This window comes from Pseudomonas sp. TWI923 (assembly GCF_039673365.1).
Lineage (GTDB): Bacteria > Pseudomonadota > Gammaproteobacteria > Pseudomonadales > Pseudomonadaceae > Aquipseudomonas > Aquipseudomonas sichuanensis.
On sequence record NZ_JBDJLM010000029.1, the window covers coordinates 1 to 56543 of the forward strand.

The following is a 56543-nucleotide window of genomic DNA, read 5'->3' on the forward strand; positions in this document are numbered from 1 at the left end:
CTCCCACGCAGCCTCTACAAGTGGCGTGGGAGCGGGCTTGCCCCGCGATGCTTTTTGCGGCCGTCAAGGCAAGGTAAACTTGGCGTCCCCGCAGGAGTCCTCATGAACTATCGTCACGCCTTCCACGCCGGCAACCACGCCGACGTCCTCAAACACATCGTGCTCACCCGCCTCATCGCCCTGATGTCGCGCAAGGAGCAGCCGTTCGCCTATATCGACACCCACGCAGGCCTGGGGCTGTACGACCTGCAGGGCGATCAGGCGAGCCGTACCGGTGAGTACCTCGAAGGCGTCGCCCGTTTGTGGAATCGCGATGACCTGCCGGCCGTCACCGCCGACTACCTGGGCGTCATCAAGCGCCTGAACAAGAACGGCGAGCTGCGCTACTACCCAGGCTCGCCGGAGCTGGCCCGTCGCCTGATGCGCGAGCAGGACCGTGCGCAGCTCAACGAAAAGCACCCTGAAGACGGCGTGCTGCTCAAAGAGAACATGAAGAAGGACCCGCGCGTCACCGTGCACCTGGGCGAAGGCTGGCACATCCCGCGGGCCCTGCTGCCCGTGCAGGAAAAACGCGCGATCATGCTGATCGACCCGCCATTCGAGCAGGCCGACGAGCTCAAGCGCTGCACCGTGGCGATGAAAGAGGCGATCGGCCGCATGCGCCAGACCGTCGCGGCGATCTGGTACCCGATCAAGGACCAGCGCTCGCTGACCCGCTTCTACCAGGACCTGACCAGCACCGGCGCGCCCAAGCTGCTGCGGGTGGAGCTGTACGTACATCACCAGGACAGCCCGCAGGGCCTGAACGGCTCGGGCCTGGCCATCGCCAACCCGCCGTGGGGGCTGGAGGACGAGCTCAAGGAGCTGCTGCCGTGGCTGGCCAAAGAGCTGGCGCAGACCGCAGGCAGCTACCGCATGGACTGGTTGATCGCCGAATAAGCCGGCGCTGAACCCTCTAGGAGATCACCCAGCCCTCAGGGCTGCGCTGTCTTGCAGGCGCGCCGCAGGCCCTGTGGGAGCGGGTTTACCCGCGAAGAAGTCAACGCGGTGCATGGCACCGGCTGCGCCGGTGTTCGCGGGTAAACCCGCTCCCACAAGGGGGCGGTGTGTCCCTGATCTTTGCGTTATAATCCCGCCCCTTTAGCCGTCGCCCGCCTGCGTGGCCGGTGGCGCACTTCTACCGATTTGAGAGGCTAACCCCTTGGCACTGACGATTCTTGGCCTGTCCGGCGCCCTTAGCCATGACCCTTCCGCGGCCCTGTACATCGACGGCAAGCTGATTGCCGCCGCCGAAGAAGAGCGCTTCGTGCGTGACAAGCATGCGAAGAACCGCATGCCCTACGAGTCGGCGAAGTTCTGCCTGGAACAGGCCGGCATCAAGCCGTCGGACGTTGATGTGGTGGCCATTCCCTTCGCCCCGATCAGCCTGTTCGGCAAGGCCCGCTGGCACTACGCCAAACGCTACTGGTACGCCCCGGACCGCGCCCTCGACGCGCTGTTGATGGGTAACCGCCGCTACAAGCGCTACCGCAAGAAGATCGTCTGGTGCCTGGAGCAACTGGGCTTCGACCCGAAGAAGATCAAGATCGAGCCGGTCGAGCACCACCTGGCCCACGCTTCCAGTGCCTACCACTGCTCGGGCTTCAAGGAGAAGACCGCGATCCTCGGGATCGACGGCAAGGGCGAGTACGCCACCACCTTCTTCGGTTATGGCGAGAACGGCAAGATCCACAAGATCAAGGAGTTCTTCGACCCGGATTCGCTGGGTGGCCTGTATGGCGCGATCACCGAGTTCCTCGGTTTCGAGATGCTCGACGGCGAGTTCAAGGTCATGGGCATGGCGCCGTACGGCGACGCCAGCAAATACGACTTCTCGCGCCTGGCCAGCTTTGAAAACGGCGAACTGGTGATCAACACCGAGTACGCCAACGTCATCGGCCTGCGCCGCTATAAAGAGAAGGGCAAGGGCTTCTACTTCTCGCCCAAGCTGATCGAGTGGCTGGGCCCGAAACGCGAAGGCGACATCGCCGACGAGCCGTACATCCACTACGCGGCGAGCATGCAGGCGCTGTTCGAGAAGCTGGCCCTGCAGATGATCGACCACTACCTGGGCGACACGCTGAAAGAAACCGGCAAGCTGGCCTTCGCCGGTGGCTGCGCGCTGAACGTCAAGCTGAACCAGAAAATCATCGCCCGCCCGGACGTCAAGGAGCTGTTCGTGCAGCCGGCCTCCGGCGACGCCGGTACCGCTGTCGGTGCGGCGGCCTATGTGTCCCACGCCCGTGGCGTGCCGGTCGAGAAGATGGAACACGTCTACCTCGGCCCTGCGTACTCCAATGAAGACGTGATCGCCGCCTGCGCCCGCCACCCGAGCAAGCCTGTCTGGCGCAAGCTCGAGAACATGCCCGAGCAGATCGCCAAGATCATGGTCGACGGCAACCCGGTGGCCTGGTTCCAGGGCCGCATGGAGTTCGGCCCGCGTGCCCTGGGTGGTCGTTCGATCATCGGTTGCCCGAGCGTGCCGGGCGTGGCCGACCGCATCAACCACCAGATCAAGTTCCGCGAGCGCTGGAGGCCTTTCTGCCCGTCGATGCTCGACACCGTCGCGCCGCAGATGATCAAGATCGACCACCCGGCACCCTTCATGACCTTCACCTTCGAAGTGGCTGAAGAGTGGAAGACCCGCGTGCCGGAAGTGGTCCACGAGGACGGTACCTCCCGTGCCCAGGTGCTCAAGCGCGAGTACAACCCGCGCTACTACGACATGATGAAGGCGCTGGAAAACCTCACTGGCAACGGCGTGTCGCTGAACACCTCGCTCAACCGCCGTGGCGAACCGATGATCTGCTCGCCGACCGATGCCCTGAACATGTTCTTCGGTTCGGACCTGCAGTACCTGATCATGGAAGACATCCTGGTGGTCAAGGACGGCGCGGCGCCTTATGACCAGCCGCTCTGAGCCGCGGATCCTGCAGTTCTGCCATGGCTATGACGGGCCGTTCCTCGACTGTGCCCGTCAATACGCCAGCCTGTTCCAGGGCAGCGGCTACAAGGTCACCACCGTGTTCCTCACCGGGGCAGCCGACGCGCAGGTAGCGGCAGGCTGCGCCTCGGACGAGGTGCTGTTCCTGGAGTTCAGCTCCAAGGCCGTGCGCGGCCTGAAGCTGGGCGCCATCGCCGCGCTGCGCAAGATCGCCGCGCAGCGCGACTTCAAGTTCTGCATCGCCCACCGCTTCAAGCCGATCTACGTGGCGCTGCTGGGCACCGGCTTACCGGTGATTGGTGTGCACCATGCCTTTGGCGACTACGAACGCAAGGGGCGGCGGCTGTTCGCCAACCTGTTCCGTCAGCGACTGAGCCTGCTCGGGGTATCGGACGCCGTGCGTGACGATATGCGCCGCTGCCTGGCGCAGTGGCCCGCCGAGCGTATCCAGACCCTCTACAACCGCATCGATGTCGAGGCGCTGCAGGCCAGCCTGGTGCCACGCACCGAGGCGCGCCGGGCCCTGGGGCTCGACGAGCAGGCCTGGGTGGTCGGCAATGTCGGCCGCCTGCACCCGGACAAGGATCAGGCCACCCTGCTGCGCGGCTTTGCCGAGGCACTGCCGGGGCTGCCGGCCGGAGCGCGCCTGGCGATCCTGGGCAAGGGCCGCCTGGAGTCGAACCTCAAGGCGCTGGCCGCCGAGTTGGGGATTGCCGCGCAGGTCGACTTCCTCGGCCAGGTGCCGGATGCCCGTCGCTATTTCAAGGCGTTCGATGTCTTCGCGTTGAGTTCCGACCATGAGCCGTTCGGCATGGTCCTGCTCGAAGCCATGGTCGCCGGCGTACCGCTGCTGGCCACGGCCTGCGGCGGTGCGCGCGAGGTGGTCGAAGGTGTTGGCGTGTTGTTCCCGCTGGGTGATACCGCGCAGCTGGCCCAGGGCCTGAAGCACCTGGCCGGGCTGGACCCGCAGCAGCAGGCGGCCTGTGCCCAGCACATGCTGCAGCGCCTGGGTGAGCGGTTCAGTGATCGGGCGGTACGCGAAACCTTCTGGCAACTGCCGCAAGTCCGTGCCCTGGTTGCGGAGGCCTGATGCTCAACTTTATCCAGGGCTGGCGCGAGCGCGGCTGGCAGGTCATCGATGCGGCTGCTTACAACGAGGCCTGGCAGCGTTTCGGTGGCAGTGTCGCCACCCATCCGCGGGTGATCGAGCAGCTGGCCGACCTGGCGCAGATCCCGGTGCGTTACCTCGGTTATCCACAGGCTGGTGAGATCAAGGCCGCCTTGCCGGTGTGGGGGCGCCACCTGGCGCTGTCCAAGGACGTGCTCAAGCGCCATGGCAAGAAGGGCCTGTTCGACCTGGGCAATGCCGAGATCATTCTGCCGGCCGCCGCCGATGCGGCCGCGCCGCTGCGTCATGCCGGGCGCTACCTGTCGGAGCTCAACCAGGGCCGCTTCAGCGGCCTGAAGGCGCAGCCCGAGCAGTTGGCCATGGCCCGCGCGCATGAGGACCTGTCGAAGAAGTTCCGCTACAACCAGCGCCGCGAGCTGCGCCTGTTGGAAGAGGCGGGCGGGCAAGTGCGGCCGATCGCTGATTTCACTTCGGCGCAGATCGCCGCCATGTACTGCGACCTGTTCCAGCGCCGCTGGGGCTTCCCGGCCACCGGCGCGGCGCACATGGCCGAAGTGGTCGAGCGCCTGCGCGAGCTGCTGGTCGGTTCGGTGCTGTTCCTCAACGATGCCCCCATTGCCATCCAGCTGGTGTACCGCGTCGAGGCGCCGCAGTGGATCAGCGTCGAATACGTGAACGGTGGTGTCGACCCTGAAACCAAGGCGTTCAGCCCCGGCAGCGTGCTGAGCTTCCTCAACACCCAGGCCGCCTGGGAGGATGCCAACAGCTGTGGCAAGGCGCTGCGGTTCTCCTTTGGCCGTGCCGATCGTGAGTACAAGGACCGTTGGTGCAACCCTGTGCCGGTGTTCCAGTCGTGAGCCGCAAGCAGCAACTGCTCAAGCGCCATCGGCGCAACAAGCGCTTGGGGCTGCTGGCCGGGCTGGTGCTGCTGGTCGCGCTGGGGCTGTTCAGCTGGTGGTGGCTGCCGCTGTTGCTGCTGCCACTGCTATGGGCCGCGCATGAGGCGTGGTTCGCCGACCACCTGTTCTATGCCCCCGGTGAAGACTATGCCTACCGTTTCGGTGAGCAGACCCGCGAGGCTGGCGCGACGCTGCAAGGTGATCTGCTACGCACCGATGCCGCCTTGCAGGGCGATGAGACGCTGATCCTTGAAGTCGGCATCAAGAGCGGCTGGCTGGGGCGCTTCCTCGATCCGCGCGTCGAGCTGCTGGGCGGCACGGGGCGTGATGTGCAGACCTTCGAGCGCGGCGCCAACGGCGTGCGTTACCTCAACCTCACCGGCCTGGCCGAGCCCCTGGCGGCGGGCACGTTGCGCCTGCGCGGGCGCCATTGCCGGCTGCAGGGAACGCCGCGCCTGTGGATAACCCCGGCCATCGAGTTGCGCAAGCGTCGGGTGATGGTGATCGCGCCCCACGCCGACGACGCAGAGCTGGCTGCCTATGGCTTGTACAGCCAGGCCGAGGAAACCTGGGTAGTCACCCTGACCGCTGGCGAGATCGAAGCCGAGCATTACCAGCAGATGGGTATGCAGAAGGCCGAGGCAGCGCGGCTCAAGGGCCGGCTGCGGGCCTGGGACAGTATCGCCGTGCCTCGTTGGGCAGGAGTGCCGCAAGAGCGTTGCGTGCAGCTGGGCTATTTTTGCCTGCAATTGCCCGCCATGCAGGCGGCGCCGGACCAGCCACAGGGTTCGCGTGAAGCGGACATGGCCGATACCCGCCCGTTCCGCTGCTTCAACCCGTTCCCGCTGCCTGCCGATGCCGACGGCGCGCCTACCTGGCACAACCTGCTGGCCGACCTGCGCGCGCTGCTGGAGCTGGCCAGGCCGCAAGTGCTGGTGATGCCGCACCCGACCCTCGACCCGCACCCTGACCACATCTGCGCCCAGGCCGCGGTGCACGAAGCGCTGCAAGGCTTGGCCTGGCAGCCGGAAACCTTGCTGTGCTACGCCAACCACCTGCACGACAACGACCGCTGGCCGATGGGCGACAGCGGTGATGGCGTGGCCTTGCCGCCGCAGATGGAGAGCAGTGAAGCCTGGGCGCCCTGCAGCCTGGTGCTGGACACCGCGACCCAGCGTGACAAAGCCATGGCCCTGGGCATGATGCACGACCTGCAGCCCCCGGCCGCTTTCAAACGCCGTTTGCGCCGCCTGCTGCAACGCTGGCTGGCGGGGCGCCGGCCATCGCCCTATGGCGAGAACGAATTTTTCCGCAAGGCCGTTCGCCGGCACGAGCTGTTCTGGCGCCGCGACCTGTGAGCCTGACCCATGATGACCGCGATAGCGCCGAGCGCCCGAGGAACGCAATGAAAGTCCTATTTCTGGTGCAGAAGGAACAACGGGCGATTCTCGACCGCCTGTATGACGGCGTCGCGGCCCACTGCGACTGCGACCTGCGTTGGGTGAGCGACGAAGACCAGCGCAACCTGCGCCGCTACTTCAAGCGTGAAGTCGACGTCACGCGCTATGACCGCATCGTGTTCTTCCTGCGCTTCAAGCAGGAGATCCGCCAGGTCGCATTCATTCGCAGCATCCCCAACCTGGTGATCCTCGAGCACGACGCCTACCAGAACTACATCCCCTGCAAGTACACCGGCAAGTTCAGCGCGCATTACCGGCAGCTGCCGTGGGCGCGGGTGATCAGCTCCGGATACATGGTCAGTGAGCGCCTGCGCCAGGAGGGCTTCGACGCCGTGTTCGTGCCCAAGGGCTACGACGAGCAGCTGTTGACCGACCAGGGGCGTGAGCGCGATATCGAACTGGCTTTCGTAGGCAGTACCAACAGCGTTGCCTACAGCGGCCGCAAGGCGCTGCTGGACGAGCTGGGGCAGGTGGAAAACCTGGTGGTGACCCGCACCAAGTCTGGTGAGGACTACTGCAACACCCTCAATCGCATCCGCTTTTTCGTCAGTGCCGACGTCGGCATGGGCGAATACATGATCAAGAACTTCGAGGCCATGGCCTGCGGGTGCGTGCTACTGGCCTACGACCAGGGCGAGGAGGAGAATCGTGCTCTGGGCCTGGTCGATATGCACAACGTGGTGCTGTACGACAGCATCCCGGCGCTGCAGGCCAAGTTGCGGCAACTGCGTGACGACCCGGCGCTGGCGGCGCGCATTGCCGCCAACGGGCGCGAGCTGGCAACGTCGCGCTTCAGCTTTGCCCAGGTTGGCCGAAGTATTGTCGAACACATGGAGCCCCCTCTGCGGCCGCATCCGCCGCTGACCTTCTGGCAGCGATTGCTGATGCGCATCGGCTGATCGAAGAGCTGGCTGGCCCATCCGTATGACCGTAGGGGCGCGATACCGTTGAATATCGTCAATGTGATGTGGTCGGGTGGTACACCGTTCATGTCCGTACACACTGTCCACCGCCAAGTGCTGGCGCATGCCCCGATGGGGGGGCAGGTCTGCAACTGGCTGTTGCTTGGCGATGGCTTGAGCAGCGGTATCGGGAAAACGCGTAGCTGGAATTTGCCGTCGCGGGTGCTCAAGGGGCGCATGCCCCACCGCCTGGCGTTGTCCTGGGTGCGCTGGCGCATGTTGCGTGCGCTGCGTGAGGCGGCTGCCGATGTGCTGCTGCTGGATGGCGTCGGCGTCGCCCGCCTGCTGCTGCCGCTGCTGCACCGCCTGCCCGGCGTGCAGGTAGCTGTGCTGTTCCATGGGGCGACCCGCCTGAATGCCAAGGATGTGCGCCTGTTCCGCCAGTTCCCGGCCGAGCGCCTGCAGGTCGCGGCGGTGTCGGCCACGCTGGCGCGCACGCTTGAGCAGGATCTTGGGCGGCCGGTGCGAACGGTGCGCATCGCCCTTGACCCGCACGCGTTCTGTCAGCAGTTGCTGGGGCGTGAACAAGCCCGCCAGGCGCTGGGGCTGGCGGAGGGAGGGCCGGTGCTGGGCGCGGTGGGGCGGCTGGTGGAGAGCAAAGGCTTTGCGATGCTGATAGAAGCCTTCGCCGAGGCGCGCATGCGTATGCCAGGCGCGCAGTTGGCAATCCTGGGGGATGGCGAGCTGCGTACGCACTTGCAGGCTCGTGCCGAGGCGCTGGGGGTGGCCGACAGCGTGCGTTTCTGCGGCCATCGTGACGATCTGGCGCGGTTGTATCCGGCGTTCGACTGGTTGCTGGTGCCCTCGCACTCGGAAGGTCTGGGGCTGGTGCTGCAGGAGGCGGTACTGTCCGCAGTACCGGTGATCTGCAGCGACCTGCCGGTGTTCCGTGAGCAGTTGGGTGAAGCGGGCTTTTATCTGCCCGTCGGCGACCAGCACTGCTGGGCCGAGGCCATCGCCAACTGCGTCACGCGCGATGGCGCGGCAGTGGCGCGGGAGCAATGGCAGGCGCTGGCGCCCGAGCAGGGCTGGGCGGCGTTCAAGGCCGGCTCGGCAAGCCTGCTGGGGGGCTGAGCATCACTGGCCGATCAAGGCCGCCTGGAACTGTGCGAGGGGGAACTGCTGGGCAAGTTGCTCGCGCTCGATGTACCGCGCCATGTGCTGCACGTTGCGTCGCACCATCCGCGATGAAAGCGGCGCGCGCAGGAAACGCATGTCGGCCACGTCGATCAGCCCCAGCAGCCCTTCGGGGGTCTGCACCACGTTGCCCAGGTGCAGCGAGCGGAAGTAGATACCCGAGCGATGCAGGCGCCGGACCAGCTCGATCAGCTGCGGTAGCAGGTTGTCCCAACTGAAGCCGGGTTGGCGGGAGAGGCCCAGCAGGGTATCGCCCGGCAGTGGGCGATACAGCACGGCAGTGCGGCCAGGCAGTGGCAGCTTGTAATGGCTGATCACTTCCAGGGTGGGCAAGCCCAGTTGCGCCAGGTGCCGGGCGTTGTCGATGAAGCGCTGCGAGTACGGGCGCAGCAGCGCAGATGAAATCAGACGCTTGCGACGAAAAACCTTGAGGATATTTCCATCTTCAAGCAGGTAGACTTTGGCACCATGGCTATCTGCCTCTAGCACCTTGGCGCCGAGTATCAGCCGATCGAAGTCGGTCTGGGAGAGCCGGGAGCATTGCATGAGTTCTGGCCTTGTCTTCATGGGCAGGCAAAATGACCGGCAATAATGCCGAAAATTATCTGTTAGCACCATGCTGGTGTTTCAGGGTTCCAACGGGGGAAAGGGATGTTGTACGAAAAGCGCTGGGCCAAGGCCTGGCTGGGGCTGGGTTTTGTCTGGTTCCTGGCGGCGATTGCACTGGCGCCGAGCAACAAGGTTTATCAACAGGGCCTGGTCCTGTTCCTGTGGTTGCCCACACTGGGCCTGGCCTGGTCGGCTCGGCAGGTGTTCATCGAGGCTTGGCGCCGCCAGCCGGCATTGTGGCTCGCGCTGCTGGGCTTGCTGGCCTGGAGTGCCGTGACACTGGCCTGGTCCACCGCCGAGGATGTCTCGCGCGAAGGCAAGCGGCTGGTGTACATCCTGCTGTTCCTGATGGCATTCCCTCTGTTGGCGCAGGCGGGTATCGAACGCATCTGGCGCCTGTTGATGCTGGGCGGCGGGTTGCTGGCGCTGGCGGCGTTGATTTCGGTGGTGCGCTTCTATGGTCTGCAGGGCCAGCCACTGGTAGCCCGCATCGAGGGTATCGGTGAAATTTCCCACCCGATCCTGGGTGGCTATGTGGTCGCAGCGGCAGCGCTGTGGCTGTTGTACAGCAACCCGCGCCAGCGCGGCCTGCAACTGGCTTGGGCGCTTGCGCTGGCCTGCCTGGGCGCCTTCGTGGTGTTCAGCCAGAGCCGTGGTGCGGCCCTGGCGCTGGTGGCGACGGTGCTCCTGGCACCGCTCTGGCATCGCACTCGCAGCAGCGCCCTGTTCGCACTGCTGGCGGCCCTGGCGACTGCCGTGGCCTTCTACCTGATGTACGGCTTGATCACCCAGCGGGGTTCATCGTACCGGCCGGAGATCTTCCAGGCGGCCATGCAGATGATCAGCGAGCACCCGCTGACCGGCCTTGGCCTGGGCGCCTTCTATCGGGTTCATGCAGTCGGCCTTGAGTTCGATCACACCCACAACATGTTCACCCACGTCGCCGTGGAGCTGGGCCTGCCCGGCATGCTGCTGTGGACGGCGGTCTGGCTGTTCGCCCTGGGCGAGATCGTGCGGGCCCGAGCCACGCTGTTCGGCAAGGTCCTGTTCGGCTTCTGGGTGTTCTCCACCCTGGCCATGCAGTTCGACGCCGCCAGCCTGACTGGCACCCCGCGCGCCGAATGGTTCATCAGCTGGCTGCCGGTGGCGCTGGTGATGTTGTTGCCCTGGGCACATGAACGGCAACAACCCTGTGGTAAAATCGCCGGTTCAACCTGAACAGCGAGCTCGATGATGGCCGAAACACCGCTCCCGGCGGAGAACTCCTCCAGCCTGAAGATCTACTTCAGGCTGCTGGGCTACGTGAAACCCTACGTCGGCATTTTCCTGCTGAGCATCGTCGGGTTCGTGATCTTCGCCTCTACCCAGCCGATGCTGGCCGGCATTCTCAAGTATTTCGTCGACGGCCTGAGCAACCCAGAGGCCGTGCTGTTCCCCAATGTGCCCTACCTGCGCGACCTGCAACTGCTGCAGGCCGTGCCGCTGCTGATCATCCTGATCGCGGCCTGGCAGGGCCTGGGTTCGTTCCTGGGCAACTACTTCCTGGCCAAGGTCTCGCTGTGCCTGGTGCACGACCTGCGGGTCGAGTTGTTCAACAAGTTGCTGGTGCTGCCCAACCGCTATTTCGACAACCACAACTCCGGGCACCTGATCTCGCGCATCACCTTCAACGTGACCATGGTCACCGGTGCCGCCACCGATGCGATCAAGGTGGTGATCCGCGAGGGCCTGACCGTGGTCTTCCTGTTCGTCTACCTGTTGTGGATGAACTGGATGCTGACCTTGGTCATGCTCGCCATCCTGCCGGTGATCGCGGTGATGGTGAGTACCGCCAGCAAGAAATTCCGCAAGCAGAGCAAGAAGATCCAGGTGGCCATGGGCGACGTGACCCACGTCGCCTCCGAGACCATCCAGGGCTACCGCGTGGTGCGCAGCTTCGGCGGCGAGGCCTACGAGCAGCAGCGCTTCGACAACGCCAGCCAGAGCAACACCGACAAGCAACTGCGTATGACCAAGACCGGCGCGCTGTACACGCCGATGCTGCAGCTGGTGATCTACACCGCCATGGCCGCGCTGATGTTCCTGGTGCTGTTCCTGCGCGGCGATGCGTCGGCCGGTGACATGGTCGCCTACATCACCGCCGCGGGCCTGTTGCCCAAGCCAATCCGCCAGCTTTCCGAGGTCAGCTCGACCATCCAGAAAGGCCTCGCCGGTGCCGAGAGCATCTTCGAACAGCTCGACGAAGCGCCTGAGGTTGATAACGGCACCGTCGAGAAGGTGCGGGTCGAAGGCCGCCTGGAAGTGCGCAACCTCAGCTTCACCTACCCCGGCACCGAGCGCCAGGTGCTCAGCGATATCAGCTTTACCGCCGAGCCTGGGCAGATGATTGCCCTGGTCGGCCGTTCCGGCAGCGGCAAGTCCACTCTGGCGGCGCTGATCCCGCGCTTCTATCACCACAGTGAAGGGCAGATCCTGCTCGATGGCGTGGAGATCGAGGAGTACCGCTTGCGCAACCTGCGCCGGCACGTGTCGCAGGTGACCCAGCACGTCACCCTGTTCAACGACACCGTGGCCAACAACATTGCCTACGGCGACCTGGCCGGCGCGCCGCGCGCAGACATCGAAGCCGCGGCCGCAGATGCCTATGCCAAGGAGTTCGTCGACCAGTTGCCCAAGGGCTTCGACACCGAAGTCGGCGAGAACGGCGTGCTGCTCTCCGGCGGCCAGCGCCAGCGCCTGGCGATTGCCCGGGCGCTGCTGAAAAACGCACCGCTGTTGATCCTCGACGAGGCCACCTCGGCCCTGGATACCGAGTCCGAGCGGCATATCCAGGCGGCCCTGGACCATGTGATGCAAGGCCGTACCACCCTGGTGATCGCCCACCGCCTGTCGACCATCGAGAAGGCCGACATGATCCTGGTGATGGACCAGGGTCGGCTGGTGGAGCGCGGTACCCACACCGAGCTGTTGGCGGCCAATGGCTATTATGCCCGCCTGCATGCCATGGGCCTGGATGCGCCGGAAAACGCCGATATCACCTGAAACCTCAAAGATCGGGGCCTGCATGGCCCCGATTGTCACTGCAGTTGTCCACAGTGAAGGTGGCCGTAAAGCCATCCTCGACCCTGTGCTAATATCCTGCCCCTGTTCACTTTTTCATATGGGTTGCCCATGAAGTTGTCCATGCCGCGTTTCGATCAAGCCCCGGTACTGGTGGTCGGCGATGTCATGCTCGACCGCTACTGGCATGGCGGTACTTCACGTATTTCGCCTGAAGCGCCGGTGCCGGTGGTCAAGGTCGATCAGATCGAAGATCGCCCCGGCGGTGCGGCCAACGTCGCGTTGAACATCGCCGCCTTGGGCGCGCCAGCCGCGCTGGTCGGCGTCACCGGCCAGGACGAGGCTGCCGACAGCCTCGCCAACAGCCTGCAGGCCGCCGGTGTGCGCTCGATCTTCCAGCGCATCGCGCACCAGCCGACCATCGTCAAGCTGCGGGTCATGAGCCGTCACCAGCAACTGCTGCGCATCGACTTCGAAGAACCCTTCGCCACCGACGCGCTGTCGCTGGGCGCCGAGGTCGACGGCCTGCTCGAAGGGATCAAGGTGCTGGTGCTCTCCGACTACGGCAAGGGCGCGCTGAAGAACCACCAGGCGTTGATCCAGGCCGCCCGGGCCAAAGGCATTCCGGTGCTGGCCGACCCCAAGGGCAAGGATTTCTCCATCTACCGTGGCGCCAGCCTGATCACGCCCAACCTGAGCGAGTTCGAGGCGATCGTTGGCCGTTGTGCCGACGAGGCCGAACTGGTCGCCAAGGGCCTCACCCTGCTCGACGAGCTCGACCTGGGGGCGCTGCTGGTGACCCGTGGCGAGCACGGCATGACCCTGCTGCGTACCGGTCACCCGGCCTTGCATCTGCCGGCCCGGGCCCGTGAAGTGTTCGATGTCACCGGTGCCGGCGATACCGTGATCTCCACCCTGGCCGCCGCCATCGCTGCCGGTGAAGAGCTGCCCCACGCCGTCGCCTTGGCCAACCTGGCCGCCGGCATCGTGGTGGGCAAGCTCGGTACGGCGGCCATCAGTGCCCCGGAACTGCGCCGGGCCATCCAGCGCGAAGAAGGTTCCGAGCGTGGTGTGCTGGGCCTGGAGCAGTTGCTGTTGGCGATCGACGATGCCCGTGCGCACAACGAGAAGATCGTTTTCACCAATGGCTGCTTCGACATCCTCCATGCCGGCCACGTGACCTACCTGGAGCAAGCGCGCGCCCAAGGCGACAGGCTGATTGTCGCGATCAACGACGATGCCTCGGTCAGTCGTTTGAAAGGCCCGGGACGGCCGATCAACAGCGTCGACCGGCGCATGGCCGTGCTGGCTGGGCTGGGTGCGGTGGACTGGGTGATCAGCTTCCCTGAAGACACCCCGGAGAACCTGCTGCGCCAGGTGAAGCCGGATGTGCTGGTCAAGGGCGGCGACTATGGCATCGACCAGGTGGTCGGCGCCGATATCGTCAAGGCCTACGGCGGTACGGTGAAGGTGCTGGGGCTGGTCGAGAACAGCTCGACCACCGCCATCGTCGAGAAGATCCGCAAGCACTGATGCTGTAGCAATCGCGGGGCAAGCCCGCTCCCACGAACTGGACTGCCCCAAGGGTTGGATTGGTGTCCCACTTTATGGGTGCAGCCCACATCGCTGATGCAGCGTGGGAGCGGGCTTGCCCCGCGATCATTTGTGCAGTGTGCCCCGCGCTCGCTCGAGCAACTCGCGGGCTTTGTCACTGAAGCGCTGCAGGTGCGTTTCCGGCTTGCGCTGCTCCGCCAGGCCCTGTTGCTTCAGCCAATCCCGCCAGCGCACCCGCTCATCGCGCACCACCCAACCCTCCTGGCGCGCAAAGCTTTCTGCCAGCCACACCCCACGCGTACTCGCCGGCAGCAGCTGGTCCTTCTTCAGGGTGTAGAGCTCAGGCAGCGGCTGGCCATCCTTCAAGGGCATCAGGTACAGGTCCGGGCGCTTGCGGTTCAGCCGCGCCACCAGTTGATCACCTTCCAGCCGTTCATCGACGTGGAAGAGGCTCAGCGGCTTGGCGTCCCTGGGCACCTGCAGGCGCAGGTCATAGATCAACTGCAGCGAGGCCGTCGGCAGGTGCACGTAGGCCCGTGGCCGTTCCAGCAGCATCAGGTTGGCACAGTGCACCGGGCGGGCGGCGCCGGATTCGGGTGAGAGCACGAAGGGTGGCGCTTCGCGGTAGTGCAGGGCGGCGGCATAGGGGGCCGGCAGCCAGGTATCGTTGAAGCGCCCGCCCAACCAGCCCTCGGGGGTTTCCAGCAGGCATTCCTCGGCCACTTCCTGAATGGCGGTGAGTAGCGGCAGGTTCAACTCGTGGGCGGGCACATAGCCAGAAATCAGTTTGAGCACCACATCGCCGCGGTCCTGGCGGCGCTGGCGCACCAGCACCCAGTAGTCGCGGCCCTGCCAGTTCAGCGTGAGGCGCACCGAGACGCCCAGGTTGGCCAGCTCGACCACGAAGCGTTCGGGGTTGCCCAGCTGGATCGCCTTGCGCCTCTGCAAGGTCTGGGCGAAGTTCAGCGGCATGCCGATGCTCTGGTAGGTCAGGCCATCGGGGGTGGCCTCGACGTGCAGCGGCAGGGTCTTGAAGTTGCTCGGGTTCTTGCGGATCAGCGTACGCGGCACGAGGCTCCTCCTTGCGTTGGGCCCCCGCCCGGGTGGCTCAGGGCCGGCCCAGGATGCGGGCGACGGTGGCCACGTTGTGGGCCAGGTGCAGCGGGTTGATGGTGCCGACGATGGCACTGTTCACACCCGGGTGGGCAAACAGCAGCTCGAAGCTGGCCTGCACCGGGTCGACCCCGGGGGCCAGGCAGACATGCCCACTGGCCAGGGCTTTCTTCACCAGGATGGCCTTGCCGTGCTCGGCAGCGTAGTCCAGCACCGGGCGCTCCGCCTGCTCGTTGAGGTTGTAGGTGACCATGGCGCAATCGCCCTGTTCCAGGGCTTTCAGGCCACCGGCAACGGTTTTGCCAGAGAAACCATAGCCGAGAATCTTGCCCTCCTGCTTGAGTGCGGCAAGGGTTTCATAAACCGCTTCGTGCTCGAGGATCGTCAGGTCGTTGCCGTCGGAGTGCACCAGCACCAGTTCGATGCGGTCGGTTTCCAGACGCTTGAGGCTGCGCTCCACCGAGCGGCGGGTGTGCGCGGCGCTGAAGTCGAAGCGCGATTGGCCGGCCTCGAACTCTTCGCCGACCTTGCTGACGATCACCCATTCGTCGCGCTGGCCACGCAGCAGCGGGCCGAGGCGCTCCTCGCTGCGACCATAGGCCGGAGCGGTGTCGATCAGGTTGATGCCCAGTTCGCGGGCCTGGGCGAGCAGCAGGCGGGCGGCTTCGTCATCGGGGATGGTGAAACCGTTGGGGTATTTCACGCCTTGGTCGCGGCCGAGCTTGACCGTGCCCAGGCCCAGTGGCGAAACGCGCAGGCCGGTGCTGCCCAGTGCGCGGTGATGGTCGTGCAGGGTCGGCAGGCTCATGGCAGCAGTTGCTCCCAGGCCGGCACGCCCAGTGGCGGGCGCGGCAGGTCGGTAAGGTCGGGGCGGGCGGCCGGGCGGATGCCGTCGCGCTCGAGGCTGGCCAGCACGCGGTCGGTCAGGTCCGGCGCCAGGGCCAGTTTGGTCGGCCAGCCCACCAGCAGGCGCTGCTGCTCGGCGAGGAAGGCGTTGTCCGGGCGCACCAGGCCTGATTGCCCAGGTTCGGCACGGTCGATGCGCAGCGTGGCCCAGCGGATCAGGCTTTGATCGACCCAGGGCAACAGGCCGGCGACTTCTTTTTGCGCGGCGGCAATCTGCGCGGCCGGTTCGCGGGCGACGCCGTCGGCTTCGGCGAGGTCGCCACCGAGGTACCACACCCACTGGCCGTCGGCTGCCGGGTGGGTGGTGACGGTGATGCGCGGCTTGGGCCCGCCGCCCAGGCAGTGGGCATACAGCGGCTTGAGGTTCGGGCCTTTGGCCAGAACCATGTGCAGCGGGCGGCGCTGCATGGTCGGCTGGTTCAGGCCGAGGGCGTGCAGCAGGTCCTCGGTGCCGCCACCGGCACTGAGGACGATGCGCTGGGCGCGGATTTCGCGGCCATCGACGTTCAGCCCGACCAGTTCGTCGCCCTCGCGCAGGGGTTCGATGCGCTCGCCGGCCAGCAGGCTGTCACCGGCCAGCTGCGCCAGGTTGGCCAGCAGGCTGGGGACGTCGATGACCAGTTCGGCCAGGCGGTACACCTTGCCCTTGAAAGCGCGGTCCTGCAGGGCCGGCGGCAATTGCTCGCCCTTGACCTGGTCGACCCGGCCGCGCACGGCCTTGCTGGCGAAGAAGCTGGTGAGGTTGCCGGCCAGGGTGCCGGGGGACCAGAGGTAGTGGGCATCGGACAGCAGGCGGGTGCCGGTCAGGTCCAGCTCGCCCGTGCCGGCGAGGGCTTCGCGCCAGCGCCGCGGCATGTCGGCGATGGCCTCGGAGGCGCCGGTCAGGGCGCCGTGCAGGGCGTACTTGGTGCCGCCGTGGATGATGCCTTGCGACTTGATGGTCTGCTCGCCGCCCAGGCTGGCGCGTTCTACCAGTACGGTCGAATAACCCTGCTTGCGCAGGCGGGCATTGAGCCAGAGGCCGGCGACCCCGGCACCGACGATCAGCACGTCGGTGGAAATGGCGGATGGCATGCGGGCACCTCTAAAGCTGGGACAGGTGCGCAGTATACAGGCCCCCGCCAGGCACAGGTGCCCTGTGGATCAATGCCCGGCGGTGTTGGAAAACACCTGGATCACCACCACCCCGCCGACGATCATGGCCATGCCCAGCATTGCCGGCACATCCAGCTTCTGCCCATAGATCACCAGCGCGGCGACGCTGATCAGCACGATGCCCAGCCCCGACCAGATGGCGTAGGCGATGCCCACCGGGATGCTGCGCACCACCAGGGTGAGCATCCAGAACGCCACGCCATAGCCACAGATCATCAGCAGCAGCGGCAACGGCGTGCTCAAGCCCTTGACCGCTTTCATGGAAGCAGTGGCGATGACTTCGGCGCAGATGGCGATGGCGAGATAGGTATAGGCGTTCATGGTTCGTTTCCTCCGTTGCTGGTCGGGCATTCTAGGGGAAGCTGGGATGGGGTAAAGTCATTACCTATCTGTAATGGAGATAGGCTGGCCATGACCGAACACTGGAACCTGGAGCAATTGCGTCTGTTCGTGCGCACCGCCGAACTGCGCTCGTTCTCCGCCGTGGCGCGCGAGCAGCGCAAGGCGCAATCGGCGGTGAGCACGGCCATTGCCCTGCTTGAGACGGACCTGGGCGTGACCCTGTTCGAGCGCAGTAGTGGCCGCCAGCCGCGCCTGACCGAAAGCGGCGCGGCCTTGCTGGAAGATGCCCGTGAACTGCTGCGCCAGTGCGAACGCCTGGATGGCCGGGCGCTGGCCCTGATGCGCGGCCAGGAAGCCTTGCTGCGGGTGGCCCAGGATGAGGCCATGCCCTATCAGCCGGTGATCGACAGCCTCGACGAACTGGCCACCCATTACCCCTTCCTGGAAGTGCAGCTGGCCAGCGGCGCCCAGGGCGATGTGGCGCGCAAGCTGGTGGAGCGACGTGCCGATCTGGGCCTGTTCTTCCACCACGAAAGCATTCCCTCCTCGCTGGAGCGGCGCGCCCTGGGCAGCGTCGAGATGGTCACCGTGTGCGCCATCGGCCACCCGTTGGCAGGGCAGGGCAAGGTCAGCCGTCAGCAACTGGCGCGTCATCGCCAGTTGCTGATCACCCCACAGCAGAGCGGTTACCCGGGCGGCGAGGCGATCAGCCCGCAGGTCTGGCGGGCCGACAGCTTCTACGCCATGGCCGAGCTGCTGATGCGCGGCCTGGGCTGGGCCTGGTTGCCGCGCCACGTGGTGCAGTACCCCACCTACCAGGCACAAATGGTCGAGCTGGACAGCGAGTGGCGCCCGCCCGCGCTGGTGGCCGAGCTGGCCTGGCGCCGTGACGAGCCGCTGGGGCCGGCGGCGCAATGGCTGGCCGAGCGTTTTGCCGTGCACCTGCGTGCGATCGGGTAAACTCCGCCGCCATGAACAGAACCCTCTACTCCCTGCTGTTTCACCTGGGCCTGCCGCTGGTCGCGCTGCGCCTGTTCCTGCGCGGGCGCAAGGCGCCGGCGTATCGTACGCGCATCCATGAGCGCTTCGCCTGCAAGCTACCGCCGCTCAAGCAGGGCGGGATCTGGGTGCATGCGGTGTCGGTGGGCGAGAGCATCGCCGCCGCGCCTTTGGTTCGCGCGCTGCTCAAGCAGTATCCGGACCTGCCGATCACCCTGACCTGCATGACCCCGACCGGGTCGGAGCGCATCCGCGCGATGTTCGAAGGCGAGCCGCGGGTCCAGCACTGCTACCTGCCCTATGACCTGCCATGGGCGGCCGGGCGCTTCCTCGACCATGTGCGCCCGAAGCTGGGCATCATCATGGAAACCGAGCTGTGGCCGAACCATATCCACCAGTGTGCCAAGCGCGGCATCCCGGTGGCGCTGGCCAATGCGCGGTTGTCCGAGCGCTCGGCGCGTGGTTATGCCCGCTTTGCCGGCCTGACCCGGCCGATGCTCGAGGAAATGAGCCTGATCGCCGTGCAGACCGAGACCGAGGCCGAGCGCTTTCGCAGCCTTGGCGCGCGCAGCGAATGCGTGCAGGTGACGGGTTCGATCAAGTTCGACCTGAAGATCGATGAGCAACTGCTGCCCCGCGCCCGGGCGTTGCGCGAGCAATGGGGGGCGACGCAGCGCCCGGTGTGGATCGCCGCCAGCACCCATGACGGCGAGGATGCGCTGATCCTCGAGGCGCATCGGCAACTGCTCCAGGTGCACGGCGATGCGCTGCTGATCCTGGTGCCGCGCCACCCCGAGCGGTTCAATGCGGTACATGCCCTGTGCAGCGCCGGGTTCGCCACGGTGCGCCGTTCCAGCGGGGAGGCGGTTCAGGCCCAGACCCAGGTGCTGCTGGGCGACACCATGGGCGAGCTGCTGTTCCTCTATGCCCTGGCCGACATTGCCTTTGTCGGTGGCAGCCTGGTGGCCACCGGCGGGCACAACCCGCTGGAGCCCGCGGCGCTGGCGTTGCCGGTGCTGATGGGGCCGCATGTGTTCAACTTCCTCGAGATCAGCGCGATGCTGAGTGAGGCGGGGGCGTTGCAGCAGGTGGACGATGCCGAGGGGCTGGCTGGCGCGGTACGCCGCTTGGTCGAACTGCCGCAGGATGCCCGACGCATGGGCGAGGCGGGCAGGGCGGTGATGCAGGCCAACCAGGGCGCGTTGCAGCGGTTGCTGGATGGGTTGGCGCAGTTCATTCGCTGACAGGCTCACTGGCCTCTTCGCGGGTAAACCCGCTCCCACAGGTACACCACTGGCCTTGAGCCTTGCGATGTACCTGTGGGAGCGGGTTTACCCGCGAAGGGGCCAGCGCCGATATCAAGGCCTGCGTTCGAAGTTCTTCGCCGCCGCCGCCGCCGCCGCCAGGTCCGGTGGCAGGAAGTCCTTGTCGGGGTTGTAGTCGGCCTTCAGGTACCGCCCCAGGTCCTGCAGATCCTGCGGGCTCAGCGTCCCCGCCGCCTGCTTCAGGCGCAGGTTGTCGAGGATGTAGTCATAGCGGCTGTTGTTGTAGTCGCGCACCGAGGTGTACAGCTGGCGTTGGGCATCCAGCACATCGACGATGTTGCGGGTACCCACCTGGTAGCCGATTTCGGTGGCCTCCAGCGCACTCTGGTTGGAGATGATCGACTGCTTGCGCGCCTGCACCTGTTCCACGTCGGTGTTCACCGCGCGGTGCAGGTTGCGGGTGTTCTCCACCACCTGGCGGCGCAGGCTCTCGCGCTGCTGCTCGCTCTGGCTCAGGCGCTGGTAAGCCTCGCGCACTTGCGAGCTGGTCAGCCCGCCGCTGTAGATCGGAATGTTCAACTGCAGGCCGACGCTGGTCTGCTCCACATCGCCACCGTAACGGATGCCGTTCTGCGAGGGATTGGTGAAGCCCAGGCTGTCGTTGTCGCCCTTCTGGTACTTGGCCACCGCATCGAGGGTCGGCGCGTGGCCGGCCTTGCGCTGGCGCAGGGTCTCTTCGGCGGCATCGACCGCGTGGTTGGTGGCCAGCAGGTTGAGGTTCTGGCGCCCGGCGGTTTCGACCCAGGCCTTGGCGTCGTTGGGGGTCGGCACCTGGATCGGCAGGGTGTGGACCACGCCCTGGATCGAGCTGTACTGGCGGTTGGTCAGGGTGATCAGTGCCTCGAAGGCGTCCTGCACCTGGCGCTCGGCGATGATCCGGTTGGCCCGGGCGGTGTCGTAGCTGGCCTGGGATTGCAGCACGTCGGTCTTGTCCGAGAGGCCGACGTCGAAACGCTCGTTGGACTGGTCCAGCTGGCGCTTGAACGCGGCTTCCTCGGCTTTGGTCGAGGCCAGGTTGTCCTGGGCGCGCAGCACGCTGAAGTAGTTCTCGGCGGTTTGCAGGATCAGGTTCTGCTCGGTGGCCGACAGCTCCAGCGCGGCTTGCTCGTTGACGGCTTCCGCGGCTTGCAGCTGGAACCAGCGATCGGCGCGGAAGATCGGCTGGGCCAGGGTGGCGCTCCAGGAGTTGCCGCTGCGGTTGGAGGTGATCGACGGGTCATCGATCTTGGTGCGGGTGTTCATCATTTCGGCACCGGCCGACAGGTTGGGCAGCAGGCCGGCGCGGGCCTGTGGCACCACTTCGCGGCGGGCGCCGTAGTCGGCGCGGGCGGCGGCCAGGTCGGCATTGTTGTCGACCGCTTCCTGGTAGACGCTGACCAGGTCGGTCTTGACCGTGGTGGGCGTATCCACTGCCCACGCCACTCCGTGGGTCGCACAAGACACGGCAATCGCCAGTGAGAGTTTGCGCAGCATAGGGCAATCCTTGATCAAGATTTAATTACTGTACTGTCGGGTATCGAGCGGTGCGCCAGTGTAGTGCCACGCGCAGGCATCAACAATCCACTGTTTGTGCCATTTGTCATGCCCCCAAATACCTGCTTGGCTTTGCCGACCACTCCAGCTTAGACTGCGCAGGTTCTTGTCGGGGTGCCTTGATGCAAAGGCTGAGATCGCAAAGTTGCGGATCCCGTTGAACCTGATCAGGTTAGCGCCTGCGTAGGGAACAAGATTGCTCTCACTTCCCGGGAGCCTCTTGTGCCAGGTCCGGGATCGTCACAGCTGCATGCAGCTCATGGCACCCCATATCCGGCACTGCACTCGTCACCACGAGTGCGTCCGCGCCTTTCAGGTTCACCCCGACATTCCGCCCGCTAGGAAGCTGTCTGGAGAGCCTGTGATGAGCAAACAAGAAAAAATTATCAGCCTGAGCGAGTCGGCCCAAGTCGACCAACAGTCCGTACAACCCCTGCCCAATTCGCGCAAGGTCTACGTCGAAGGTTCGCGCCCCGACATCCGCGTGCCCATGCGTGAAATCAGCCTGCACGACACCCCCACCGACTTCGGCGGCGAAAAGAACGCCCCGGTGCTGGTTTATGACACTTCCGGCCCGTACACCGACCCCAACGTCGTCATCGACGTGCGCAAGGGCCTGGGCGATGTGCGCTCGGCGTGGATCGACGCCCGTGGCGACACCGAGCGCCTCGAAGGCCTGAGCTCGAACTTCGGCCAGCAGCGCCTGAACGATGCCGAGCTGACCAAGCTGCGCTTTGCCCATGTGCGCAACCCGCGCCGCGCCAAGCCCGGCGCCAACGTTTCGCAGATGCACTACGCCCGCCAGGGCATCATCACCGCCGAGATGGAATACGTTGCCATCCGCGAGAACATGAAGCTGCAGGAAGCCCGCGCCGCCGGCCTGTTGAGCCAGCAGCACGCCGGCCACAGTTTCGGTGCCAACATCCCGAAAGAGATCACCCCCGAGTTCGTCCGCGAAGAAATCGCCCGTGGCCGCGCGATCATCCCGGCCAACATCAACCACACCGAACTCGAGCCGATGATCATCGGCCGCAACTTCCTGGTGAAGATCAACGGCAACATCGGCAACAGCGCCCTGGGCTCCTCGATCGAGGAAGAAGTGGCCAAGCTGACCTGGGGCATCCGCTGGGGTTCGGACACGGTCATGGACCTGTCCACCGGCAAGCACATTCACGAAACCCGCGAGTGGATCATCCGCAACTCGCCGGTACCGATCGGCACCGTGCCGATCTACCAGGCCCTGGAAAAGGTCAATGGCGTTGCCGAAGACCTGACCTGGGAGCTGTTCCGCGACACCCTGATCGAGCAGGCCGAGCAGGGCGTGGACTACTTCACCATCCACGCCGGCGTGTTGCTGCGCTACGTGCCGCTGACCGCCAAGCGGGTCACCGGCATCGTCAGCCGCGGCGGCTCGATCATGGCCAAGTGGTGCCTGGCGCACCACAAAGAGAACTTCCTGTACACGCACTTCGACGAGATCTGCGAAATCATGAAGGCCTACGACGTCAGCTTCTCGCTGGGCGACGGCCTGCGTCCGGGCTCGATCGCCGACGCCAACGACGCCGCCCAGTTCGGTGAGCTGGAAACCCTCGGCGAGCTCACCAAGATCGCCTGGAAGCACGATGTGCAATGCATGATCGAAGGCCCGGGCCACGTGCCGATGCAGCTGATCAAGGAGAACATGGACAAGCAGCTGGAGTGCTGCGACGAGGCGCCGTTCTACACCCTCGGCCCGCTGACCACCGACATCGCACCGGGTTACGACCACATCACTTCGGGCATCGGTGCGGCGATGATCGGCTGGTTCGGTTGCGCCATGCTCTGCTACGTCACGCCCAAGGAGCACCTGGGCCTGCCGAACAAGGATGACGTCAAGACCGGCATCATCACCTACAAGATCGCCGCCCATGCCGCCGACCTTGCCAAGGGCCACCCGGGCGCGCAGATCCGCGACAACGCGCTGTCCAAGGCACGCTTCGAGTTCCGCTGGGAAGACCAGTTCAACCTCGGCCTGGACCCGGACACCGCGCGCTCGTTCCACGACGAGACGCTGCCCAAGGAGTCGGCCAAGGTCGCGCACTTCTGCTCGATGTGCGGGCCGAAGTTCTGCTCGATGAAGATCACCCAGGAAGTGCGTGAGTATGCCGCGAAGATCGACAGCGTCGATGTGACGGCCGAGCAGGGCATGCGCGAGCAGGCCGAGCGGTTCCGCCAGGAAGGCAGCCAGCTGTACCAGAAGGTCTGACCTTCTCGAGCTAACGTGATTGGCGTGGGAGCGGGCTTGCCCCGCGATGGCGATGTTGGACTCAACGACGCCATCGCGGGGCAAGCCCGCTCCCACGTTTCAGCGCTCTTCTTCAGGTAACCGGTAAACAACAATGACAACACCCAGCCACTTCTCCCCCGACCACCCGGTCCCCCTCCATCACCGCCAGTTCGGCGCCCGCGACCTGTTCTCGCTGTGGTTCTCGCTCGGTATCGGCCTGATGGTCCTGCAGGTCGGCGGGCTGCTGGCCACGGGCCTGGGCCTGGCCGGGTCGATCCTGGCGATCACCCTGGGCACGGCGGTGGGCGTGTTGCTGCTGGCGGCGGCCGGCGTGATCGGCAGCGACACCGGCCTGTCGGCCATGGCCACCCTGCGCCTGTCGCTGGGCCGCCACGGCGCGCGCCTGCCGGCACTGCTCAACCTGCTGCAACTGGTGGGCTGGGGTTCATTCGAGATCATCGTCATGCGCGATGCCGCGAGCCTGCTGGGCGCGCGCACCTTCGGCGAGGACAGTGGCTGGAACAGCCCGCTGCTGTGGACGTTGTGCTTTGGCGCCCTGGCCACCCTGCTGGCGGTCAGCGGGCCCCTGGCGTTCGTGCGCAAGGTGCTGCGCAAGTGGGGGATCTGGCTGCTGCTCGGCGCTTGCCTGTGGCTGACCTGGAACCTGTTCGCCAAGGCGGACCTGGCCGAGCTGTGGCGCCGCCCGGGTGACGGGTCGCTGTCGCTGGCGCTGGGCTTCGATATCGTCATCGCCATGCCGCTGTCGTGGCTGCCGTTGATCGCCGACTATTCGCGTTTCGGCAAGCGCGCCAGCCGGGTGTTCGGCGGTACCGCGCTGGGCTTCTTCATTGGCAATGCCTGGCTGATGAGCCTGGGCGTGGCCTACACCCTGGCCTTCGCCCCGAGCGGCGAAGTGAATGCACTGCTGCTGGCCCTGGCTGGCGCCGGGCTGGGTATTCCGCTGCTGCTGATCTTGCTCGACGAGTCGGAGAACGCCTTTGCCGATATTCACTCGGCAGCGGTTTCAACCGGCCTGCTGGTGAAAATGAAGGTCGAGCACCTGGCGCTGGCCATCGGCGTGCTGTGCACCCTGATCGCACTGCTGGCGCCCTTGGCCCAGTACCAGAACTTCCTGCTGTTGATCGGCTCGGTGTTCGCGCCGCTGTTCGGCGTGGTGCTGGTGGATCACTTCGTGGTCCGCCGTCGGCGCCTGCCGGCGCTGGTCGACGGGCTGCATTGGCAAGCGCTGCTGGCCTGGGCGGTGGGCGTGGTGGCCTACCATGTCATGGCCAATCAGGCACCGGAGCTAGGGGCGACCCTGCCGGCACTGCTGCTGGCAGGGGTGTTGCACGGGCTGCTGTCGATCAGCCGCGGCCGGGAAACAGCTCAGGCCTGATCACGCCGTTGAGGCGCGGGTAGGGGATCTTCAGCTCGACGTGGCCCATGGAGTAGGGCGCGATGGCATAAACCTCGTACTTGACGATCACCGCGCCGTAGGTCAGGGCAATGTGCGGCGACTGCTTGAACGGCCAGGTCTTGACGAACTCGGGGTCCTTGTCCACGCCGGTGCTGATCTGCCAGGCGCGGTGGGACTCCTCGACGGTCTTCCAGAAGGTCTCTTTCTGGCCGGGCACCAGCATGTCGTCCAGGGTCAGCACCTTGTCCAGCTTGCGCGAGTAGTTGATGAAGCCACGCCCGGGCATGCCGTGGGCGCCGCCGCTGTCGAGGTAGCTGGACAGCTCGATGATCACCAGCCCGTCATGCTGCTCGCGTACCTTGGCTTGCAGGTAGCTGCTGTTGCGCTTGTCGGCGCGGGCCAGGTACTGCTGCTCATAGGCCTGCAGCGAGGCTGGCGGGGTACCGCGCTGGTTGTCCTCGGTCAGTTGCAGCAGGCGTTTTTCGACGATGGCGTCGAGCTTGGGCAGCGCCGGGAAGTGCACGGTGTCGATGTTCACCAGCGGGCAGTCGCTCTCGCTGCAGCCGGGTTTTACGTGCTCCCAGGCGTCGCGCTTGACCTCGAGCGGTGCCCGGTAGTTGGGCGTGAACAGGCTCTGGCAGGCGCTCAGGGCGACTGCCAGCACGGCCACGGAAGTCAGTTTGACTAGCGTCATGATGATCCTTGCACAACGGTGATGATCGGCCTTGGACCGCCTGCGCGGCCTTCAGTTCGCCACTAAGCTAACAGAGAGCGTAGCGCCTGTCCCGAGTGCCCGAACGGTCGCCACAAAGGGATGAAACCGGGCGGCGCGCAGAGTAGGATTGCGCGATGCGGTAAACGAGGTAATGAGGAGTTTGCATGACGGACACGTTGAATTCGGTGCCCAGCCAAGTCGAGATCGCGAAGCGCGAGCAGTTGTTCAAGGGCTTCTACAAGCTCGACAAGCTGCACCTGCGCCATGAACTGTTCGCCGGGGGCATGAGCCGTGAGTTCACCCGCGAGCTGTTCGTGCGCCATGACGCGGTCTGCGTGTTGCCCTACGACCCGCAGCGCGACGAAGTCGTGCTGATCGAGCAGTTCCGGGTGGGCGCCATAGGCAAGGTGGCCAATCCGTGGCTGATCGAGATGGTGGCCGGCCTGATCGACAAGGACGAACAGCCGGAAGAAGTCGCCCATCGCGAGGCCGATGAAGAAGCTGGCCTTACCTTCAGCGCGCTGTGGCCGATGACCTGCTACTTCCCGTCCCCGGGCGGCAGCGATGAATACGTTCATCTGTTCCTCGGCCGTTGCGTCAGTGAAGGGGCCGGTGGCCTGCATGGCCTGGAAGAAGAGAGCGAGGATATCCGCGTGCGGGTGTGGGCGTTCGAGGATGCGCTGCAGGCGGTGCGCGACGGGCGCATCTGCAATGCCGCGACGATCATCGGCCTGCAATGGCTGGCGCTCAACCGTGACGAAGTACGAGGTATGTGGAAGTGAACCTGCTGCGCGAGCGTTATCGAGTCGACCTGGTCGGGCTGCAGACGGCCTGCGAGGCCAACTACGCCCGCCTGATGCGCCTGCTGCCGGAGATGCGCACCACGCAAAGCTCGCGGCGCATCGGCATGACCCAGGGCGACCAGATGCTCGGCGTGCTGGTGCTCGAAGTGCTGTTGGCCTGCCCCTATACCACCACCCTGCGGGTGCGTCAGGAGCACAGCCTGCCGTGGTTGCCGGTGCCCGAGCTTGAGGTGCAGGTGTATCACGACGCGCGGATGGCCGAAGTGGTCAGCGCCGAGCATACCCGCCGCCTGCACAGCATCTACCCGTACCCCAACACGGCGATGCACCAGCCCGACGAGAAGGCCCAGCTCAACCTGTTCCTCGGCGAATGGCTCAGCCACTGCCTGGCCTGTGGTCACGAACTGGCGACCGTGCGCTGAAATGTGACGCCCGTCGGCTTCGAGTATTTGCTCCAAAGCGATCCATCGCCATAATCCGTGCTGAATCCGTTCGAGGAGACGGCCGTTGCCGCAAGCACTTTTCGCAGAGTCACCCGTTCATGTGGTGCAACTGACCGATGCCCATCTGTTCGCCGCTCCCGCTGGGACGCTGCTGGGGCTCAATACCCGCGACAGCCTTGAACATGTGGTGGCGCAGGTACGCCGTGAACAGCCGCGCATTGACCTTTTGCTGTGCACGGGGGATCTGTCCCAGGATGCCAGTGTGGCCTCCTATGAAGCATTCCGCGGGCTGACCGCCGGGTTCGGTGCGCCGGCACGCTGGTTGCCGGGCAATCACGACGAAGCCCAGGTAATGGCCAAGGTGGCGCCGGAACTGATCACGGCGGTGACCGATATCGGCGCCTGGCGCATCGTGATGCTCGATTCGGCGGTGGTCGGTGCCACGTTCGGGCTGCTGGCTGAAGACCAGTTGGCCACGCTGGATCAGGCGTTGGCCGCTGCCGGTGAGCGTCATTGCCTGGTGTGCTGCCACCATCAGCCGGTGGATATCGGTTGTGCGTGGATGGCGCCAATCGGGTTGCGTAATGCTGACCAGCTTCTGCTGCGGGTAAAAGCTTATCCACAGGTGAAAGCGCTGCTTTGGGGGCATGTTCACCAGGAATGGGACCAGGTGCGCGAGGGTGTGCGCTTGCTGGCCACGCCCTCGACCTGCATTCAGTTCGCGCCGGGCAGCGAGGACTTCCAGGTGAGTGAAGAGCAGCCGGGGTACCGCTGGTTGCGCCTGCATGCCGACGGGCGGTTGGAGACCGGGGTGGAGCGGGCGCGGGATTTTGTGGTGAAGCTGGATTTCGACAGCCCGGGCTACTGAGCTCAGGCGGGAGATGGGGGCCAATCCTGTGGGAGCGGCTTTAGCCGCGAAGCAAGCGACGCGGTGGATGGCACCGGCTCTGCCGGTGTTCGCGGCTAAAGCCGCTCCCACAGTGTCCGTGTTGAATCACAAGCCGCAGCGCGCATTTTGAAGAATGTGTTGCGAAAATCCCTGCACTGAACCAATGCTCCTCGAACAGGCTACACTGCGCGTCTTTGCGTCCGGGGGCAGCATGTCGGGTTCCATCCTTTATATCCATGGCTTCAACAGCTCGCCGCTGTCGAAGAAGGCCCGCCAACTCGAGGCGGTCATGCAGCAGATCGGCCTGGCTGAGCAACTGCGCGTCCCAGCCCTGCATCACCATCCGCGGCAAGCCATCGCACAGCTTGAGGCGGCTATCGGCGAGCTCGGCGCGCCCTTGCTGGTCGGCAGCTCGCTGGGCGGCTACTATGCCACCCACTTGGCCGAGCGCCACGGCCTCAAGGCCCTGCTGATCAACCCGGCGGTCGCCCCGCACCGGTTGTTCGATGGTTATCTCGGCACCCAGCGCAACCTGTATACCGACGAAGCCTGGGAGCTGACCCACGACCATGTGCAGGCCTTGGCCGAGCTGGAAGTGCCAGCCCCGCTAGATGCCAGCCGCTATCAAGTGTGGTTGCAGACCGCCGATGAAACGCTGGACTATCGCCAGGCCGAGCGCTATTACCGAGCCTGTGCCCTGCGTATCCAGGCCGGCGGCGACCACAGCTACCAAGGCTTCGCCGAACAGCTCCCGGCGCTGCTGAGCTTTGCCGGTATTGCCCGTGGGCAGTATGCGGCGTTGGACTTTTCTGTACTTTGAGCTTTTTGCATTCACCTGACTGACGACGAGACCCCATGGCCAATCCCAGCGGTAGCGCCTATAACGCAGACGCCATCGAAGTCCTCTCGGGCCTTGACCCGGTCCGCAAACGCCCGGGCATGTACACCGACACCAGCCGGCCGAACCACCTGGCCCAGGAAGTCATCGACAACAGTGTCGACGAAGCCCTGGCTGGCCACGCCCGTTCGGTGCAGGTGATCCTGCACGCCGACCACTCGCTGGAAGTGTGCGACGACGGCCGCGGCATGCCGGTGGACATCCACCCCGAAGAGGGCGTGTCCGGTGTCGAACTGATCCTCACCAAGCTGCATGCCGGCGGCAAGTTCTCCAACAAGAACTACCAGTTCTCCGGCGGTTTGCACGGCGTCGGTATTTCGGTGGTCAACGCCCTGTCCACCCAGGTGCGGGTGCGCGTGAAGCGCGATGGCAACGAGTACCAGATGACCTTTGCCGACGGCTTCAAGGCCAGCGAGCTGGAGGTGGTCGGCTCCGTCGGCAAGCGCAACACCGGCACCAGCGTGTACTTCACGCCTGATCCCAAGTACTTCGACTCGCCCAAGTTCTCCATCAGCCGCCTCAAGCACGTGCTCAAGGCCAAGGCCGTGCTGTGCCCGGGGCTGTCGATCAGCTTCGAAGACAAAGGCACCGGCGAGAAGGTCGAGTGGCACTACGAGGACGGCCTGCGTTCCTACCTGGTCGACTCGGTCAGTGAATACCTGCGCCTGCCCGACGAGCCGTTCTGCGGCAGCCTGGCCGGTAACAAGGAAGCGGTCGACTGGGCCCTGCTGTGGCTGCCAGAGGGCGGCGACAGCATCCAGGAAAGCTACGTCAACCTGATCCCCACCGCCCAGGGCGGCACCCACGTCAACGGCCTGCGCCAGGGCCTGCTGGATGCCATGCGCGAGTTCTGCGAGTTCCGCAACCTGCTGCCGCGTGGGGTCAAACTGGCCCCGGAGGACGTCTGGGAGCGCATCAGCTTCGTCTTGTCGATGAAGATGCAGGAACCGCAGTTCTCCGGCCAGACCAAGGAGCGCCTGTCGTCCCGCGAGGCGGCGGCGTTCGTCTCTGGCGTGGTCAAGGACGCGTTCAGCCTGTGGCTCAACGCCCACCCCGAGCTGGGCATGCAACTGGCGGAGCTTGCCATCAGCAATGCCGGCCGCCGCCTGAAGGCGAGCAAGAAGGTCGAGCGCAAGCGCGTCACCCAGGGGCCGGCGCTGCCGGGCAAGCTGGCTGACTGCGCCGGCCAAGACCCGATGCGCGCCGAGCTGTTCCTGGTCGAGGGTGACTCCGCCGGTGGTTCGGCCAAGCAGGCGCGGGACAAGGAGTTCCAGGCGATCCTGCCGCTGCGCGGCAAGATCCTCAACACCTGGGAGGTCGATGGCGGTGAAGTGCTGGCCAGCCAGGAAGTGCACAACATCGCCGTGGCCATCGGCGTCGATCCGGGTGCCACCGACCTGACCCAACTGCGCTACGGCAAGATCTGCATTCTCGCCGACGCCGACTCCGACGGCCTGCACATCGCCACCTTGCTGTGCGCGCTGTTCGTCCAGCATTTCCGCCCGCTGGTCGAGGCCGGTCACGTCTACGTGGCCATGCCGCCGTTGTACCGCATCGACTTGGGCAAGGAGATCTACTATGCCCTCGACGAAGCCGAGCGTGATGGCATCCTTGATCGCCTGGTCGCCGAGAAGAAGCGCGGCAAGCCGCAGGTCACCCGATTCAAGGGGCTGGGCGAGATGAACCCGCCGCAGCTGCGCGAAACCACCATGGACCCGAACACCCGGCGCCTGGTCCAGCTCACGCTCGACGACCTGGCGGGTACCACCGAGATCATGGACATGCTGCTGGCCAAGAAGCGCGCCGGTGACCGCAAGAGCTGGCTGGAGACCAAAGGCAACCTGGCCGAGGTCCTGGTTTGATTCGTCCGCTCCTGGCATTTTGCCTGGCGTTGTCGATGTTGCCGGCCCTGGCGCAGGACTGGCCGGAGCTCAAGCTCACCCGCGAGCACCCGGTCGAAGGCATGCGTGGCGGTAACCTGTCCGGCCTGGCGGTGTGCCGCGGGGCGCTGTGGGCGGTGTCCGACCGCGACGACGACCGCATCTATCGCCTCGACCAGGGCGATAGCACCTGGCGCGCCGAAGCGCTGGTGTTCACCCCGCCCGCGGCGCCGGACACCGGCCTGCCGTGGGGGCTGAAGTCGCGCAACTGGGCCGCATCGTTCGTTCGTGGCGGGGCGCTGGACTTTGAAGGGATCGCCTGTGATCAGGCCGGTAATTTCTATGTCGTCAGCGAAGCGCACGCGGCGGTGCTGCAATTGCCGGCCGAGGGGGAACCGAACTGGTTGAAAATTGATCAGTCGATGGTTCGCCAGGCCCGTGCCAGTGGCATGCTGCTGCACTTCAATGCGTTGTTCGAAGGCCTGGCGGTCAATCCGGCGGGCGACCGCCTGTGGCTGGCCGCCGAGCGCGAGCGCCGTGGCCTGCTTTCGGTGCAGCGCCAGCAATCGGTATGGGCCTGCGGGCGCAGTTGCGTGATGTTCAGCGAGGCCGGCGTCGAGATGCAGCCAGCCCAGTTCCCGGGGGCACGCGCCCTGTCACGGGACTTCGCCGACCTCGCGCTGTTCGACGGCAAGCTGTTCACCCTGGAGCGCAATGCCTACCGCATTTGCCGGCGGGATGCCGACAGCGGCGCGGTCGAGCGCTGCTGGTCGTTTGCCGCCGACGCGTTGCTGGCGCCCCGTCAGTACGATCAACCCTACGGCCTTGCCGAAGCGCTGGTGATCGACAAGGACGGCGCCTGGATTGGCGTGGACAACAACAATGGCGTGCGCGCCGATGGTGAGGCGCGGCCGATCGTCTGGCGCTTCGCCGCGCCACAGGGCGGCTGGAGCGGCAAACCATGAGCCAGGCACCGGGCAAACGTGCGGGTAGGGTGCTGATGGTGCTTGCCTGGGCGGCGGCGATGTTCCTCGCCACGCGTTTTTTCGGCGAGTGGGAAGCGCGACAGGAAAACCCGAACAGCGAAGTGCAGAGCACCCTGGGCGATGGTTTCGTCGAAGTGCGCCTGCTGAGCAACGGCCAGGGGCATTTTGTCGCCGATGGCGCGATCAATGGCCGGGTGGTGCATTTCATGCTCGACACCGGGGCCACCGACGTGGCCATTCCCGAGGCGCTGGCCCGCGACCTCGATCTGGCCCGTGGCGCACCCGTGACGCTGAGCACCGCCAATGGCCGCACGGAAGGTTACCGCACCCGTATCGACAGCCTGCTGCTGGGCGACATCCACCTGCGCGACGTGCGCGCCCTGGTGGTGCCAGGCCTCGACGGCCAGGCCGTGCTGCTGGGCATGAGCGCCCTCAAACAACTTGAATTTACCCAGCGCGGCGGCACCATGCTGCTGCGCCAGAACCTGAAATGACGAGGCCCGCATGAGCGACTCACTCGAACTCAGCCTGGACGGTGTCGAACGCCGTTCCCTGGCTGAATTCACCGAACAGGCCTACCTCAACTACTCCATGTACGTGATCATGGACCGCGCGCTGCCGCACATCGGCGACGGCCTCAAGCCGGTGCAGCGCCGTATCGTCTATGCCATGAGCGAGTTGGGGCTCGATGCCGATTCCAAGCACAAGAAGTCGGCACGTACCGTCGGTGACGTGCTCGGCAAGTTCCACCCTCACGGCGATTCGGCCTGCTACGAAGCCATGGTGCTGATGGCCCAGCCGTTCAGCTACCGCTACACCCTGGTCGACGGCCAGGGTAACTGGGGTGCGCCGGACGATCCGAAGTCGTTCGCCGCCATGCGTTACACCGAGGCGCGCCTGTCGCGTTACTCCGAAGTGCTGCTCAGCGAGCTGGGCCAGGGCACTGCCGACTGGGTGCCGAACTTCGACGGCACCCTGCAGGAGCCGGCGGTATTGCCGGCGCGCCTGCCGAATATCCTGCTCAACGGTACCACCGGCATCGCCGTGGGCATGGCCACCGATGTGCCGCCGCACAACCTGCGCGAAGTGGCCAGTGCCTGCGTGCGCCTGCTCGACGAGCCCAAGGCCACGCTTGAGCAGCTGTGCGAGCACATCCAGGGGCCGGACTACCCGACCGAGGCCGAGATCGTCACCCCACGCGCCGACATCCTCAAGATGTACGAGAGCGGCAAGGGCTCGATCCGCATGCGTGCGGTGTACCGCGTCGAAGACGGCGATATCGTCGTCACCGCGCTGCCGCACCAGGTCTCCGGGGCCAAGGTGCTGGAGCAGATCGCCGCGCAGATGCAGGCCAAGAAACTGCCGATGGTCGCTGACCTGCGCGACGAGTCGGACCACGAGAACCCCTGCCGCATCGTCATCATCCCGCGCTCCAACCGCGTCGATGCCGCCGAGCTGATGCAGCACCTGTTCGCCACCACCGACCTTGAGAGTACCTACCGGGTCAACGTCAACATCATCGGCCTCGACGGCCGTCCGCAGCTCAAGAGCCTGCGTGCCTTGTTGCTGGAGTGGCTGGAGTTCCGCATCGGTACCGTTCGCCGCCGCCTGCAGCACCGCCTGGACAAGGTCGAGCGCCGCCTGCACCTGTTGGAAGGCTTGCTCAAGGCGTTCCTCAACCTGGATGAAGTGATCCACATCATCCGCACCGAAGAGCATCCGAAGCAGGCGCTGATCGAGCGTTTCGAGCTGACCGAGATCCAGGCTGACTACATCCTCGAAACGCGCCTGCGTCAGTTGGCACGCCTGGAGGAGATGAAGATCCGTGGCGAAACCGACGACCTGCTCAAGGAGCAGAAGCGCCTGACCACGCTGCTGGGCAGCGATGCCAAGCTGCGCAAGCTGGTACGCAGTGAACTGATCGAAGATGCCGAAACCTACGGCGACGACCGTCGCTCGCCGATCGTCGAGCGGGCCGAAGCCAAGGCCCTGTCGGAAAACGAGCTGATGCCGACCGAGCCGGTCACCGTGGTGCTGTCGGAGAAGGGTTGGGTGCGCTGCGCCAAGGGCCACGACATTGATGCCACGGGGCTTTCGTACAAGGCCGGCGATGGCTTCAAGGCCGCTGCCGCCGGGCGCTCCAACCAGTTTGCCGTATTGATCGACTCCACCGGGCGCAGCTATTCGCTGGCTGCCCACAGCCTGCCGTCCGCCCGTGGCCAGGGCGAGCCGTTGACCGGCCGCCTGACGCCGCCGCCGGGCGCTACCTTCGAGTGCGTGCTGCTGCCGGACGACGATGCCCTGTACGTGGTGGCGTCCGACGCCGGCTACGGCTTCGTGGTCAAGGGTGAGGACCTGCAGGCCAAGAACAAGGCCGGCAAGGGCCTGCTGAGCCTGCCAAACGGTGCCAAGGTCATGACCCCGCGCCCGGTGGCCGACCGCGAGCAGGATTGGCTGGCCGCAGTGACCACCGAAGGGCGCCTGCTGGTGTTCAAGGTTGCTGACCTGCCGCAGCTGGGCAAGGGCAAGGGCAACAAGATCATCGGCGTGCCGGGCGACCGGGTGGCCAGCCGTGAAGAATATGTCACCGATCTTGCGGTGGTCAGCGAGGGGGCGACCCTTGTATTGCAGGCTGGCAAGCGTACCCTGTCTCTGAAACCGGACGACCTCGAGCATTACAAGGGTGAGCGCGGTCGCCGTGGTAGCAAATTGCCACGTGGTTTCCAGCGTGTCGATGCACTGCTGGTGGAAACCCCGGCATAAGCGGGTAGCACGTCTGCAGCGGCGCTTTCGGCGCCGTTGCAGGCGGAAATGCTGGAGTCGGGCCGCTATTTCGCGGATGATAGTGCACTTGTGGCGCCGGCGTGGCCGAGTGCCCGGATGAATTTACGTGAGTATCACTGCGGTCAGTCTTGAGGCGACCGCCTGGATGGGATGAATGAAATTTCTGCGCCTTCCATTTGCGCTGTTGATGACTGGGCTGCTGGGCCTGAGCGGGTGCAGCATGCATCAGCCGGTCGCCTTGTATCAGCTCGACAGCGGTGACCCTGGCCAGCCTTCGCAGGCGGCGGGCATGGCGGTGGTGCTTGGCCCTGTTTCGGTGGCCGACTACCTGCAACGCGAAACCTTCCTGCAGCGCCAGGCCGACGGCAGCCTGACTGCGGCGACCGACGGGCGCTGGGCCGGTAGCCTTTCGTCGGACATCGATCAGTTGCTGGTGCGTCAGCTGGCCTGGCGTCTGGACAGCCAGCGCGTGGTGCTGGCGCCCGCCAGTGCCGGTTTCACCCCGGACGTGCAGGTGCTGCTGACCATCACCCGCCTGGATTCGGGCAAGAACCAGCCGGCGATCCTGGATGCGCAATGGCGTGTACTGGACCGTCGTGGCCAAGTGCGTGACAACCGCATCGTTCACCTCGAACAGCCGCACCAAGGCAGCGAATCGGCTCAGGTGCAGGCCCAGGGGCAGTTGCTGCAGAAGCTCGCCGAGCAGCTCAGCAATACGGTCAAACCGCTGGCCAACCAGCCGGCCATCGCCGAGGAAGCGCCCCGCAAGCAGGCGGCGCCGGTACAGGTGAAGAAGGAGCCGGAGAAGTCGAAGATCCCGATGGCTTCACCGATCCGCACCGATATGGAAGTCTATCGGTTCTGATCCGCCAGCCATGAAAAAGCCCGCAGCGATGCGGGCTTTTTTATTGCCTCGGTCTTCGCCGGCATGCCGGCGAAGGGGTTCAGCCAATCATCAGCTGCGCGCGTCGCGATCGCGCAGGCCCAGCAGGTACAGCACGCCATCGAGCCCCAGCGTGGAAATTGCCTGCTTGGCCGACTGGCGCACCAGCGGCTTGGCGCGGAACGCCACACCCAGCCCGGCCAGCGACAGCATTGGCAGGTCGTTGGCGCCATCGCCCACGGCGATGGTCTGCTCCAGCTGCAGCCCTTCCTGATTGGCCAGCTGTTGCAGCAGCTCAGCCTTGCGCTGGGCGTCGACAATCGGCTCGACGGCCACGCCGGTCACTTTGCCATCGACCACTTCCAGCTCGTTGGCGAATACGTAGTCGATGCCCAGGCGCGCCTGCACCTGCTTGGCGAAGTAGGTGAAGCCACCGGAGAGAATGGCGGTCTTGTAGCCCAGGCGCTTGAGTTCGGCGAACAGGTGTTCGGCACCCTCGGTCAAGCGCAGCGACGCGCCGATCTGGTCGAGTACACCAACGTCCAGGCCCTTGAGCAGCGCCATGCGCTCCTTGAAGCTGGCGCGAAAATCCAGCTCGCCACGCATGGCACGCTCAGTGATCTCCGCCACCTGCTCGCCCACGCCAGCGGCCTTGGCCAGCTCGTCGATCACTTCGGCCTCAATCAGCGTGGAGTCCATGTCGAACACGGCCAGGCGGCGGTTGCGGCGGAACAGGTCGTCGCGCTGGAAGGCGATGTCGATGTTCAGTGCTTCGCACAGGGCAAAGAAGTCGGCACGCAGGGCCTGGGCATCGGTTGGTTCGCCACGCGCGGAAATTTCCAGTGCGGCCTTGCCGTTATCAGCATCGGCATCCAGCGCCACACGGGCGGACAGGCGCTCGATGCGCTCGATGGTCAGGCCGTACTGGCTGATGATCGCGCTGACCCGCTGCAACTGCTCCGGGGTGACCCGGCGGCTGAGCAGGGTGACGATATGGCGCGCCTCGCCCTGGCTGTCGGCCCAGTGCTGGTAATCGGCTTCGGAGATCGGCGTGTAACGCGCCTGCAGGTTCAGCTCGTGGGCCTTCGATTGCACGCTTTGCAGCAGCCCGGTGGCGACCTCGTTGTCGGGAATGTCGACCAGAATGCCGAACGACAGCGTGCCGTGCATCACCGCCAAACCGATGTCGAGGATGTTCACACCGCCCTGGAGCAGGACGCCGGTGATGGCAGCGGTAAGACCTGGACGGTCTTCACCAGTGATGTTGATCAGGACGATTTCGCGCAAGACCGGGCTCCGACTTCGATGAAAAATGCGCATTCTACCGATTTTCCGTGACCATCGGGCGCCAACGATACTTTGCCGACAAAACTCTGCTCGCTATACTGCGCAGCACTTTCTCGCCATTAAGAGCCGCGCTCTGTGAACCGGCCCACGCCCGTCAAAACCGACAACTTCTTCCTGATGATCTACCGAGCCCTCAGCCAGCGCCGAATCCCCCTGGCCCTGCGTATCGCCAGCCATAACATCTTCCTGGTGGCCCTGGCCCTGGTGATCTATGCCTGCGTGATGGGTTTGCAGTTCAAGCAGGCCATGCATGAGCAGGCCGATGCCGTTGGCCAGAGCCTGACCACGCAGACCGCCACCTCGGCCACCGAACTGCTGGTGTCCAACGACATCCTCAGCCTCAATGTGCTGCTCGGCAACCTGGTGAAGAACCCGCTGGTGGCGCACGCCGCCATCTACAGCGTGGACAACCGCATCCTCGCCGAGGCCGGCCAGCGCCCGCGCAACAGCCTGCTGGGCGAGGCAGAAGGGGTGTACCAGACCAAGATCACCTTCCAGGACGTGACCGCCGGCCAACTGCGCATCAGCCTGGACATGGGCCAGTTCCAGCAGCCGATGCTGATCAGCCTGCAGAGCATGGGCATCCTTGCCGCCATCCTGCTGGCGCTGGCCCTCACCCTGAGCCTGCGCCTGGGCCGTTTCATCTCCACCCCGCTGCTGCAACTGCGGGTCTGGCTGCGCGACCCGCATCCCTACACCCCGGCCATCGACCGCCAGGACGAAATCGGCGACCTGGCCCGCCAGCTGCACGCCCGCCTCGCGCCACCGCCGCCGCCGGAGCCTGAGGTCGAGGAAGAAGACGACTTCGACGACGCCCCGGTAGCGCCAAAGGCCGCCCCGCGCACCAGGCCCGCCGTGCACGAGGCTGAAGACGATGACGAAGCCTTTGCCGGCCTGATGGATGAAGAAACCGCCCCCGCCAAGCCGATCGCCGTCGAGTCGAACGAGCCCCAGAGCAGCGCCGTGCTGGCCGTCCAACTGGGCTCCCAGGAGCAACTGCGCCGCCTGCCGCGCACCCGCCTGGCCGAGCTGCTGGAACGCTACAACGACTGCCTCGACCAGGCTGCCTCGCTGTATGAAGGCGAAGTGCACACGCTGAGCGACGGCGGCACCCTGCTGCTGTTCCACAGCCGCGACTGTGGCGAGGACTACCTGACCAACGCCATCTGCTGTGGTGAGCTGCTGCGTGCCTTGGGCCATGCCCTGCAGATCGAAGTGGCCGACAGCGGCATCACCCTGCAACTGCAACTGGGCCTGGTGCTGGCCGATGACCTGCAAGGCCTGGACCAGGTCGACCTGCTGATGACCGAACAGGCACAGGACGCCTTGGCGCTGTCGCAGCACAGCCGCAACCTGCTGCTGGTGGAGCGGCGCATCAGCGACGATGCCCTGGTGCGCCAGCGTGCGCGCATCCGCCCGATCGCCAGCCCCGAGGGCGCGAGCTGCGTGGAGCGGTTGATGGAGCCGTACCCGTCGATGCTGGAGCGCCAGCTGGCACGGATGCACGAACGCCGCGCCTGATACGCCATGCACCAAAAGAAAAGGCCCTGCAGATGCAGGGCCTTTTTCATTGCGGCGTCGGATCAGGCCTGGGCTGGCTGCGCCAGCAGCTCACCCATGCGCACGGCAGACGCTGCGCCGAGGTTTTCAGCCCACTTCACCTGCTCTGGCCCGAACAGCACGATCGCCGTGGAGCCCAGCTTGAAGCGCCCCAGTTCGGCGCCTTTCTCCAGGTGGATCGGCGCGCGGCTTGCTTCGTCGTAGCGGAAGGTCTTGAGCTCGCGCTTCGGTGGCGTGACCAGGCCGGCCCAGACGGTCTCGATCGAGGCGACGATCATCGCGCCAACCAGCACTACCGCCATCGGCCCACGCTCGGTGTCGAACAGGCAGACCACACGCTCGTTGCGGGCGAACAGCTCGGGGACGTTCTCTGCGGTGGTCTGGTTGACCGAGAACAGCCGGCCCGGCACGTAGACCATCTCGCGCAGGGTGCCGGCCAGCGGCATGTGCACGCGGTGGTAGTCCTTGGGCGACAGGTAGATGGTGGCGAACTCGCCGCCCATGAAGGGGGCGGCCAGGGCCGGGTCGCCGCCCAGCAGCTCAAGGGCGCTGAAGCTGTGGCCCTTGGCCTGGAAGATGCGGCCATGCTCGATCGGGCCGAGCTGGCTGACCGCGCCGTCGGCCGGGCAGAGGATGGCGCCGGGGGTCTCGTCCAGCGGGCGGGCGCCGGGCTTGAGGGCACGGGTGAAGAAGGCGTTGAAGTGCTCGTAGGCAGTCAAGTCTTCGACCAGCGCTTCGGACATGTTGACCTGGTAGCGCTTGGCGAACCAGGCGGTGAAGGCATTCTTGAACCAGCGCGCGCGGCATTCGGCGACGCAGCCGGCCAGGCGCGACAGCAAGTGGTGCGGCAGCAGGTGCTGGCTGATGATGAACAAACGGGATTTCATTGAGCGTCCTTAAACTTCTACGGGCGTGTCGGGGTGGTTGCCCCATTCGCTCCACGAGCCGGCGTAAGCCTTGATGCGTGGGTAACCGAGGGCCTTGGCCACCAGGTAGGTGAAACCGGAGCGGCGGTGGGTCTGGCAGTGGGTGATCACTTCCTTGTCTGGGGTGATGCCCAGTTGTTCGAGCACTTCCCTGATGTCCTTGCGGATGCGCAGGTGGTCGTTCAGGTCCATGCCGGCGGTCCACTCGAAGTTGATCGCGCCGGGGATGTGCCCGCCCTTGGCAGCCAGGACTTTTTCGCCGCTGAACTCCTGCGGGCCGCGGGCGTCCCAGACCACCAGGTCGTCGGCGCCCAGGCGGCTTTGCAGGTATTCGCGGGTGGCGGTCGGCTCGCTGTGCAACTGCAGGCGTACCGGGGTGCTGGCAGGTGCCGGCGCCTCGGTGGACAGCTTGTCTGCCGGCCAGGCCTGGATGCCGCCGTTGAGGTAGTGGTAGTGCGGGTGGCCGATCACGTCGAGCAGCCAGATGAAGCGCCCGGCCCAGCCGCCCCCTTCATCGTCGTAGACCACATAGACGGCATCGTCGCGGTGGCCGAGCTCGCTGAACAGTTTCTCCAGGTCGCCCAGTGCCGGCAGCAGGCCGGGTGCTGGTGGTTGACCCAGCTGGGTGCGTTTGCCCTCGACGAAGCGGGCCCCTGGGATGTGCCCGCTGACGTAGCGATTGGCACTGCTCAGGTCGACCAGGATCAGCTCTGGCGAATCCAGGCGCGGTAGCAGGTCCTCGGCTTCGATCACCAGGGGCAAGCCGGAAAAGTCAGTCATCCACGGTCTCCAGGGTGGAAAGAGCAGCGATTGTAGCGCAAGGCTCAGGCATTGCGGTTGGCAAACACGGCCAGGGCGCGCTCGATGCATTGCGCGGTCTTGCCGAAGGCTTGCACGCTGACATCGGCCAGCGGCTTGCCGCCCTGGTCGACCACCGCCAGCATCAGCACCTGCTCGCCGACGGCCAGCGAGCGCAGCAGCAGGTGCTCGCTACGGAAGAACGCCCGCAACGGGGCCGGCAGCAGGGCGGCGAACTGGGCGTGGTTGTCGGGCGTCAGGCGCAGTTGCCCGGCTTTGCTCATCAGCTTTTGCAGCAGTTTGTTCTGCCCGATCGCCAGCGCCATGGCGTCAGCTTCCTTGGGCAGGCCGGCGGTCTGTTGCACGCGCAGGTAGTCGCTGGCCTTGTCCAGGCTCAGCAGCATGATGCGCTGCATGCCGCACGCCAGCAGCGCCTCGCGCGCCTGCGCGGCCAGGTGCACGGTGTTGGAGAACGGGCTTGGCTGGGCCAGCAGTTCCTGGCACAGCGTGCGCCAGTGCGCCAGCGTTTCGGCGCTGGGCGGCGGCGGGGTGAGCATGTCTGGGTGCGGGCGGCGCTGGTGCCAGGGCCAGATCAGCGCTTCTGCCGGGTGGAAGAGGGCGTGGCGCGCATGGTGGCGGGCACTGGCCGCGGTCTGTTGGTGGACCTGCTGCTGCACATCTTCCAGCGAGGTTTGCAGGTACAGCGCGGTCAGCAGTTGCCAGCGCAGCAGGTGCGGATTGTCCCAGCCGACCTGGGCCGCCAGCGCCAGGCCATTGGCGAGCAAGACGGTATTGGGTGGCTGGTTGAACCAGCGGCGCAGGGCCGGCTCTTCGTCCAGGCGCTGCTGTTGTGCCAGGGGCTCGGGTTCGCGGGCGATGGCCAGTACCTGGGCCAGTTGCTCGCGTTCGTCGATCAGCAGGCGATAGCCCTGGGTGACCCAGCCAGGCAGGCGCCAGTGCTCGGCCACGGCCTGGCACAGCGACATGATGCGCACGCCGAACAGTTCATGCTCGACCGTGGCTGCGTCCTCGCCTTTGTGGATAACCCGCAGCTCCCAGGTGTCCAGCAGTTTCGGGTAGGCCAGGGCCAGCGGCCACAGCGGCGAGAGGAACAGCAGGCTGCCCCAGTGGATGTCCTGCCACAGCCGCGCCAGGCGGCTGGCGAACAGGCCGTTGGCTTGTTGCGCGGCATGCTGGCTGATCAGCATGAACTGGCGCAGCACCGGCGGGATGTCGTCGCCGGGCAGGGTGGGCAGGCGGGCCAGCAGCTGGCTGGTACGCTCAAGGCCCAGGCGATTCAGGGCTACTTCAAGGCTTTCGGCGGGGTCGGCCTGGCTGGGGCTGGCCGGATGGTTGGCCTCGCGCATCACGCACAGCACCAGGGCGGGGCTGTCCTGCAGCAGTTCGGCGATCTCGCGCAGCGAGCGACGGCTGTCGGCGATGGCCTTGACCACCTGGTCGTGGCTCTCTTTCGGCACCGGCAGGCGCACCCCGTCGAGCAGCTTTACCCAGGCCTCTAGCGTCGCGGGAACCTTACTTGGCACCTTGGTTTCAATTGGCATTTTGACATCAGTCCGAACTGGCTTTTCGCGATGAGTGGCTATAGTCTGGCGCAGTTGTGCCGATAAGTAGAAGAAGAGTTTTAAAGCTCCCGTCCCCGACCCTGACCACGACAGCAAGTGCTTTGAACCTATGGCTAAAATTATCGGCATCATCGTCGTATTCGCGAGCGTGCTCGGCGGCTACGTGCTTTCCCACGGCAAGATCGCGGCGCTGATTCAGCCGTTCGAAGTGCTGATCATCGGCGGCGCCGCGTTCGGTGCGTTTCTTCAGGCCAACCCTGGCTACATGACCATGCATGTGGTCAAGAAGTCGCTGAAGATGTTCGGCAGCCGATTCACCCATACTTTCTACCTGGAAGTGCTGGGCCTGGTATACGAGATCCTCAACAAGAGTCGCCGCGAAGGCATGATGGCCATCGAAGGTGACATCGAAGACGCCGCCGCCAGCCCGATCTTCGCCAAGTACCCCGCCGTACTGGGCGATGAACGCATGACCGCCTATATCTGCGACTACCTGCGCATCATGTCCACCGGCAACATGGCTCCCCACGAGCTCGAAGGCCTGTTCGACATGGAACTGCTGAGCATGAAGGAAGAGCTGGAGCACCCGTCCCACGCGGTGAACGGCATCGCCGACGGCATGCCCGGCTTCGGTATCGTCGCGGCGGTACTGGGTATCGTGGTAACCATGGCGTCGCTGGGCGAAGGCGACCAGGCGTCGATCGGCCTGCACGTAGGTGCGGCGCTGGTCGGTACCTTCTTCGGTATTCTGGCCGCCTACGGCTTCTTCGGCCCGCTGGCCAAGTGCCTGGAGCACGATGCCAAGGAAGAGCTCAACCTGTACGAGTCGATCAAGGCTTCGCTGGTCGCTTCCGCCTCGGGCATGCCGCCTTCGCTGGCTGTCGAGTTCGGGCGCAAGGTGCTGTACCCCAAGCACCGTCCAAGCTTCGCCGAGCTGGAACAAGCGGTCCGCGGTCGCTAAGCCATGGAAAACAATCAGCCCATCATCATCAAGCGCGTAAAGCGCTTCGGTGGAGGCCACCATGGCGGCGCCTGGAAGATCGCCTTCGCCGACTTCGCCACGGCGATGATGGCGTTCTTCCTCGTGCTGTGGCTGCTTTCCACCGCCACGCCCGAGCAGAAGATCGCCATTGCCGGCTACTTCAAGGACCCGATCGGCTTCTCCGAAAGCGGCACGCCTTACATCATCGACCTGGGTGGCTCGCCACAGCTGGCCCCCGAGAAGACCATCAACCCCGAGACCAAGTCCGAGCCGACGCCTGATACCAGCATCCAGCTGGACAAGGACAAGGTCGAGACCATGGCCGAGCAGGTCGAGCGCGAGCGCCTGGAGCTGCTGCTGCAGGAGCTGCAGAACAAGGTCGAGGAAAACCCGCAACTGCAGAAGTTCAAGGACCAGATCCTGTTCGAGATCACCCAGGACGGCCTGCGCATCCAGATCATGGACGCCGAGAACCGGCCGATGTTCGACATTGGCAGTGCGCGGTTGCAGCCGTACTTCGAAGACATCCTGCTGGCCATGGCCGACACCATCAAGGCGGTGCCGAACAAGATCAGCATCAGTGGCCACACCGATGCCAAGCCGTACTCCGGTACCGGCGACTACGGCAACTGGGAGCTGTCGGCCAACCGTGCCAACGCCGCGCGTCGTGCGCTGGTCGCGGGTGGTTACCCGGATGAGCAGGTGGCGCGGGTGGTGGGGTACGCGTCGTCGTCGCTGTTCGACCGCAAGAATCCGTTCAACCCGGTCAACCGCCGTATCGACATCATCGTCCTGACCAAGAAGGCCCAGCGCACCATCGAGGGTGAGCAGGGTGAGCAGGGAACGCCTGAGGCCCAGCCGCAAGCGACGCCGCCGGCCCAGGGTGCGCCAGGCGCCGCCACTCCGGCGCCGCAGGACCCGATGCAGCCTCGCGAGTTGCGGCAAAAGCTGAATATCTTCGAGGATGGTGTGTTGAAGATGGACGAGCAGAAGAACCAGTAAACCGGTTGCTGCCAGACAGAACGCCCGTGATTGTCTATGCAGTCATGGGCGTTCTGCTTTGTGAAAGGCCTGTGGGAGCAACTGTCTTGTGTTGTCAGTGCTGGCCTCATCGCTGGCAAGCCAGCTCCCACAGGTACGATGCTGCCTCAAGTTTTCGCGATCTATGTGGGAGCGGGTTTACCCGCGAACACCGGCGAAGCCGGTGCCATGCATCGCGTCGCCTGCTTCGCGGGTGAACCCGCTCCCACAGGGCTTGTGAACCCGCCGCTCTGCCGCAGCCTCAGTAGCTGTCTTGCGGCAGGCTGGCGATGATCGAGCGGTAGCTGTTCATCCGCTGTTGCGTCACGCTGCCCTCGTCCAGTGCCTTGAGCAATGCACAGCCCGGTTCGCGGTCGTGCTTGCAGTCGCGGAAGCGGCAATGGCCGATCAGCTCGCGGAACTCGATGAAGCCATCTTCCACATCGTCACGGCTGACATGGCCCAGGCCGAACTCACGGATACCCGGGGAGTCGATCAGGTCGCCGCCGTTGGGGAAGTGATAGAGCCGCGCGGTGGTGGTGGTGTGGGTGCCCTGGCCCGACCATTCGGACAGGTCGCCGACGCGGGTGCCGGCGTCAGGCAGCAGGCTGTTGACCAGCGACGACTTGCCCACCCCCGACTGGCCGACGAACACACTGATATGGCCATCCAGCGTCTGTTGCAGGCGCTGCATGCCATCGCCCTGGTGGGCCGATACTTCCAGCAACGGGTAGCCGAGCCCGCGATACACCTCGAGCATGGCGTTGAGCGTCGGGGCGTTCTCGTCGTTGATCAGGTCGGCCTTGTTGAGCAGCAGCAGTGGGCGGATACCGGCATGCTCGGCGGCCACCAGGTAGCGATCGATCAGGTTGGGGTGCGGTTCCGGCGCGGGTGCGAAGACGATGACGATCAGGTCTACGTTGGCCGCCACCGGTTTGAGCTGGCCATGATTGTTCGGCCGGCACAGCTCGGTGCTGCGCGGCATCTGGGCGACGATCACGCCGATGCCCTGGTTGCCGGCGCGCCATACCACGCGATCGCCGGTGACCAGCGCCGGCAGGTTGGCCCGCAGGTGGCAGCGGAATACCTGGCCGGCGTCGTCGCCGTCCTGGGCCTCGACCTCGACCTGCACACCGAAGTGGGCGATCACCAGGCCCAACTGCTCCGGCCCCAGGTCGCCACCTTCGAGCTCTTGCAGTGCATGCTGCTCGCGTTTGGCGGCGCGGGCGGCGCGTTCACCTTGGATCTTTTCGATGCGCCAGTTCTGGCGGCGGTTGAGCTGGCGTTTGGCCATGAAGGTTCCGTATCGGCGGGGCAGTGAGAAAACCGCGGCAGTTTAGCATGGCCCGCCCACGCACCGCCTGGCTGGGCTAATATGACGGCCTATTCGAGGAGCACTTTCATGCAGAACCCACAGAACCTGATCTGGATCGACCTGGAAATGACCGGCCTGGACCCGGACAGCGACGTCATCATCGAGATGGCCACCATCGTCACCGACAGCGAGCTGAACACCCTGGCCGAAGGCCCGGTGATCGCCATTCATCACAGCGATGAAGTGCTGGCGCGCATGGACGAGTGGAACACCCGCACCCACGGCGGCTCGGGCCTGACCCAGCGTGTGCGCGAGAGCAAGATCAGCATGGCCGAGGCCGAGGCGCAGACCATCGCTTTCCTGGAGCAGTGGGTGCCCAAGGGCAAGTCGCCGATCTGCGGCAACAGCATCTGCCAGGATCGCCGCTTCCTGTACCGGCACATGCGCGGGCTGGAAAACTACTTCCACTACCGCAACCTCGACGTTTCCACGCTCAAGGAACTGGCCGCGCGCTGGGCGCCGGACGTGCGTGACAGCTTCAAGAAGGGCGGCACCCACCTGGCCCTGGACGACATTCGCGAGTCGATCGCCGAACTGCGTCACTACCGCGAGCACTTCATCAAGGTCTGAGCTTGTCGTGCGCCGACAATCGTCGGCGCGCCCTCTTTTGGTGCCCCGCGCGACTGGGTAGACTGCGCGCCTTTCCCGCACGGACCTGCACCATGTTGTTGATGCTCTACCTCATCGCCATCACCGCCGAAGCCATGACTGGCGCCCTGTCTGCCGGCCGTCGCGGCATGGACTGGTTCGGTGTGGTGCTGATTGCCTGTGTTACCGCCCTGGGTGGCGGTTCGGTGCGTGACGTGCTGCTCGGGCATTACCCGCTGACCTGGGTAAAACACCCGGAATACCTGGTGCTGACCAGTTTTGCCGCGCTGGTGACCATCTTCATCGCGCCGTTGATGCGCCATCTGCGCTCATTGTTCCTGGTGCTCGATGCCCTGGGGCTGGTGGCGTTCACCCTGATCGGCTGCATGACCGCACTGGAGATGGGGCAGGGCTTCCTGGTCGCCTCGATCAGCGGGGTGATCACCGGGGTGTTCGGCGGCATCCTGCGGGATATCTTCTGCAACGACATCCCGTTGGTGTTCCGGCGCGAGCTGTACGCCAGCGTGTCGTTCGCGGCGGCGTGGTTCTACCTGGGCTGCGTGTACTTCAAGGTGCCGGCCGAGCAGGCGATGCTGCTGACCCTGTTTGGCGGGTTCCTGGTGCGCTTGCTGGCGATCCGTTTCCACTGGGAAATGCCCAAGTTCCACTACAACGACCAGCAGTGAATGGTGCGCGGCTCCTGTGGAATGCAGGAGCTGTTCGGCTACTCGTGGGAGCGGGCTTGCCCCGCGATTGGATGCACCGGCTTCGCCGAGATCGCGGGGCAAGTCGCATCGGCGCACCGCCGCTCCCACGTACCGACGCTTTCACGTTGTGCGATTGCGCACGCCGAAAGGCTGAATGATTGCCTACAGGGCGCCGTGCCGCCCCAGCGCCCATTCCACATGCTCGCGCACCAACGCCGACGGGTCATTGCGCCGCGCTTTCAGCGCCTCTACAACCGGGATCGTGGTGGGCGCGTTGCCCAGCCCCACCGCCAGGTTGCGGGAAAACCGCTCATACCCTGCGCGCCGCAACGGCGAGCCTTCGGTGCTGCCGAGAAAGCGCTTTTCATCCCACAGGAACAGCTCGGCCAACTCGACGTTGTCCAGGCCGCGCCGCGGCATGAAGTCATCCTCGGTGGTGGTCTTGGCGAAGCGGTTCCATGGGCAGACCAGCTGGCAGTCGTCGCAGCCGAACACCCGATTGCCGATCAGTGGGCGCAGCTCCACGGGAATGGCGTGGCGCAGCTCGATGGTCAGGTAGGAAATGCAGCGCCGTGCATCGAGCTGGTAAGGGCCGACGAAGGCCTGGGTCGGGCAGATGTCCAGGCAGGCCTGGCAGCGGCCACAGTGGTCGCTGCCCTGCACGCCGTCGATCGGCAGCGGCAGGTCGACGAACAGTTCGGCGAGGAAGAAGTAGCTGCCGGCCTTGCGGTTGAGCAGCAAGGTGTTCTTGCCGATCCAGCCCAGGCCGGCCTCCTGCGCCAGGGCTTTCTCCAGCACCGGGGCGCTGTCGACGAAGGCACGGTAGCCGAACGGGCCGATGGCCTCCTGGATGCGGTCGGCGAAGTGCTGCACGCGCTTGCGCACCAGCTTGTGGTAGTCGCGGCCCAGGGCGTAGCGCGCGATATAGGCTTTTTCCGGCTGGGCCAGGCGTTGCGCCATCTGCGTGTCGCCCGGCAAGTAGTCCATGCGCAGCGAGATCACCCGCAGGGTGCCGGGGATCAGCTCGGCGGGGCGCGAACGCTTGGTGCCGTGCTCGCCCATGTATTCCATCTCGCCCTGGTAGCCGGCCGCGAGCCAGCGCTGCAGGTGCTGTTCGTGCTCGCCAAGGTCCACGCCGGCGATGCCGACGTGGGCAAAACCGAGTTCCTGGCCCCAATCCTTGATCGATTGGGCCAATGTGTTGATGTCTGGAAGCGTGGCGGGCATGGATGGGCAAGGCATTACGGGTGTAGGTGCGTATAATTCTGCCAGACATCGGAGCCTTTGACCCCATGCCTCAGACCAAACACCCCGGTAATACCCCGCAACCGCTCAATCGGCTGACCCTGGCCGGCCTGCCGCCGCGTGCTGCTGGCGCCCACAAGGGTGACTTCGGCCACGTGCTGGTGGTCGGTGGCGACCTGGGTACCGGCGGGGCGGTGATGCTCAGTGCGCAAGCCGCGCTGCGTTGTGGCGCCGGCCTGGTCAGTGTGGCCACGCGTCCCGAACATGTCGCTGCCGGGCTGGCCCGTCTGCCCGAGGCCATGTGGCTGGGCGTGAGTTCGGCCAATCAGTTGATGGGGCCGCTGGAGCGTGCCTCGGTGCTGGTGGTCGGGCCAGGGCTGGGGCAGGCGGCCTGGGGGCGCAGCCTGTTGTCGGCGGTGGCCAATGCGCACCTGCCGCAAGTCTGGGATGCCGATGCGCTCAACCTGCTGGCGCGGTCGCCGCTGGCGCTGCCCAGCGGCAGCGTGCTGACCCCGCACCCGGGGGAGGCGGCGCGCCTGCTGGGGATCTCCACCGAAGCGGTGCAGGCCGACCGGCCCGGTGCCGCGCGCAAGCTGGCGCGCAAATATGCCAGCGTCTGTGTGCTCAAGGGCGCCGGTACGCTGGTGGCTGACCCTGCCGGGCAGCTGGCGCTGTGCGATCACGGTCATCCGGCCATGGCCGGCGCGGGGCTGGGGGATGTGCTCACCGGGGTGTTGGCGGCGCTGCTGGCCCAAGGGCTGGACGCCTGGCAGGCAGCCTGCCTGGGGGTGTGGCTGCATGCCCGTGCCGGCGAACGGCTGGGGGTTGAGGGAAGAGGCCTGGCAGCCAGCGATCTGGTTGCGGTCATTAGAGAATTGTTGGAGGAACATTCAGCGTGTCTGGCATAACCCTGTTTTTGGCCGATGAAGAGGCCACCGTCGACTTCGGCGCGAAGCTGGCTGAAGTGACCGGCGGTCATGGCGTGATCTTTCTCGAGGGCGACCTGGGCGCCGGCAAGACCACCCTGTCCCGCGGCCTGATCCGTGGCCTGGGCCACACCGGCCCGGTCAAGAGCCCGACCTTCACCGTGGTCGAACCCTACGAGATCGGCGACATTCGCGCTTTTCACTTCGACCTGTATCGCCTGGTCGATCCGGAAGAGCTTGAATTCATGGGGATTCGCGATTACTTCGAGGGCGACGCCCTGTGCCTGTTCGAGTGGCCCGATAAAGGTGCGGGCGTTTTGCCAAAGCCCGACCTGACCATTACCATAAGCCCGCAAGCGGGCGGGCGCTCGCTGAACCTGTCGCCGCAGGGGGCACGCGGCGAAGCCTGGTGTGCCGATCTGGCCAAGAAAATCAAACAGTAAGTGGGGAAAGGTATGCGCATACGCGCACTGGTCGCTGTCGTTGGGCTGCTGCTGACAACGGTGACCGTTGACGCTCTGGCGGCGGTCACTCAAGTCAAGAGCGTGCGCCTGTGGCGTGCGCCGGACAACACGCGGTTGGTCTTCGACCTGTCCGGGCCTGTACAGCACAGCGTCTTCACCCTGACCGCGCCGGATCGCCTGGTCATCGATATCAACGGTGCCACCCTGGGTGGGCCGCTGAACGTGGCCACCTCGAACACGCCGATCAACAGCATGCGGTCGGCCCAGCGCACGCCAACCGACCTGCGCGTGGTGATCGACCTTAAAAAGGCCGTATCGCCCAAGAGCTTCACCCTGGCGCCGAATGCCCAGTACGGCAACCGCCTGGTGGTCGACCTGTACGACCAGGAAGCCGACGCCATCGCCGCCAGCAACCCGACACCGCCTCCTGCAGTGCAGCCCCCTGCGACCACGCCGGCGGTGCCGGTGACCCCGGTGCAACCCGCGATCAAGCTGCCACCGGCACCTGCCGGCAAGCGCGACATCGTCGTGGCCATCGACGCCGGCCACGGTGGCGAAGACCCGGGCGCCTCGGGCTCGCGCGGGCAGCACGAGAAAGACATCGTGCTCGACATCGCCAAGGAACTGCAGCGTCAGATCAACAGCGAGAAAGGTTACCGCGCCGAGCTGACCCGTACCGGCGACTACTTCATCCCGTTGCGCAAACGCACCGAGATCGCCCGCAAGAAGGGCGCTGACCTGTTCGTCTCGATTCACGCCGATGCCGCGCCGTCCAAAGCCGCCTTTGGTGCCTCGGTATTCGCCCTGTCCGACCGCGGCGCCACCTCCGAGACCGCGCGCTGGCTGGCCGACACGGAAAACCGTTCCGATCTGATCGGCGGCGCCGGCAACGTCAGCCTCGACGACAAGGACCGCATGCTCGCCGGGGTACTGCTCGACCTGTCGATGACCGCCACCCTCAGCTCCAGCCTCAACGTTGGGCAAAAGGTGCTGGGCAACATGGGCCGGGTCACACCCCTGCACAAGCAGCGCGTCGAGCAGGCTGGGTTCATGGTGCTGAAGTCGCCGGACATTCCATCGATCCTCGTTGAAACCGGGTTCATCTCCAATGCCAATGAGGCGGCCAAACTGGCCACGCGCAGCCACCAGCAGGCGCTGGCCCGTTCGATCCATACCGGCGTGCGCCAGTTCTTCCAGCAGAACCCGCCCCCGGGCACCTACATCGCCTGGCTGCGTGACAGCGGCAAGATTGCCCAGGGCCCGCGCGATCACACCGTGCGCCCCGGCGAAACCCTGGCGATGATCGCCGTGCGCTACCAGGTCAGCGTTGCCAGCCTGCGCAGCAGCAACGGCCTGAAGACCGATGAGCTGAAAGTCGGCCAGCACCTCGACATTCCGGGCACTACCCTGGCGTCGCAACAATGAATGGCGGTTCGCGCATCCAGCTGCTCAGCCCGCGGCTGGCCAACCAGATCGCCGCGGGTGAGGTCGTCGAGCGCCCGGCCTCGGTGGCCAAGGAGCTGCTGGAGAACAGCCTCGACTCAGGCGCCCGGCGTATCGAGGTCGAGGTCGAGCAGGGCGGCGTGAAGCTGCTGCGGGTACGTGACAACGGCAGCGGCATTGCCCCGGACGACCTGCCGCTAGCCCTGGCGCGCCATGCCACCAGCAAGATCCGTGAACTGGAAGACCTCGAAGGCGTGCTCAGCCTGGGCTTTCGCGGTGAGGCCCTGGCCTCGATCAGCTCGGTGGCCCGCCTGACCCTGACCTCGCGCACCGCCGACGCCGGCGAAGCCTGGCAGGTAGAGACCGAAGGCCGCGACATGCTCCCGCGCGTGCAGCCAGCCGCGCACCCGGTCGGCACCTCGGTGGAGGTGCGTGACCTGTTCTTCAATACCCCGGCCCGGCGCAAGTTCCTCAAGGCCGAGAAAACCGAATTCGATCACCTGCAGGAAGTCATCCGGCGCCTGGCGCTGGCGCGTTTCGACGTGGGCTTCCACCTGCGCCACAACGGCAAAACCATCTTCAGCCTGCACGAGGCGGCCGACGAGATGGCCCGGGCGCGGCGCGTGGGTACCATCTGTGGCCCGGGCTTCCTCGAGCAGGCCTTGCCGATCGACGTCGAACGCAACGGCCTGCGCTTGTGGGGCTGGGTAGGCCTGCCGACGTTTTCGCGCAGCCAGGCAGACCTGCAGTACTTCTTCGTCAATGGCCGCGCGGTGCGCGACAAGCTGGTCGCCCACGCGGTGCGCCAGGCCTACCGCGACGTGCTGTTCAACGGTCGGCACCCGACCTTCGTGCTGTTCCTTGAACTCGACCCGACCGGTGTCGACGTCAACGTGCATCCGACCAAGCACGAAGTGCGCTTCCGCGAAGGGCGGATGGTCCACGATTTCCTCTATGGCACCCTGCACCGGGCCCTGGCTGATGTACGGCCTGAGGACCAGCTTGCGGCTCCCGCGGCAACCGCCGAACTGATTCGCCCGAGCGGCCAGCAGGCCGGGGAATTCGGCCCCCAGGGCGAAATGCGCCTGGCGTCGCCGGTACTGGAGCAGCCCCAGGGCGAGGCGCGTCAGTCGTTCTCCTCGGGCGGCGCGGGTGCGGGTTATCAGTACCAATACACCCCGCGCCCGTCCCAGCCGCTCGCTGCCGGTGAGGCCCAGGCGGTCTACCGCGAGTTCTATGCGCCGCTGGACAACGCCACGGCCACGTCGGGAGCCTTGCCGGACAGCCAGGGTGATATCCCCCCACTGGGCTATGCCCTGGCCCAGCTCAAAGGCATCTACATCCTGGCCGAGAACGCCATCGGCCTGGTGCTGGTGGACATGCATGCCGCCCACGAGCGGATCATGTACGAGCGCCTCAAGGTGGCCATGGCCAGCGAAGGCCTGAGCGGCCAGCCGCTGCTGGTGCCGGAGTCGCTGGCGCTGAGCCAGCGCGAGGCCGACTGCGCCGAAGAGCACGCTCAGTGGTTCCAGCGCCTGGGCTTCGAGCTGCAGCGCCTGGGCCCGGAAACCCTGGCGATCCGGCAGATCCCGGCGCTGCTCAAGCAGGCCGAGGCCAACCGCCTGGTGCAGGACGTACTCGCCGACCTGATGGAGTACGGCAGCAGCGACCGTATCCAGGCGCACCTGAACGAATTGCTCGGGACCATGGCCTGCCACGGTGCGGTGCGCGCCAACCGGCGCCTGGCGATCCCGGAAATGAACGCCCTGCTGCGCGACATGGAGAACACCGAGCGCAGCGGCCAGTGCAACCACGGCCGGCCGACCTGGACCCAGATGGGCCTGGATGACCTGGACAAGCTGTTCCTGCGGGGGCGATGAAATGAGCATGAAACCCCCGGCGATATTCCTCATGGGCCCGACGGCGGCCGGCAAGACCGACCTGGCCATCGAGCTGACCAAGGTGCTGCCGTGCGAGCTGATCAGTGTCGATTCGGCGCTGGTCTATCGCGGCATGGATATCGGTACTGCCAAACCTTCGAAAGAGGTGCTGGCCGCCCATCCGCATCGGCTGATCGACATCCTCGACCCGGCCGAGAGCTATTCGGCGAAGCAGTTCTGCACCGATGCGCTCGAGGCCATGGCCGAGATCACCGCGCGCGGCAAGATCCCGCTGCTGGTCGGCGGCACCATGCTTTATTACAAGGCTTTGATCGACGGCCTGGCCGACATGCCGCCAGCCGATGCAAGGGTGCGCGCCGAACTTGAGGCCCAGGCCGGCGAGCTGGGCCTGGCCGAGTTGCATCGCCAGCTGGCCGAGGTGGACCCCGAATCGGCGGCGCGCATCCATCCGAATGACCCGCAGCGCCTGATTCGCGCGCTTGAGGTGTACCGGGTGAGCGGCGAAAGCATGACCGCCCACCGCCAGCGACAATTCGCCGAAAGTCGCGGCGCAGACGCAGGCGTGAGCGGGCATTTGCCCTATACTGTCGCCAGCCTGGCCATAGCGCCTACAGATCGTCACATTTTGCATGAGCGAATTGCGTTACGATTTTCGCAGATGCTGGAACAGGGCTTCGTCGACGAGGTCCGATCGCTGCGAGCCAGAAGTGACTTGCACGCCGGGCTGCCGTCTATACGGGCAGTGGGGTATCGGCAGGTCTGGGATTACCTGGACGGCCAGCTAACTGAGAATGAGATGCGTGAACGCGGTATCATTGCCACGCGTCAGTTGGCCAAGCGCCAATTCACCTGGTTGCGCGGTTGGTCCGACGTGCACTGGCTGGATAGCCTGGCCTGCGACAATCTGTCCCGCACCTTGAAATACCTAGGGGCCGTCTCCATATTGAGCTGAGTCCCTGCTTATTGCCGTCTATTCTTGCGAAAGGCGGCAGCAATTACTGATTTTTCTTGTTTTTTACTATTGATCCTTACAGGAGTGCGGCATATGTCAAAAGGGCATTCGCTACAAGACCCTTACTTGAACACCTTGAGAAAAGAAAAGGTCCCGGTTTCGATCTATCTGGTCAACGGGATCAAGTTGCAGGGCCAGATTGAATCGTTCGACCAGTTCGTCGTGCTGCTGAAGAACACCGTCAGCCAGATGGTCTACAAGCACGCGATTTCGACTGTCGTACCTGCCCGTCCAGTTCGTCTGCCCAGCCCGACCGATGGCGAGCATGGCGATAGCGAGCAAGGCAACGCTTGAAAATAGTAGGAGCCTGCATTGTTCTTTGAGCGCCACGGTGGTGGTGAGCGAGCGCTGCTCGTTCACTTGGAAGGTCAGAACCCTGAGGCGCGCGAAGACCCGCAGGAGTTTCAGGAGCTGGCGCTGTCGGCCGGAGCCGAGATCGTTACACTGGCGACAGTGTCACGGCATCAGCCCACCGCCAAGTTTCTGATCGGTAGCGGCAAGGTCGAGGAATTGCGCGACCTGGTCAAAGCCGAAGAAGTTGACCTGGTGATTTTCAATCACACCCTCACGCCCAGCCAGGAACGTAACCTCGAACGCGTTTTCGAGTGTCGCGTGCTGGATCGTACCGGGCTTATTCTCGATATCTTCGCCCAACGGGCGCGTACTCACGAAGGCAAGCTGCAGGTCGAACTGGCCCAGCTCGAGCACATGAGCACGCGGCTGGTACGCGGCTGGACTCACCTTGAGCGGCAAAAGGGCGGTATCGGCCTGCGCGGCCCAGGTGAAACCCAGCTGGAAACCGACCGCCGTCTGTTGCGGGTGCGCCTGCGCCAGATCAAGGGCCGCCTCGAGAAGGTGCGCAGCCAGCGCGAGCAGGCCCGTCGTGGGCGCAAGCGTGCCGACATCCCGTCCGTGTCGCTGGTGGGTTACACCAACGCCGGCAAGTCGACCCTGTTCAACGCCCTCACACAGTCCGAGGTCTATGCCGCGGACCAGCTGTTCGCCACCCTCGACCCTACGCTGCGCCGGCTTGAACTGGCCGACCTTGGGCCGATCGTGCTGGCCGACACCGTGGGTTTCATCCGCCATCTGCCGCACAAGCTGGTCGAGGCATTTCGGGCTACGCTCGAAGAGTCGAGCAACTCCGACCTGCTGCTGCACGTGATCGACGCCCATGAGCCCGAGCGCATGGAGCAGATCGAGCAGGTCTTGGCGGTGCTGGGCGAGATTGGCGCTGAAGGCTTGCCGATCCTCGAGGTGTATAACAAACTCGACCTGCTCGAAGATGTCGAGCCGCAGATCCAGCGCGATGCCGACGGCAAGCCGCAGCGGGTCTGGGTATCGGCACGTGATGGACGAGGCCTGGAGCTGGTTGGCCAGGCAGTTGCCGAATTGCTGGGGGATGATCTTTATGTCGGAACCCTGTGCCTGGAGCAGCGATTTGCCCGCTTGCGCGCGCAATTCTTCGCGTTGGGTGCCGTGCAGAGTGAAGAGCATGATGAAGAAGGGCGCAGCCTGCTGAGCGTGCGACTGCCCAGGGTCGAGTTGAATCGCCTGGTCAGCCGCGAAGGCATGGAGCCGCAAGTGTTTGTCGAGCAACACACTTTGCAATAAATGCTCGTCGAGGTCGCCGGGCAGCAGTGACAGGCATTCTGTAGCATTGGACGGCGCGCCGTGGGCGCGTCTTTGCTTTATCAGATGGAGAGCGCTATGGCTTGGAACGAGCCGGGTGGCAACTCGAACAATCAGGATCCCTGGGGCGGTCGTCGCGGTGGCGGTGGCGGCGGTGGCGACAAGAAAGGTCCACCGGATCTGGACGAGGCCTTCCGCAAGCTGCAGGACAGCCTGAACGGCATGTTCGGCAGTGGCAAGAAGCGCGGTGGCAACAGCGACCGCAATATCGGCAAAGGTGGCGGCCTGGGCCTGCTGGGCGTAGGCCTGGCGGTGCTGGCGGCGATCTGGCTGTACAACGCCGTGTACGTGGTGGACGAGCAGGAGCAGGCAGTCGTGCTGCGCTTCGGCAAGTACTACGAGACCGTCGGCCCCGGCTTGAATATCTATTTCCCGCCGATCGACCGCAAGTACATGGAAAACGTGACCCGTGAACGGGCCTACACCAAGCAGGGCCAGATGCTCACCGAAGACGAGAACATCGTCGAAGTGCCGCTGACCGTGCAGTACCGCATCAGCAACCTGCAGGACTTCGTGCTCAACGTCGACCAGCCGGAAGTCAGCCTGCAGCATGCGACCGACAGCGCCCTGCGCCACGTGGTGGGTTCCACCTCGATGGACCAGGTGCTGACCGAAGGCCGTGAGCAGATGGCCGTGGACATCCGTGAGCGTCTGCAGCGTTTCCTCGACACCTACCGGACCGGTATCACCGTGACCCAGGTCAACGTGCAGAGCGCGGCAGCCCCGCGTGAAGTGCAAGAGGCCTTCGACGACGTGATCCGTGCCCGTGAAGACGAGCAGCGTGCCCGCAACCAGGCCGAATCCTACGCCAACGGCGTGGTACCGGAAGCCCGTGGTCAGGCGCAGCGCATCATCGAGGACGCCAACGGCTACCGCGATGAAGTCATCGCCCGCGCCAAGGGTGAGGCCGATCGCTTCACCAAGCTGGTCGCCGAGTATCGCAAGGCGCCAGAGGTTACCCGTCAGCGCCTGTACCTCGAGACCATGCAGGAGGTGTACAGCAACTCCAGCAAAGTCCTGGTGGCAACCAAGGATGGGCAGAACAACCTGCTCTACCTGCCGCTGGACAAGATGGTCGAAAGCGGTCGCAACAGCACTGCGGTTCCCGCCAGCAGCGTGTCGTCGTCGGCCAATGACGCCGCCGCGCGTGCCGCCCAGGACCTGCAACAACAACCGCCGCTGCGTTCCAGGGAGAGCCGCTGATGAGCAATAAATCGCTGTTCGCCCTGATTGGCGCCGTGGTGCTGGCGATCGTCGCCTGGAACTGCTTCTACATCGTTTCGCAAACCGAACGCGCGGTATTGCTGCAGTTTGGTCGCGTGGTCAAGGCCGATGTCCAGCCTGGCCTGCATGTGAAGGTGCCGTACGTGAACCAGGTGCGCAAGTTCGACGCTCGCCTGATGACCCTCGACGCCCCAACCCAGCGTTTCCTGACGCTGGAGAAGAAAGCAGTGATGGTCGACGCCTACGCCAAGTGGCGCGTCAAGGACGCCGAGCGCTTCTATACCGCTACCTCGGGTATGAAGCAGATCGCCGACGAGCGCCTGTCGCGTCGTCTGGAAAGCGGCCTGCGTGACCAGTTCGGTAAACGCACCCTGCACGAAGTGGTGTCGGGTGAGCGTGACGCACTGATGGCTGACATCACCGCCTCGCTGAACCGCATGGCCAGCAAGGAGTTGGGTATCGAAGTGGTCGACGTTCGCGTCAAGGCCATCGACCTGCCCAAGGAAGTCAACCGCAGCGTGTTCGACCGCATGAGCACCGAGCGCGAGCGTGAAGCCCGCGAGCACCGCGCCAAGGGTAACGAGCTGGCCGAAGGCATCCGTGCCGACGCCGATCGTCAG

Annotated in this window: 50 protein-coding genes and 1 riboswitch (1 of these 51 running past the window's edge); of the genes, 37 read left to right on the forward strand and 13 right to left on the reverse strand. The window is 65.3% G+C overall.

What is annotated here, in order from left to right; all coding sequences use genetic code 11:
* Nucleotides 1–102 precede the first annotated feature (102 nt).
* The 7 genes from rlmJ to ABE459_RS13355 all read left to right on the forward strand — a co-directional run bounded on the left by rlmJ (nt 103) and on the right by ABE459_RS13355 (nt 8507).
* Nucleotides 103–939 carry a 23S rRNA (adenine(2030)-N(6))-methyltransferase RlmJ gene (rlmJ, locus tag ABE459_RS13325; RefSeq protein WP_125465792.1) on the forward strand — a complete coding sequence of 279 codons (837 nt, stop codon included), beginning with the start codon at nt 103–105 and terminating at the stop codon, nt 937–939.
* 262 nt (nt 940–1201) lie between these two features.
* Nucleotides 1202–2959, forward strand: coding sequence for a carbamoyltransferase (locus ABE459_RS13330; RefSeq protein WP_110995804.1), 1758 nt, complete (start codon nt 1202–1204; stop codon nt 2957–2959).
* Nucleotides 2943–4073, forward strand: a complete 1131-nt coding sequence (locus ABE459_RS13335) for a glycosyltransferase (RefSeq protein WP_323830452.1) — start codon at nt 2943–2945, stop codon at nt 4071–4073. The genes ABE459_RS13330 and ABE459_RS13335 overlap by 17 nt, the downstream gene beginning before the upstream one ends.
* Nucleotides 4073–4969 (forward strand): antimicrobial resistance protein Mig-14, encoded by an 897-nt coding sequence (locus tag ABE459_RS13340; RefSeq protein ID WP_125465790.1) that lies wholly within the window; start codon nt 4073–4075, stop codon nt 4967–4969. Before ABE459_RS13335 ends, ABE459_RS13340 begins: the two co-directional genes overlap by 1 nt.
* Entirely contained in the window at nt 4966–6369 is a 1404-nt protein-coding gene (locus ABE459_RS13345) for a PIG-L family deacetylase (RefSeq protein ID WP_323830451.1), read from the forward strand. Before ABE459_RS13340 ends, ABE459_RS13345 begins: the two co-directional genes overlap by 4 nt.
* Before the next feature lie 47 nt (nt 6370–6416).
* Nucleotides 6417–7370, forward strand: coding sequence for a glycosyltransferase (locus tag ABE459_RS13350; RefSeq protein ID WP_258705229.1), 954 nt, complete (start codon nt 6417–6419; stop codon nt 7368–7370).
* A gap of 48 nt (nt 7371–7418) precedes the next feature.
* Complete coding sequence (locus ABE459_RS13355) at nt 7419–8507, forward strand: glycosyltransferase (RefSeq protein ID WP_323830450.1); 1089 nt, start codon at nt 7419–7421, stop codon at nt 8505–8507.
* 3 nt (nt 8508–8510) lie between these two features.
* Here ABE459_RS13355 and ABE459_RS13360 read toward each other — a convergent pair whose 3' ends face one another.
* Nucleotides 8511–9116: a toluene tolerance protein gene (locus tag ABE459_RS13360; protein WP_323830449.1), complete on the reverse strand. Its 606-nt coding sequence runs from the start codon at nt 9114–9116 to the stop codon at nt 8511–8513.
* Between the two features lie 105 nt (nt 9117–9221).
* On the opposite strand from ABE459_RS13360, the gene ABE459_RS13365 reads away from it, so the two are divergent.
* The 3 genes from ABE459_RS13365 to hldE all read left to right on the forward strand — a co-directional run bounded on the left by ABE459_RS13365 (nt 9222) and on the right by hldE (nt 13772).
* The gene (locus ABE459_RS13365; RefSeq protein ID WP_323830448.1) at nt 9222–10397 is read left to right on the forward strand and encodes an O-antigen ligase family protein; all 1176 of its coding nucleotides are present in this window, start codon (nt 9222–9224) and stop codon (nt 10395–10397) included.
* Nucleotides 10398–10412: 15 nt separating this feature from the next.
* Nucleotides 10413–12221, forward strand: a complete 1809-nt coding sequence (gene msbA / locus ABE459_RS13370) for a lipid A export permease/ATP-binding protein MsbA (protein ID WP_323830447.1) — start codon at nt 10413–10415, stop codon at nt 12219–12221.
* Between the two features lie 129 nt (nt 12222–12350).
* On the forward strand, nt 12351–13772 hold the full coding sequence (hldE, locus tag ABE459_RS13375; protein ID WP_110995812.1) for a bifunctional D-glycero-beta-D-manno-heptose-7-phosphate kinase/D-glycero-beta-D-manno-heptose 1-phosphate adenylyltransferase HldE: 1422 nt from the start codon (nt 12351–12353) through the stop codon (nt 13770–13772).
* Between the two features lie 126 nt (nt 13773–13898).
* On the opposite strand, the gene ABE459_RS13380 is transcribed toward hldE, so the two are convergent.
* From ABE459_RS13380 to ABE459_RS13395, 4 genes are all read right to left on the reverse strand, one after another.
* Nucleotides 13899–14864, reverse strand: a complete 966-nt coding sequence (locus ABE459_RS13380) for a metal ABC transporter ATPase (protein ID WP_125860694.1) — start codon at nt 14862–14864, stop codon at nt 13899–13901.
* A 37-nt stretch (nt 14865–14901) separates the two neighbouring features.
* Nucleotides 14902–15714 (reverse strand): aldo/keto reductase, encoded by an 813-nt coding sequence (locus ABE459_RS13385; RefSeq protein ID WP_323830446.1) that lies wholly within the window; start codon nt 15712–15714, stop codon nt 14902–14904.
* Nucleotides 15711–16886 carry an FAD-dependent oxidoreductase gene (locus tag ABE459_RS13390; protein ID WP_125465782.1) on the reverse strand — a complete coding sequence of 392 codons (1176 nt, stop codon included), beginning with the start codon at nt 16884–16886 and terminating at the stop codon, nt 15711–15713. The genes ABE459_RS13385 and ABE459_RS13390 overlap by 4 nt, the downstream gene beginning before the upstream one ends.
* A gap of 69 nt (nt 16887–16955) precedes the next feature.
* The gene (locus ABE459_RS13395; RefSeq protein ID WP_011535981.1) at nt 16956–17288 is read right to left on the reverse strand and encodes a multidrug efflux SMR transporter; all 333 of its coding nucleotides are present in this window, start codon (nt 17286–17288) and stop codon (nt 16956–16958) included.
* A gap of 90 nt (nt 17289–17378) precedes the next feature.
* Between ABE459_RS13395 and ABE459_RS13400 the strand changes: the two genes are divergently transcribed.
* Both ABE459_RS13400 and waaA read left to right on the forward strand, forming a co-directional pair.
* A complete protein-coding gene (locus tag ABE459_RS13400) occupies nt 17379–18269 on the forward strand; it encodes a LysR family transcriptional regulator (RefSeq protein WP_323830445.1) in 891 nt (296 codons plus the stop codon).
* An 11-nt stretch (nt 18270–18280) separates the two neighbouring features.
* Nucleotides 18281–19552: a lipid IV(A) 3-deoxy-D-manno-octulosonic acid transferase gene (gene waaA / locus ABE459_RS13405; RefSeq protein ID WP_323830444.1), complete on the forward strand. Its 1272-nt coding sequence runs from the start codon at nt 18281–18283 to the stop codon at nt 19550–19552.
* A gap of 114 nt (nt 19553–19666) precedes the next feature.
* Here the strand turns inward: waaA and ABE459_RS13410 are convergent, their stop codons facing one another.
* Nucleotides 19667–21106, reverse strand: coding sequence for a TolC family outer membrane protein (locus tag ABE459_RS13410; RefSeq protein ID WP_346648044.1), 1440 nt, complete (start codon nt 21104–21106; stop codon nt 19667–19669).
* A 160-nt stretch (nt 21107–21266) separates the two neighbouring features.
* Nucleotides 21267–21373: riboswitch (TPP riboswitch) on the forward strand.
* A gap of 157 nt (nt 21374–21530) precedes the next feature.
* On the opposite strand from ABE459_RS13410, the gene thiC reads away from it, so the two are divergent.
* Together thiC and cytX are read left to right on the forward strand one after the other, a co-directional pair.
* Nucleotides 21531–23411 (forward strand): phosphomethylpyrimidine synthase ThiC, encoded by a 1881-nt coding sequence (gene thiC, locus ABE459_RS13415; RefSeq protein ID WP_125465778.1) that lies wholly within the window; start codon nt 21531–21533, stop codon nt 23409–23411.
* Between the two features lie 133 nt (nt 23412–23544).
* Complete coding sequence (gene cytX, locus ABE459_RS13420) at nt 23545–24828, forward strand: putative hydroxymethylpyrimidine transporter CytX (protein WP_125465777.1); 1284 nt, start codon at nt 23545–23547, stop codon at nt 24826–24828.
* Here cytX and ABE459_RS13425 read toward each other — a convergent pair.
* A complete protein-coding gene (locus ABE459_RS13425; protein WP_125860686.1) occupies nt 24797–25543 on the reverse strand; it encodes an RsiV family protein in 747 nt (248 codons plus the stop codon). The two genes, cytX and ABE459_RS13425, sit on opposite strands and share 32 nt — an antisense overlap.
* 185 nt (nt 25544–25728) lie before the next feature.
* Here ABE459_RS13425 and ABE459_RS13430 point away from each other — a divergent pair, with 185 nt between their 5' ends.
* From ABE459_RS13430 to ABE459_RS13470, 9 genes are all read left to right on the forward strand, one after another.
* Complete coding sequence (locus ABE459_RS13430; RefSeq protein ID WP_125465775.1) at nt 25729–26346, forward strand: NUDIX domain-containing protein; 618 nt, start codon at nt 25729–25731, stop codon at nt 26344–26346.
* Nucleotides 26337–26789: a DUF1249 domain-containing protein gene (locus ABE459_RS13435; protein WP_110996469.1), complete on the forward strand. Its 453-nt coding sequence runs from the start codon at nt 26337–26339 to the stop codon at nt 26787–26789. Before ABE459_RS13430 ends, ABE459_RS13435 begins: the two co-directional genes overlap by 10 nt.
* A gap of 85 nt (nt 26790–26874) precedes the next feature.
* Nucleotides 26875–27678 carry a 3',5'-cyclic-AMP phosphodiesterase gene (cpdA, locus tag ABE459_RS13440; RefSeq protein ID WP_323830443.1) on the forward strand — a complete coding sequence of 268 codons (804 nt, stop codon included), beginning with the start codon at nt 26875–26877 and terminating at the stop codon, nt 27676–27678.
* Between the two features lie 232 nt (nt 27679–27910).
* Entirely contained in the window at nt 27911–28519 is a 609-nt protein-coding gene (locus ABE459_RS13445) for a YqiA/YcfP family alpha/beta fold hydrolase (protein WP_125465773.1), read from the forward strand.
* Between the two features lie 35 nt (nt 28520–28554).
* Nucleotides 28555–30459 (forward strand): DNA topoisomerase IV subunit B, encoded by a 1905-nt coding sequence (gene parE, locus ABE459_RS13450; RefSeq protein WP_323830442.1) that lies wholly within the window; start codon nt 28555–28557, stop codon nt 30457–30459.
* Nucleotides 30456–31442 carry an esterase-like activity of phytase family protein gene (locus ABE459_RS13455; protein ID WP_323830441.1) on the forward strand — a complete coding sequence of 329 codons (987 nt, stop codon included), beginning with the start codon at nt 30456–30458 and terminating at the stop codon, nt 31440–31442. Before parE ends, ABE459_RS13455 begins: the two co-directional genes overlap by 4 nt.
* Nucleotides 31439–31957, forward strand: a complete 519-nt coding sequence (locus tag ABE459_RS13460) for a TIGR02281 family clan AA aspartic protease (protein ID WP_322359522.1) — start codon at nt 31439–31441, stop codon at nt 31955–31957. The genes ABE459_RS13455 and ABE459_RS13460 overlap by 4 nt, the downstream gene beginning before the upstream one ends.
* Before the next feature lie 10 nt (nt 31958–31967).
* Nucleotides 31968–34226: a DNA topoisomerase IV subunit A gene (gene parC, locus ABE459_RS13465; protein WP_323830440.1), complete on the forward strand. Its 2259-nt coding sequence runs from the start codon at nt 31968–31970 to the stop codon at nt 34224–34226.
* 175 nt (nt 34227–34401) lie between these two features.
* Entirely contained in the window at nt 34402–35112 is a 711-nt protein-coding gene (locus ABE459_RS13470; protein ID WP_125860674.1) for an ABC-type transport auxiliary lipoprotein family protein, read from the forward strand.
* A 90-nt stretch (nt 35113–35202) separates the two neighbouring features.
* Here ABE459_RS13470 and serB read toward each other — a convergent pair whose 3' ends face one another.
* Nucleotides 35203–36417, reverse strand: a complete 1215-nt coding sequence (gene serB / locus ABE459_RS13475; RefSeq protein ID WP_323830439.1) for a phosphoserine phosphatase SerB — start codon at nt 36415–36417, stop codon at nt 35203–35205.
* 135 nt (nt 36418–36552) lie between these two features.
* Between serB and ABE459_RS13480 the strand changes: the two genes are divergently transcribed.
* Entirely contained in the window at nt 36553–37998 is a 1446-nt protein-coding gene (locus ABE459_RS13480; RefSeq protein ID WP_323830438.1) for a histidine kinase, read from the forward strand.
* Between the two features lie 62 nt (nt 37999–38060).
* Here ABE459_RS13480 and asd read toward each other — a convergent pair whose 3' ends face one another.
* Genes asd through ABE459_RS13495 form a run of 3 tightly spaced genes read right to left on the reverse strand, consistent with a single transcriptional unit; the run spans nt 38061 to nt 41323 of the window.
* Nucleotides 38061–38924 (reverse strand): archaetidylserine decarboxylase, encoded by an 864-nt coding sequence (gene asd / locus ABE459_RS13485; protein ID WP_110996147.1) that lies wholly within the window; start codon nt 38922–38924, stop codon nt 38061–38063.
* Between the two features lie 9 nt (nt 38925–38933).
* Entirely contained in the window at nt 38934–39743 is an 810-nt protein-coding gene (locus ABE459_RS13490) for a rhodanese-like domain-containing protein (RefSeq protein ID WP_323830437.1), read from the reverse strand.
* Between the two features lie 44 nt (nt 39744–39787).
* Nucleotides 39788–41323, reverse strand: coding sequence for an HDOD domain-containing protein (locus ABE459_RS13495; RefSeq protein ID WP_323830436.1), 1536 nt, complete (start codon nt 41321–41323; stop codon nt 39788–39790).
* A gap of 130 nt (nt 41324–41453) precedes the next feature.
* Between ABE459_RS13495 and motA the strand changes: the two genes are divergently transcribed.
* Entirely contained in the window at nt 41454–42305 is an 852-nt protein-coding gene (motA, locus tag ABE459_RS13500) for a flagellar motor stator protein MotA (protein WP_110996144.1), read from the forward strand.
* Nucleotides 42306–42308: 3 nt separating this feature from the next.
* Complete coding sequence (motB, locus tag ABE459_RS13505; RefSeq protein ID WP_323830435.1) at nt 42309–43328, forward strand: flagellar motor protein MotB; 1020 nt, start codon at nt 42309–42311, stop codon at nt 43326–43328.
* A gap of 280 nt (nt 43329–43608) precedes the next feature.
* Here the strand turns inward: motB and rsgA are convergent, their stop codons facing one another.
* Nucleotides 43609–44640 carry a small ribosomal subunit biogenesis GTPase RsgA gene (gene rsgA / locus ABE459_RS13510; protein WP_125465763.1) on the reverse strand — a complete coding sequence of 344 codons (1032 nt, stop codon included), beginning with the start codon at nt 44638–44640 and terminating at the stop codon, nt 43609–43611.
* A 108-nt stretch (nt 44641–44748) separates the two neighbouring features.
* Here rsgA and orn point away from each other — a divergent pair, with 108 nt between their 5' ends.
* Together orn and ABE459_RS13520 are read left to right on the forward strand one after the other, a co-directional pair.
* Nucleotides 44749–45291 (forward strand): oligoribonuclease, encoded by a 543-nt coding sequence (gene orn, locus ABE459_RS13515; protein ID WP_323830434.1) that lies wholly within the window; start codon nt 44749–44751, stop codon nt 45289–45291.
* A gap of 92 nt (nt 45292–45383) precedes the next feature.
* Nucleotides 45384–45995, forward strand: coding sequence for a trimeric intracellular cation channel family protein (locus tag ABE459_RS13520; protein WP_110996140.1), 612 nt, complete (start codon nt 45384–45386; stop codon nt 45993–45995).
* 183 nt (nt 45996–46178) lie between these two features.
* Here ABE459_RS13520 and queG read toward each other — a convergent pair whose 3' ends face one another.
* Nucleotides 46179–47243 carry a tRNA epoxyqueuosine(34) reductase QueG gene (gene queG / locus ABE459_RS13525; protein ID WP_316905269.1) on the reverse strand — a complete coding sequence of 355 codons (1065 nt, stop codon included), beginning with the start codon at nt 47241–47243 and terminating at the stop codon, nt 46179–46181.
* A gap of 65 nt (nt 47244–47308) precedes the next feature.
* Between queG and ABE459_RS13530 the strand changes: the two genes are divergently transcribed.
* The 9 genes from ABE459_RS13530 to hflC form a co-directional block, all read left to right on the forward strand.
* Nucleotides 47309–48169 carry an NAD(P)H-hydrate dehydratase gene (locus ABE459_RS13530; RefSeq protein WP_323830433.1) on the forward strand — a complete coding sequence of 287 codons (861 nt, stop codon included), beginning with the start codon at nt 47309–47311 and terminating at the stop codon, nt 48167–48169.
* Nucleotides 48157–48630, forward strand: coding sequence for a tRNA (adenosine(37)-N6)-threonylcarbamoyltransferase complex ATPase subunit type 1 TsaE (gene tsaE / locus ABE459_RS13535; RefSeq protein ID WP_110996137.1), 474 nt, complete (start codon nt 48157–48159; stop codon nt 48628–48630). The genes ABE459_RS13530 and tsaE overlap by 13 nt, the downstream gene beginning before the upstream one ends.
* A 12-nt stretch (nt 48631–48642) precedes the next feature.
* A complete protein-coding gene (locus tag ABE459_RS13540; protein ID WP_125465759.1) occupies nt 48643–50076 on the forward strand; it encodes an N-acetylmuramoyl-L-alanine amidase in 1434 nt (477 codons plus the stop codon).
* Nucleotides 50073–51974 (forward strand): DNA mismatch repair endonuclease MutL, encoded by a 1902-nt coding sequence (mutL, locus tag ABE459_RS13545; RefSeq protein WP_258643395.1) that lies wholly within the window; start codon nt 50073–50075, stop codon nt 51972–51974. Before ABE459_RS13540 ends, mutL begins: the two co-directional genes overlap by 4 nt.
* 1 nt (nt 51975) lies before the next feature.
* Entirely contained in the window at nt 51976–52947 is a 972-nt protein-coding gene (miaA, locus tag ABE459_RS13550; RefSeq protein WP_125465757.1) for a tRNA (adenosine(37)-N6)-dimethylallyltransferase MiaA, read from the forward strand.
* Nucleotides 52948–53040: 93 nt separating this feature from the next.
* Nucleotides 53041–53301, forward strand: a complete 261-nt coding sequence (gene hfq / locus ABE459_RS13555; RefSeq protein WP_110996133.1) for an RNA chaperone Hfq — start codon at nt 53041–53043, stop codon at nt 53299–53301.
* An 18-nt stretch (nt 53302–53319) separates the two neighbouring features.
* Complete coding sequence (gene hflX, locus ABE459_RS13560) at nt 53320–54621, forward strand: ribosome rescue GTPase HflX (protein WP_125465756.1); 1302 nt, start codon at nt 53320–53322, stop codon at nt 54619–54621.
* A gap of 96 nt (nt 54622–54717) precedes the next feature.
* The gene (gene hflK, locus ABE459_RS13565; protein ID WP_323830432.1) at nt 54718–55902 is read left to right on the forward strand and encodes an FtsH protease activity modulator HflK; all 1185 of its coding nucleotides are present in this window, start codon (nt 54718–54720) and stop codon (nt 55900–55902) included.
* A protein-coding gene (hflC, locus tag ABE459_RS13570; RefSeq protein ID WP_110996130.1) for a protease modulator HflC crosses the window boundary here: on the forward strand, nt 55902–56543 show its 5' portion. Its footprint extends 228 nt past the window's final position; only the first 642 of its 870 coding nucleotides appear in the window; the start codon lies at nt 55902–55904; its stop codon lies beyond the right edge, outside the window. The genes hflK and hflC overlap by 1 nt, the downstream gene beginning before the upstream one ends.

What these genes read in the sequence shown, in the direction of transcription:
- rlmJ (WP_125465792.1), top strand. Translation starts at nt 103, where the DNA reads ATGAACTATCGTCACGCCTTCCACGCCGGCAACCACGCCGACGTCCTC.
- ABE459_RS13335 (WP_323830452.1), top strand. Translation starts at nt 2,943, where the DNA reads ATGACCAGCCGCTCTGAGCCGCGGATCCTGCAGTTCTGCCATGGCTAT.
- ABE459_RS13340 (WP_125465790.1), top strand. Translation starts at nt 4,073, where the DNA reads ATGCTCAACTTTATCCAGGGCTGGCGCGAGCGCGGCTGGCAGGTCATC.
- ABE459_RS13350 (WP_258705229.1), top strand. Translation starts at nt 6,417, where the DNA reads ATGAAAGTCCTATTTCTGGTGCAGAAGGAACAACGGGCGATTCTCGAC.
- ABE459_RS13360 (WP_323830449.1), bottom strand. Translation starts at nt 9,116, where the DNA reads ATGCAATGCTCCCGGCTCTCCCAGACCGACTTCGATCGGCTGATACTC.
- ABE459_RS13365 (WP_323830448.1), top strand. Translation starts at nt 9,222, where the DNA reads ATGTTGTACGAAAAGCGCTGGGCCAAGGCCTGGCTGGGGCTGGGTTTT.
- msbA (WP_323830447.1), top strand. Translation starts at nt 10,413, where the DNA reads ATGGCCGAAACACCGCTCCCGGCGGAGAACTCCTCCAGCCTGAAGATC.
- hldE (WP_110995812.1), top strand. Translation starts at nt 12,351, where the DNA reads ATGAAGTTGTCCATGCCGCGTTTCGATCAAGCCCCGGTACTGGTGGTC.
- ABE459_RS13385 (WP_323830446.1), bottom strand. Translation starts at nt 15,714, where the DNA reads ATGAGCCTGCCGACCCTGCACGACCATCACCGCGCACTGGGCAGCACC.
- ABE459_RS13390 (WP_125465782.1), bottom strand. Translation starts at nt 16,886, where the DNA reads ATGCCATCCGCCATTTCCACCGACGTGCTGATCGTCGGTGCCGGGGTC.
- ABE459_RS13395 (WP_011535981.1), bottom strand. Translation starts at nt 17,288, where the DNA reads ATGAACGCCTATACCTATCTCGCCATCGCCATCTGCGCCGAAGTCATC.
- ABE459_RS13400 (WP_323830445.1), top strand. Translation starts at nt 17,379, where the DNA reads ATGACCGAACACTGGAACCTGGAGCAATTGCGTCTGTTCGTGCGCACC.
- waaA (WP_323830444.1), top strand. Translation starts at nt 18,281, where the DNA reads ATGAACAGAACCCTCTACTCCCTGCTGTTTCACCTGGGCCTGCCGCTG.
- ABE459_RS13410 (WP_346648044.1), bottom strand. Translation starts at nt 21,106, where the DNA reads ATGCTGCGCAAACTCTCACTGGCGATTGCCGTGTCTTGTGCGACCCAC.
- thiC (WP_125465778.1), top strand. Translation starts at nt 21,531, where the DNA reads ATGAGCAAACAAGAAAAAATTATCAGCCTGAGCGAGTCGGCCCAAGTC.
- cytX (WP_125465777.1), top strand. Translation starts at nt 23,545, where the DNA reads ATGACAACACCCAGCCACTTCTCCCCCGACCACCCGGTCCCCCTCCAT.
- ABE459_RS13425 (WP_125860686.1), bottom strand. Translation starts at nt 25,543, where the DNA reads ATGACGCTAGTCAAACTGACTTCCGTGGCCGTGCTGGCAGTCGCCCTG.
- ABE459_RS13430 (WP_125465775.1), top strand. Translation starts at nt 25,729, where the DNA reads ATGACGGACACGTTGAATTCGGTGCCCAGCCAAGTCGAGATCGCGAAG.
- ABE459_RS13445 (WP_125465773.1), top strand. Translation starts at nt 27,911, where the DNA reads ATGTCGGGTTCCATCCTTTATATCCATGGCTTCAACAGCTCGCCGCTG.
- parE (WP_323830442.1), top strand. Translation starts at nt 28,555, where the DNA reads ATGGCCAATCCCAGCGGTAGCGCCTATAACGCAGACGCCATCGAAGTC.
- ABE459_RS13460 (WP_322359522.1), top strand. Translation starts at nt 31,439, where the DNA reads ATGAGCCAGGCACCGGGCAAACGTGCGGGTAGGGTGCTGATGGTGCTT.
- parC (WP_323830440.1), top strand. Translation starts at nt 31,968, where the DNA reads ATGAGCGACTCACTCGAACTCAGCCTGGACGGTGTCGAACGCCGTTCC.
- ABE459_RS13470 (WP_125860674.1), top strand. Translation starts at nt 34,402, where the DNA reads ATGAAATTTCTGCGCCTTCCATTTGCGCTGTTGATGACTGGGCTGCTG.
- asd (WP_110996147.1), bottom strand. Translation starts at nt 38,924, where the DNA reads ATGAAATCCCGTTTGTTCATCATCAGCCAGCACCTGCTGCCGCACCAC.
- ABE459_RS13490 (WP_323830437.1), bottom strand. Translation starts at nt 39,743, where the DNA reads ATGACTGACTTTTCCGGCTTGCCCCTGGTGATCGAAGCCGAGGACCTG.
- ABE459_RS13495 (WP_323830436.1), bottom strand. Translation starts at nt 41,323, where the DNA reads ATGCCAATTGAAACCAAGGTGCCAAGTAAGGTTCCCGCGACGCTAGAG.
- motA (WP_110996144.1), top strand. Translation starts at nt 41,454, where the DNA reads ATGGCTAAAATTATCGGCATCATCGTCGTATTCGCGAGCGTGCTCGGC.
- motB (WP_323830435.1), top strand. Translation starts at nt 42,309, where the DNA reads ATGGAAAACAATCAGCCCATCATCATCAAGCGCGTAAAGCGCTTCGGT.
- rsgA (WP_125465763.1), bottom strand. Translation starts at nt 44,640, where the DNA reads ATGGCCAAACGCCAGCTCAACCGCCGCCAGAACTGGCGCATCGAAAAG.
- orn (WP_323830434.1), top strand. Translation starts at nt 44,749, where the DNA reads ATGCAGAACCCACAGAACCTGATCTGGATCGACCTGGAAATGACCGGC.
- ABE459_RS13520 (WP_110996140.1), top strand. Translation starts at nt 45,384, where the DNA reads ATGTTGTTGATGCTCTACCTCATCGCCATCACCGCCGAAGCCATGACT.
- queG (WP_316905269.1), bottom strand. Translation starts at nt 47,243, where the DNA reads ATGCCCGCCACGCTTCCAGACATCAACACATTGGCCCAATCGATCAAG.
- ABE459_RS13530 (WP_323830433.1), top strand. Translation starts at nt 47,309, where the DNA reads ATGCCTCAGACCAAACACCCCGGTAATACCCCGCAACCGCTCAATCGG.
- ABE459_RS13540 (WP_125465759.1), top strand. Translation starts at nt 48,643, where the DNA reads ATGCGCATACGCGCACTGGTCGCTGTCGTTGGGCTGCTGCTGACAACG.
- mutL (WP_258643395.1), top strand. Translation starts at nt 50,073, where the DNA reads ATGAATGGCGGTTCGCGCATCCAGCTGCTCAGCCCGCGGCTGGCCAAC.
- miaA (WP_125465757.1), top strand. Translation starts at nt 51,976, where the DNA reads ATGAGCATGAAACCCCCGGCGATATTCCTCATGGGCCCGACGGCGGCC.
- hfq (WP_110996133.1), top strand. Translation starts at nt 53,041, where the DNA reads ATGTCAAAAGGGCATTCGCTACAAGACCCTTACTTGAACACCTTGAGA.
- hflK (WP_323830432.1), top strand. Translation starts at nt 54,718, where the DNA reads ATGGCTTGGAACGAGCCGGGTGGCAACTCGAACAATCAGGATCCCTGG.